52 protein-coding genes, 1 tRNA gene and 5 pseudogenes (2 of these 58 cut by a window edge) are annotated in these 57,432 nt (G+C 60.6%); 35 read left to right on the forward strand and 23 right to left on the reverse strand.

Going from position 1 to position 57,432, the window contains the following annotated elements:
- Positions 1-162 carry the end of an alpha/beta fold hydrolase gene (locus tag HV670_RS04815; protein ID WP_175103502.1) on the forward strand. 855 nt of this gene lie to the left of the window's left edge, so only the last 162 of its 1,017 coding nucleotides appear in the window; the start codon falls outside the window, past its left edge; its stop codon occupies positions 160-162.
- 148 nt (positions 163-310) lie between these two features.
- Positions 311-1,468 carry a porin gene (locus tag HV670_RS04820; RefSeq protein ID WP_175103503.1) on the forward strand — a complete coding sequence of 386 codons (1,158 nt, stop codon included), beginning with the start codon at positions 311-313 and terminating at the stop codon, positions 1,466-1,468.
- 161 nt (positions 1,469-1,629) lie between these two features.
- Here the strand turns inward: HV670_RS04820 and HV670_RS04825 are convergent, their stop codons facing one another.
- Positions 1,630-2,811 (reverse strand): porin, encoded by a 1,182-nt coding sequence (locus HV670_RS04825; RefSeq protein WP_175103504.1) that lies wholly within the window; start codon positions 2,809-2,811, stop codon positions 1,630-1,632.
- Positions 2,812-3,119: 308 nt separating this feature from the next.
- Between HV670_RS04825 and HV670_RS04830 the strand changes: the two genes are divergently transcribed.
- Complete coding sequence (locus HV670_RS04830; protein ID WP_175103505.1) at positions 3,120-3,932, forward strand: class I SAM-dependent methyltransferase; 813 nt, start codon at positions 3,120-3,122, stop codon at positions 3,930-3,932.
- A gap of 45 nt (positions 3,933-3,977) precedes the next feature.
- Here the strand turns inward: HV670_RS04830 and HV670_RS04835 are convergent, their stop codons facing one another.
- The 4 genes from HV670_RS04835 to HV670_RS31825 form a co-directional block, all read right to left on the reverse strand.
- Complete coding sequence (locus HV670_RS04835; protein ID WP_175103506.1) at positions 3,978-4,895, reverse strand: NAD-dependent epimerase/dehydratase family protein; 918 nt, start codon at positions 4,893-4,895, stop codon at positions 3,978-3,980.
- Positions 4,896-4,914: 19 nt separating this feature from the next.
- Positions 4,915-5,757, reverse strand: a complete 843-nt coding sequence (locus tag HV670_RS04840) for a polysaccharide deacetylase family protein (RefSeq protein ID WP_217478360.1) — start codon at positions 5,755-5,757, stop codon at positions 4,915-4,917.
- 18 nt (positions 5,758-5,775) lie between these two features.
- A complete protein-coding gene (locus HV670_RS04845; RefSeq protein WP_175103507.1) occupies positions 5,776-7,203 on the reverse strand; it encodes an APC family permease in 1,428 nt (475 codons plus the stop codon).
- Between the two features lie 98 nt (positions 7,204-7,301).
- Entirely contained in the window at positions 7,302-7,397 is a 96-nt protein-coding gene (locus tag HV670_RS31825; RefSeq protein ID WP_175103669.1) for a hypothetical protein, read from the reverse strand.
- 285 nt (positions 7,398-7,682) lie between these two features.
- Between HV670_RS31825 and speB the strand changes: the two genes are divergently transcribed.
- Both speB and HV670_RS04860 read left to right on the forward strand, forming a co-directional pair.
- Positions 7,683-8,603 carry an agmatinase gene (speB, locus tag HV670_RS04855; protein ID WP_217478369.1) on the forward strand — a complete coding sequence of 307 codons (921 nt, stop codon included), beginning with the start codon at positions 7,683-7,685 and terminating at the stop codon, positions 8,601-8,603.
- A 96-nt stretch (positions 8,604-8,699) separates the two neighbouring features.
- Positions 8,700-9,599 (forward strand): LysR family transcriptional regulator, encoded by a 900-nt coding sequence (locus HV670_RS04860; protein ID WP_175103509.1) that lies wholly within the window; start codon positions 8,700-8,702, stop codon positions 9,597-9,599.
- A 317-nt stretch (positions 9,600-9,916) separates the two neighbouring features.
- Here the strand turns inward: HV670_RS04860 and HV670_RS04865 are convergent.
- Positions 9,917-10,039, reverse strand: a pseudogene (locus HV670_RS04865) (tyrosine-type recombinase/integrase); the annotation flags it as partial.
- Between the two features lie 273 nt (positions 10,040-10,312).
- Between HV670_RS04865 and HV670_RS04870 the strand changes: the two are divergent.
- Positions 10,313-10,552, forward strand: a complete 240-nt coding sequence (locus HV670_RS04870; RefSeq protein ID WP_175103510.1) for a hypothetical protein — start codon at positions 10,313-10,315, stop codon at positions 10,550-10,552.
- Between the two features lie 441 nt (positions 10,553-10,993).
- Here HV670_RS04870 and HV670_RS04875 read toward each other — a convergent pair whose 3' ends face one another.
- On the reverse strand, positions 10,994-12,100 hold the full coding sequence (locus HV670_RS04875; RefSeq protein WP_175103511.1) for a LacI family DNA-binding transcriptional regulator: 1,107 nt from the start codon (positions 12,098-12,100) through the stop codon (positions 10,994-10,996).
- Positions 12,101-12,542: 442 nt separating this feature from the next.
- Between HV670_RS04875 and HV670_RS04880 the strand changes: the two genes are divergently transcribed.
- The 8 genes and pseudogenes from HV670_RS04880 to HV670_RS04915 form a co-directional block, all read left to right on the forward strand.
- Complete coding sequence (locus tag HV670_RS04880) at positions 12,543-13,307, forward strand: SDR family NAD(P)-dependent oxidoreductase (protein WP_175103512.1); 765 nt, start codon at positions 12,543-12,545, stop codon at positions 13,305-13,307.
- A 53-nt stretch (positions 13,308-13,360) separates the two neighbouring features.
- Positions 13,361-14,905 carry a sugar ABC transporter ATP-binding protein gene (locus HV670_RS04885; RefSeq protein WP_175103513.1) on the forward strand — a complete coding sequence of 515 codons (1,545 nt, stop codon included), beginning with the start codon at positions 13,361-13,363 and terminating at the stop codon, positions 14,903-14,905.
- The gene (locus tag HV670_RS04890) at positions 14,902-15,879 is read left to right on the forward strand and encodes an ABC transporter permease (protein WP_175103514.1); all 978 of its coding nucleotides are present in this window, start codon (positions 14,902-14,904) and stop codon (positions 15,877-15,879) included. The genes HV670_RS04885 and HV670_RS04890 overlap by 4 nt, the downstream gene beginning before the upstream one ends.
- Before the next feature lies 1 nt (position 15,880).
- Positions 15,881-16,945, forward strand: a complete 1,065-nt coding sequence (locus HV670_RS04895; protein ID WP_175103515.1) for an ABC transporter permease — start codon at positions 15,881-15,883, stop codon at positions 16,943-16,945.
- 40 nt (positions 16,946-16,985) lie between these two features.
- Positions 16,986-18,230 (forward strand): sugar ABC transporter substrate-binding protein, encoded by a 1,245-nt coding sequence (locus tag HV670_RS04900; protein WP_246257007.1) that lies wholly within the window; start codon positions 16,986-16,988, stop codon positions 18,228-18,230.
- Positions 18,231-18,284: 54 nt separating this feature from the next.
- Positions 18,285-18,860, forward strand: coding sequence for a hypothetical protein (locus HV670_RS04905; protein ID WP_175103516.1), 576 nt, complete (start codon positions 18,285-18,287; stop codon positions 18,858-18,860).
- Between the two features lie 22 nt (positions 18,861-18,882).
- Positions 18,883-19,773, forward strand: coding sequence for an N-acyl homoserine lactonase family protein (locus tag HV670_RS04910; protein ID WP_175103517.1), 891 nt, complete (start codon positions 18,883-18,885; stop codon positions 19,771-19,773).
- Between the two features lie 54 nt (positions 19,774-19,827).
- Positions 19,828-19,998, forward strand: a pseudogene (locus HV670_RS04915) (histidinol dehydrogenase); the annotation flags it as partial.
- A gap of 81 nt (positions 19,999-20,079) precedes the next feature.
- Here the strand turns inward: HV670_RS04915 and HV670_RS04920 are convergent.
- The 3 genes from HV670_RS04920 to HV670_RS04930 form a co-directional block, all read right to left on the reverse strand.
- The gene (locus HV670_RS04920) at positions 20,080-20,349 is read right to left on the reverse strand and encodes a DUF1488 family protein (protein WP_175103518.1); all 270 of its coding nucleotides are present in this window, start codon (positions 20,347-20,349) and stop codon (positions 20,080-20,082) included.
- 314 nt (positions 20,350-20,663) lie between these two features.
- Positions 20,664-21,539, reverse strand: a complete 876-nt coding sequence (locus HV670_RS04925; RefSeq protein ID WP_175103519.1) for an SDR family oxidoreductase — start codon at positions 21,537-21,539, stop codon at positions 20,664-20,666.
- 586 nt (positions 21,540-22,125) lie between these two features.
- On the reverse strand, positions 22,126-22,779 hold the full coding sequence (locus tag HV670_RS04930) for a hypothetical protein (RefSeq protein WP_175103520.1): 654 nt from the start codon (positions 22,777-22,779) through the stop codon (positions 22,126-22,128).
- 766 nt (positions 22,780-23,545) lie between these two features.
- Between HV670_RS04930 and HV670_RS30870 the strand changes: the two are divergent.
- A pseudogene (locus HV670_RS30870) lies at positions 23,546-23,677 on the forward strand (gfo/Idh/MocA family oxidoreductase); the annotation flags it as partial.
- A 119-nt stretch (positions 23,678-23,796) separates the two neighbouring features.
- Here the strand turns inward: HV670_RS30870 and HV670_RS04935 are convergent.
- Entirely contained in the window at positions 23,797-24,621 is an 825-nt protein-coding gene (locus tag HV670_RS04935) for an outer membrane protein (RefSeq protein WP_175103521.1), read from the reverse strand.
- A 955-nt stretch (positions 24,622-25,576) separates the two neighbouring features.
- Between HV670_RS04935 and HV670_RS04940 the strand changes: the two genes are divergently transcribed.
- Positions 25,577-25,747, forward strand: coding sequence for a hypothetical protein (locus HV670_RS04940; protein WP_175103522.1), 171 nt, complete (start codon positions 25,577-25,579; stop codon positions 25,745-25,747).
- 106 nt (positions 25,748-25,853) lie between these two features.
- Here HV670_RS04940 and HV670_RS04945 read toward each other — a convergent pair whose 3' ends face one another.
- The 4 genes and pseudogenes from HV670_RS04945 to HV670_RS04960 all read right to left on the reverse strand — a co-directional run bounded on the left by HV670_RS04945 (position 25,854) and on the right by HV670_RS04960 (position 28,980).
- A complete protein-coding gene (locus HV670_RS04945) occupies positions 25,854-26,783 on the reverse strand; it encodes a hypothetical protein (protein ID WP_246257008.1) in 930 nt (309 codons plus the stop codon).
- A 37-nt stretch (positions 26,784-26,820) separates the two neighbouring features.
- A pseudogene (locus tag HV670_RS04950) lies at positions 26,821-27,024 on the reverse strand (TIGR00366 family protein); the annotation flags it as partial.
- 156 nt (positions 27,025-27,180) lie between these two features.
- A tRNA-Met gene (locus HV670_RS04955) sits at positions 27,181-27,257 on the reverse strand.
- Positions 27,258-27,321: 64 nt separating this feature from the next.
- Positions 27,322-28,980, reverse strand: coding sequence for an MFS transporter (locus tag HV670_RS04960; protein WP_175103523.1), 1,659 nt, complete (start codon positions 28,978-28,980; stop codon positions 27,322-27,324).
- Positions 28,981-29,659: 679 nt separating this feature from the next.
- On the opposite strand from HV670_RS04960, the gene recA reads away from it, so the two are divergent.
- The 10 genes and pseudogenes from recA (at position 29,660) to mscL (ending at position 39,172) form a co-directional block, all read left to right on the forward strand.
- Positions 29,660-30,745, forward strand: coding sequence for a recombinase RecA (gene recA / locus HV670_RS04965; RefSeq protein ID WP_175103524.1), 1,086 nt, complete (start codon positions 29,660-29,662; stop codon positions 30,743-30,745).
- Positions 30,746-30,923: 178 nt separating this feature from the next.
- Complete coding sequence (gene recX, locus HV670_RS30875; protein WP_425511382.1) at positions 30,924-31,520, forward strand: recombination regulator RecX; 597 nt, start codon at positions 30,924-30,926, stop codon at positions 31,518-31,520.
- Positions 31,521-31,965: 445 nt separating this feature from the next.
- Complete coding sequence (sucC, locus tag HV670_RS04975; protein ID WP_175103526.1) at positions 31,966-33,132, forward strand: ADP-forming succinate--CoA ligase subunit beta; 1,167 nt, start codon at positions 31,966-31,968, stop codon at positions 33,130-33,132.
- A gap of 34 nt (positions 33,133-33,166) precedes the next feature.
- Complete coding sequence (gene sucD, locus HV670_RS04980; protein WP_175103527.1) at positions 33,167-34,048, forward strand: succinate--CoA ligase subunit alpha; 882 nt, start codon at positions 33,167-33,169, stop codon at positions 34,046-34,048.
- A gap of 246 nt (positions 34,049-34,294) precedes the next feature.
- The gene (locus HV670_RS04985; RefSeq protein ID WP_175103528.1) at positions 34,295-35,002 is read left to right on the forward strand and encodes a TerC family protein; all 708 of its coding nucleotides are present in this window, start codon (positions 34,295-34,297) and stop codon (positions 35,000-35,002) included.
- Positions 35,003-35,219: 217 nt separating this feature from the next.
- Positions 35,220-35,849 carry a pilin gene (locus tag HV670_RS04990; protein WP_175103672.1) on the forward strand — a complete coding sequence of 210 codons (630 nt, stop codon included), beginning with the start codon at positions 35,220-35,222 and terminating at the stop codon, positions 35,847-35,849.
- Positions 35,850-35,922: 73 nt separating this feature from the next.
- Positions 35,923-37,725, forward strand: coding sequence for a PglL family O-oligosaccharyltransferase (locus HV670_RS04995; RefSeq protein WP_175103529.1), 1,803 nt, complete (start codon positions 35,923-35,925; stop codon positions 37,723-37,725).
- A 224-nt stretch (positions 37,726-37,949) separates the two neighbouring features.
- Positions 37,950-38,399: a DUF2501 domain-containing protein gene (locus HV670_RS05000; RefSeq protein ID WP_175103530.1), complete on the forward strand. Its 450-nt coding sequence runs from the start codon at positions 37,950-37,952 to the stop codon at positions 38,397-38,399.
- A 114-nt stretch (positions 38,400-38,513) separates the two neighbouring features.
- Positions 38,514-38,669 (forward strand): annotated as a pseudogene (locus HV670_RS31830) (DUF3761 domain-containing protein); the annotation flags it as partial.
- A 62-nt stretch (positions 38,670-38,731) separates the two neighbouring features.
- The gene (gene mscL, locus HV670_RS05010; protein ID WP_175103532.1) at positions 38,732-39,172 is read left to right on the forward strand and encodes a large conductance mechanosensitive channel protein MscL; all 441 of its coding nucleotides are present in this window, start codon (positions 38,732-38,734) and stop codon (positions 39,170-39,172) included.
- A gap of 104 nt (positions 39,173-39,276) precedes the next feature.
- Here the strand turns inward: mscL and moaC are convergent, their stop codons facing one another.
- Positions 39,277-39,756: a cyclic pyranopterin monophosphate synthase MoaC gene (gene moaC / locus HV670_RS05015; protein WP_175103533.1), complete on the reverse strand. Its 480-nt coding sequence runs from the start codon at positions 39,754-39,756 to the stop codon at positions 39,277-39,279.
- 117 nt (positions 39,757-39,873) lie between these two features.
- On the opposite strand from moaC, the gene HV670_RS05020 reads away from it, so the two are divergent.
- Complete coding sequence (locus HV670_RS05020; RefSeq protein WP_425511383.1) at positions 39,874-41,661, forward strand: M48 family metalloprotease; 1,788 nt, start codon at positions 39,874-39,876, stop codon at positions 41,659-41,661.
- Here HV670_RS05020 and HV670_RS05025 read toward each other — a convergent pair.
- From HV670_RS05025 to HV670_RS05050, 6 genes are all read right to left on the reverse strand, one after another.
- Positions 41,658-42,296, reverse strand: a complete 639-nt coding sequence (locus HV670_RS05025) for a DUF2946 family protein (RefSeq protein ID WP_175103534.1) — start codon at positions 42,294-42,296, stop codon at positions 41,658-41,660. The two genes, HV670_RS05020 and HV670_RS05025, sit on opposite strands and share 4 nt — an antisense overlap.
- Positions 42,297-42,311: 15 nt before the next feature.
- On the reverse strand, positions 42,312-43,298 hold the full coding sequence (locus HV670_RS05030; RefSeq protein ID WP_175103535.1) for a YheT family hydrolase: 987 nt from the start codon (positions 43,296-43,298) through the stop codon (positions 42,312-42,314).
- Positions 43,299-43,337: 39 nt separating this feature from the next.
- Positions 43,338-43,784 carry a nuclear transport factor 2 family protein gene (locus tag HV670_RS05035; protein ID WP_175103536.1) on the reverse strand — a complete coding sequence of 149 codons (447 nt, stop codon included), beginning with the start codon at positions 43,782-43,784 and terminating at the stop codon, positions 43,338-43,340.
- Positions 43,785-43,846: 62 nt separating this feature from the next.
- Entirely contained in the window at positions 43,847-44,872 is a 1,026-nt protein-coding gene (gene waaF / locus HV670_RS05040; protein WP_175103674.1) for a lipopolysaccharide heptosyltransferase II, read from the reverse strand.
- A gap of 2 nt (positions 44,873-44,874) precedes the next feature.
- Positions 44,875-45,072, reverse strand: a complete 198-nt coding sequence (locus HV670_RS05045; RefSeq protein WP_175103537.1) for a zinc-finger domain-containing protein — start codon at positions 45,070-45,072, stop codon at positions 44,875-44,877.
- A 165-nt stretch (positions 45,073-45,237) separates the two neighbouring features.
- Positions 45,238-46,158, reverse strand: a complete 921-nt coding sequence (locus HV670_RS05050; RefSeq protein WP_175103538.1) for a branched-chain amino acid transaminase — start codon at positions 46,156-46,158, stop codon at positions 45,238-45,240.
- Between the two features lie 430 nt (positions 46,159-46,588).
- Here HV670_RS05050 and HV670_RS05055 point away from each other — a divergent pair, with 430 nt between their 5' ends.
- The 7 genes from HV670_RS05055 to HV670_RS05085 all read left to right on the forward strand — a co-directional run bounded on the left by HV670_RS05055 (position 46,589) and on the right by HV670_RS05085 (position 54,825).
- Entirely contained in the window at positions 46,589-47,785 is a 1,197-nt protein-coding gene (locus HV670_RS05055; RefSeq protein ID WP_175103539.1) for a phosphoglycerate kinase, read from the forward strand.
- A gap of 406 nt (positions 47,786-48,191) precedes the next feature.
- Positions 48,192-49,628, forward strand: a complete 1,437-nt coding sequence (gene pyk / locus HV670_RS05060; protein ID WP_175103675.1) for a pyruvate kinase — start codon at positions 48,192-48,194, stop codon at positions 49,626-49,628.
- A gap of 127 nt (positions 49,629-49,755) precedes the next feature.
- Positions 49,756-50,820: a class II fructose-bisphosphate aldolase gene (gene fba, locus HV670_RS05065; RefSeq protein ID WP_175103540.1), complete on the forward strand. Its 1,065-nt coding sequence runs from the start codon at positions 49,756-49,758 to the stop codon at positions 50,818-50,820.
- Between the two features lie 162 nt (positions 50,821-50,982).
- Complete coding sequence (locus HV670_RS05070) at positions 50,983-51,876, forward strand: phosphoribosylaminoimidazolesuccinocarboxamide synthase (RefSeq protein ID WP_175103541.1); 894 nt, start codon at positions 50,983-50,985, stop codon at positions 51,874-51,876.
- A 75-nt stretch (positions 51,877-51,951) separates the two neighbouring features.
- Complete coding sequence (gene purE / locus HV670_RS05075; protein ID WP_281362360.1) at positions 51,952-52,446, forward strand: 5-(carboxyamino)imidazole ribonucleotide mutase; 495 nt, start codon at positions 51,952-51,954, stop codon at positions 52,444-52,446.
- A 19-nt stretch (positions 52,447-52,465) separates the two neighbouring features.
- Entirely contained in the window at positions 52,466-53,707 is a 1,242-nt protein-coding gene (locus HV670_RS05080) for a 5-(carboxyamino)imidazole ribonucleotide synthase (RefSeq protein WP_281362361.1), read from the forward strand.
- A gap of 74 nt (positions 53,708-53,781) precedes the next feature.
- Positions 53,782-54,825 carry an L-threonylcarbamoyladenylate synthase gene (locus HV670_RS05085; RefSeq protein WP_175103543.1) on the forward strand — a complete coding sequence of 348 codons (1,044 nt, stop codon included), beginning with the start codon at positions 53,782-53,784 and terminating at the stop codon, positions 54,823-54,825.
- 175 nt (positions 54,826-55,000) lie between these two features.
- Here the strand turns inward: HV670_RS05085 and HV670_RS05090 are convergent, their stop codons facing one another.
- Positions 55,001-56,101 (reverse strand): SGNH/GDSL hydrolase family protein, encoded by a 1,101-nt coding sequence (locus HV670_RS05090; protein ID WP_175103544.1) that lies wholly within the window; start codon positions 56,099-56,101, stop codon positions 55,001-55,003.
- A 472-nt stretch (positions 56,102-56,573) separates the two neighbouring features.
- Between HV670_RS05090 and HV670_RS05095 the strand changes: the two genes are divergently transcribed.
- Positions 56,574-57,432, forward strand: the 5' portion of a protein-coding gene (locus tag HV670_RS05095; RefSeq protein ID WP_175103545.1) for a porin. It continues 353 nt past the right edge of the window; the window shows 859 of its 1,212 coding nt (coding positions 1-859); it begins with the start codon at positions 56,574-56,576; the stop codon falls past the right edge of the window.

A 57,432-nucleotide genomic window follows, 5' to 3' on the forward strand; every position in this document is an offset into this window, starting at 1 on the left:
TATTTCCCTCCCGAAGACAGCGAGTTCGAGGTCAAGCATATGCCGAACGCGGAGTTGCGCGTCGTCGATTCGATCTGGGGGCACTTTGCTGGTGGTCCGGGCACGAGCCCGGCCGATATCGAAGTGCTGGAGCAGGCATTGCGTGAACTCCTCGCGAGCTGAACGGTAGAGCGCATTACGGCGCCACGCCATCGAAAGACCCGTATGGCGTGGCCCGATTGGGTGCAGAGGCGATAGGCAACGATCTATGTCGGCAGCTATCGATAAAGCAGTTAGTAAGCCTAATGTATCAAGTAGGATGGAATCAGAAATGACCGTAGCAAAAAAATCCTTTGCAGCAGCTACGCTATTGGGTGCATTCGTTTCGATCGCCCATGCGCAATCCACCGTGACTCTGTACGGCGTACTCGATGAGAGCCTGCAGTACCTCAATAGCGTGAACAATGGGGGGAAGGCAGGTCCCTCTTTCGGGCTTGCCAATTCCGCAAACAACACCACGGTCTTTGGTCTCAAAGGCAGCGAGGACCTGGGTGGCGGCATGCATGCCGTCTTCAAGCTGGAAAGCCAGTTCGGGATTAGTAACGGCGCGAATTCGTACGGTACCGACTTGTTCAATCGGCAGTCATGGGTTGGCATTCAGGACGATCGCTGGGGTACCGTTACGATCGGTAAGCAGTACTCGTCCCTCGTCGATAGTCTGTGTCCCCTTTCTGCCTATTGCACGTTCGGCGGCAACATGTCCGCTCATGTCTACGACAACGACAACGTCGGTGGTGGCTATACGGTCAGCAATGCCGTCAAGTATGCGAGTCCGGTCGTGGGCGGGTGGCACTTCTCGGGTATGTACGCCTTCTCTAACGCCGCCGGCCAGTTCGCGAACAATCGACTCTTCAGTTTCGGCGTCAACTATGACCAGGGCCCGCTTCACCTTGGGGCGGCATATCAGGATGGGAGCAATCCGGCGAGCGCCACGAACAGCGTGAACGGCGCGGTCGGTTCGAATATGGCCTCCTTCGCTGCCGGCGACCAACGCGTGTTTGGCGCCGGCGCCCGCGTGGATGTCGGCAAGGGCACAGTCGGTGTGCTTTATACGCATTCGACATTCCTGTCGCTCTCGACCGCTGGAACCGATTTCGCGGATATCAACGGCGAGGACCTGCGCTTTGACAATTACAGTGTTTATGGCCGCTATCCGGTCACCGGCGCGTTCTCGCTCGGCGCCGGTTACACGCTGGCGAACGAGCACCTTACCGGCTCGACTGACGCCACGTTGCACAATCAGCAGGTCACGATCGAGGGCGACTATAGCTTGAGCGCGCGAACGACCCTCTACGTGGAGGGAGCTTATCAGCACATATCGGGCGGCGACGGCATCAGTCTTTCGTACGCGGTCATGCCGGATACCGGCATGCTCTCCGCGACGAACAGCCAAACGCAGATCGTTACGGGCATTCGTCACATATTCTGAGCAAGAGGGCCGGTCAACGCTTCGTCGGCCATGATCGGCACCACAAAGCGTGCGGCGAGCCTGGCCAGCGCACCGCGTTGCTCGCGCGGCGTAGGCTGTTATCCATTCAGGCGTGCTGGTCGCAACCCGAGCGGTACTTTTTTGCCCGGATTCGACGAAGCTTAGAAGCGGTTACGCAAGCCTATGGTGAGCGCGGCTTGCTTGTCGTTGGCTGAAGGTGACAACCCGTTGATGGCAGCCGTGAACACGGTGCCACCGCCACTCACGTGCTGGAACTGGCCTTCGACGTACACGTCTGTCCGCGGGGACAGCGAGTAGTCCAACATCAGATTGGTCTGGTTCCACTTCGGGCTCGACGAACCCGCGATGCTGGAAGCGCCGTCCGTGAACGTATCCGAGCCGATGACAGCGAGTTCTGGCGTCACGCTGTAGTGCGCGCTGACTTCGTAGTTGTCAAAACGCAGGCTCGAGTTCCCGAGATCGATCGACTGGCTGTATGTGTTGTTGATCGCCGTTGCGTTTTCCAGTTGTGTTTCCGTGAACACGAAGCCCACCCTCGCTGGACCGAACGTGTAGTTCAAACCGGCACCGAAAGTACGTTGCTGACCGGCGCTAAACGTCGAGTCGCTCGCGCTCACCTCGCCGGACGTAAGGTAGGAGTCTGTCGCGCCGGTCAGATTGGTGGCAGTACCGCCGTTGTTGAGCTGGAGGTACGACGCCGCAAAGTGCAATGGACCGTTGATATACGAAGTACCGAAGCTGTACGCCCGGTTGTTCGAAAAGCCGCCGGCCGCATTCGAAAAGCCGTACAGGCTGCCAAACTGCCAGCCTCCGTAGTTTACGCTCGTGAACTTGACCGAATTGTTAATCCGCATCGTGTTCTCGAGATTGTCGTTGTCGTACGGGTGCCCGAAGAACTCGCCGGCGGTCGAGGTGGCAGCGGCCGCCAACGGCGCCAGGAAGTCGACCATCGCATCATATTGGCGGCCGAGCGTTACCGTACCAAACTGGTTGCTCGACAGCCCGGCGAATGCCTGCCGACCGAACAGCAGACCGTGCTGGCCTAAAGCGCCGTTGGTAAGGGTGAAGCCGTTTTCCAACGTGAAGATGGCTTTGAGGCCGCCGCCCAGGTCTTCAGAACCACGCATACCGAAACCGTCTGGGTTGATGCTGGCGTTTGTCATGGCGAAGCTACTGTGCCCTGCAGTCGAGCCTGCTTTCTTTTGGTTCGACACGTACGTTAGCCCAACATCGATAAAGCCGTACAACGTTACGCTGCTTTGCGCATGCGCCACAGTTGAGAAGGAGCCAACTATGGCAACTGTCAGTAGTGCTTTCTTCATTAATTTGCAAGGAACTTAAGAAAATGGATTGGCCTATCTGGTAGGAGAAGTCCAAGGTATTTGGGAATGCGAATGATATATGGTGTCAAAAATGTTTGGGTGATGGCTGGCCGACACCCTGTCGGCAGGCTTATTAGCGGCACTGCTCGCAGGTTCTTGAGCACAGCCGTGGGGAAATACTGGACCCACTTTTCGATCAGTCGGAGGTGGGGTAGCCTTCTCATGCGTCATGGAGACAAGGCCGAACGCGTTCGCGGCTCCGCTTTCCTATCAGCCGAAACGGTGTATTGGAAGTTTGGAGGCCCGGAATGGACCAGGACGATTTCACTGCGTTTGAGCATGAGGGCTGGGAGCACGTCGTCCAGCCGTATCAAGACCACTTTGAGCGATTGACGAAGCAATCAAATGCGCCGCTGCTTGACACTCTGGGTGTCGGGGAGGGCACGCGGTTTCTCGACGTTGCAACAGGTCCGGGGTTTCTCGCGGCGGCTGCCGCGTCCCGTCGCGCGGCCGTGACCGGGGTTGATTTTTCCGCCGCCATGATTGCCCACGCAAGGCGTCAGTATCCGGACATCGATTTTTATGAAGGGGGCGCTGAGGACTTGCCGTTCGAAGACGGCGTTTTTGATGCGGTCGGAATCAGCTTTGGAATGTTGCACTTCTCTCATGCCGAGAAAGCGCTGGCCGAAGTGTTTCGCGTGCTTCGCCCTGGTGGAAAGATTGCTTTCACGGTTTGGGCGGTACCCGAGAAGGCCGTCGGCTTCCAGATGATTCTGCAAGCGATAGAAGCGCACGGCAAAATGGATGTGCCGATTCCCCCCGGCCCCCCGTTCTTTCGTTTCAGTGATGCAGAAGAATCATCCCGGGCCCTACGTGACGCGGGCTTTTCAGACCCTGAGGTTAGAGAAGTGAGTCAGACGTGGCATATCGCTTCTCCGGAAACGCCCGTTGGCATTTTGATGCGAGGCACGGTTCGCATGGCCGCCATCCTGAACGCGCAAACGCCCGACGCACTCGCGAAGATTCAGGAAGCGGTGGCGGAAAGCGCCGCCGCGTATCGAGTGGGCGGCGAACTTAGAATGCCCATGCCCTGCGTCCTTGCTTCAGCGACAAAACGTTAGCGGCCAGGGATCCATATCGGGCAGGCGCATCCGGAAGCTCAAACGCTAGTACGCGTGGCTGCGTAGCCACTCGGAATACGTTGCTATCCCATTCGTCAACGTGATGAGGGGAACGTAGCCGAGTTCTATATTTGCTCGTGTAAGGTCAAAGGGAGCATTCTGGTCAAGCACGCTAATAGTTCCTTCGCCAATCTGAATGTCGGCTTCAGGAAAGCGTTCTTTTACAAGAGCAGCGACGTCGCCGTATGAATGCTGGTCGCCACCGGTAACGTTGAAAACTGAGTGCTCAGTGACGTCCGCTTGAAGTGCAAGAACGCTTGCGCGTGCGACATCCGTCACATGAACATACTGGAAGCGATAGTCCCTTCCTGCATCCTCTCTTGTGGGCTGTCCGTCTATGGCGTTGCGGAGCATAGTCTTGAGGTAGCACTGCATGAATTGTCCAGGACCGTAAATCCAGCCGGGCCTCAGGGAGACAATTTGCATGTCATATAGCCGGTTGTAGACCGCTGCGAGCTTCTCGGTAAAAACCTTAGTTGCGCCGTATGGGGTGGTCGGGTCGAGCGGTGCGTCTTCGATAACAAGCCCACTGCCGGCATTGTCTCCGTAGACACATTCTGAGCTGAAGTTCACAAGGCGCCGAATGCCTTTCAGGCGTGCCGCTTCAAATACCGTTGTGGTGCCAAGCGCGTTGGTCACCACCGTCTGGTAAGGAATCTCCCGCGAGAAATAGGGATGCGAGATCGCGGCCGTGTGGATGATTGCTTCGACTTCAAACCGATCGACCGTCCCCAGCAGGAGAGGCAAATCATTCAAATCGCCCTGTATATAGTCGATGCATGGCCTTGTGTCGTCTTCCCGAGCGCGGCGGTCATAGCTAACAACGCGATGCCCCTGCTCTGACAGCATCGTCAGCAAAGTCTGCCCGAGAAATCCACACCCACCCGTCACGAGGATCGTCATAGCGCGTTATTCCTGCTCTTCAGTAAGGAAAGTCGTCTGTCTCAAACTTCCGGTCTTCCCATGCAGCATGCAGCTCCTGCGGGGTGCAAAACCATACGTCATCGTGCTGTTTCATATGCTTGATCAACGCGTCCAGCATCGCGATACGGGAGGCTCGACCGATAATTTCGGGGTGCATGGTGAGCATGAAGTACCTGCCTTCCTCGTACAGGGCGTCGAACTCCGCCTTCCACAATCGAAGGACTTTATCCGGCTCCTCGATCACCGCGCCAACTTGCGGAACCGCCGAGTAGGCGAATTGTTCCCAGTCGTCCAGAAGCCAAGTGACGGGTAGCTCCAGAATTCGCCGCCCTCCCGCCTGAATTGCATAAGGAACGTCTGTTCCCATCAGGCTGCTATCAAAAGCGAACTCGTGCTTGCCGAGTAGTTCAAGCGTCTGCGGCGTCACTTCCCACAACGGAGCGCGAAAGCCAGTGGGCCTGACGCCTGTGATGTCTGCGAGAATGCTTATCGATTTCGCCAGAATTGCATCCTCCTCCTCGTACGTCAGACCATCGGTGCGCTCATGAAGGTAGCCGTGGCACCCAATCGGATGCCCATCGCCATGGATGGTCTGAACGAGCTTACTGTCTATCTCAGCCGTATACCCCGGAATAAAGAATTGCGCGGTCAGTCCGTGCCGTTCCAGCAAGTCCAGAATTCGTGGCACACCTACGCGGCGGCCGTAGGCGCCTGTCGACAGCAATGACAGTCTGCGGTGGTTTTCAGGTTCAATAATCCAGCCCGATTCGGCATCCACATCGAAGCAGAGGGATACGGCGGCACGATACCCATTGGGCCATTTAAAGGATTTCATGTGCATATGACATTTCCTGAGCTGTCACAAAGCTTTGGCGCTATCGCTCGCAGCGCGTTCGCTCTTGCGCCGATGGAAAATAACGATGAATCCACCGGTGACGAGTGTTGCGGCACCTAGGTACCAGGCGTTGTAGAGGTCGTCTGGCGAAACCGGATTTGCGCCAGCCGTGTAGCCGATATATGCAAGAACTGCCACGGCCAGCAAGGCAGGTATGGTGAGCAGTGCGGCGATGGTCGGACGTTGCTGTCTCCACGATACGGCGATGAACGCGGCAAGGGCCGAGATGTACGACGCGACCAGCGTGATGGTGACCACATCGTAGTACCAGACAATCTTGTCGAGTGGCTTCCACCAAACAAGAGCGATGCCGGCAGCCGATACGACCGTTGTCGCGAACCACGGGGCTTTGTGCCGGTTGACGATGCCCAGCTTTGAAGGAAGATGACCTTCCTCACTCATCCGGTACAGTGTCCGGGCGGCTGCGTTAGAGGAGATTTGCAGGCCAGCAGACGCTGATGTAACGACGACGAAGAGGGCAAGCCAGGCCATCGCAGGTGGGAGATACGCATGGGCCACCGCTGAAATCGGCCCCCCGTTTCCGTTCTCGACAATCGCGGCGAGCTTTTCGACCGGTACCGCATATTGCCATCCGATAGCCGCCAGACTGTATATAACGAACGCGGAGGTCAAGACCAGCAGTAAGGACCTTTGAACCGTTCTGACTGGTACTTGAGCTTCCTCAATATAGTTGATTGCCGAATCGAAGTTGGCGAGCATCCACACGCCGAACAGTACACCCGGGCCGATGCCCGCAAGGCCACCAACGTCTCGCAACGAATACATTGATGCAAGTGACAGCCCTTCGACCCGTGGATGGAGCACACCGAGCAACCCGAGGCCAGCAACGACGGCAATCTCGAAGATGAGAAACGTGCTTGCCACTTTCGCTGTCACGCCTACGCCGCGGCAGGACACCACGAAAAACACGAGAATCATCAGCGAACCGATGATCTTGGCGTTCAGTACCCCACCGACAGACGGGAAGAGTGCCTGGATATACTCGGTACCTATCAAGGCACACATCGGTGTCACAGCAGTGCATGCGACCGTGTACGTCCAGCCCAGGATGGTGCCGATGTTCGGGTGCAGGAATCGCGAACTGAAGGTGAAGACTCCTCCTGCCGAGGGTGCCTGTCGCGTGAGCGAAACCATGCTTAATGCGAGCACAAGCATGGGAAAGAAGTACGCAATCAGAATCGCGAGTGGCGCGTGATGACCAGAGATCGAGTAGAGAATCGACATGGAGGACGCCGCGACCCATGCCGGCGCATTGAAACCCAATGCGGAAAGCGTGACGTCCTTGGTGTTGAGTGTTCCTTTGTTGAGAGCTGTGTTGACTTCGCGTACGGTGCCATGCCTGTCATAGCCGATGACTTCAGAGAATTTCATGTGGGTTCTCGAGGCAAATGAGGTGGAGTTTTCAGTGGCGCATTCGAAAGGGACTGCAGTTCATGACTTGACTAAGGCGTGCTTGGAACCGGCTCGGACTAACCGTTCATGACACCGCCGCCGTTGACCCCCACAATCTGACCGGTCATGAAACTCGCTGCTTGCGAGGCCAGGAAGAGCACAACGGCCGAAATTTCTTCGAACGGGCCTGAAAGTCAGCATCAACTGAATGTATGAAGGTCAAAATTTCCTATCAATGCTCATGAGAAAAAGTCAACTTATCGACTTTCGAAAGCATTGGCTGCCCGCTTTCCAATTCAGGAAAGTCAGCTTTCAGGATTGAAGAATTGCCTTCATGGTCGACGTGTTAGCGTTTCCACGTGTCGTCGAAACCTGTCCAGGGAGCTTGTATGGCTAGTACCTTTCCGCAACCGCTCGATGCCGCGCTTGTGCCGCGATTTGCCGGGCTACCGACTTTCATGCGTTTGCCAGCGGTCACGAATTTTTCGGACGTCGATGTCGCGCTGGTCGGCGTGCCATGGGATGGTGGAACGACGAATCGAGCCGGTGCGCGGCACGGCCCGCGGGAAATTCGCAATATGTCGAGTTTGATGCGAAAGGTCCACCACGTAAGTCGCATCGCACCGTACGACCTGCTGCGTGTCGGCGACGTCGGCGACGCCCCGGTTAATCCCATCGACCTGTTGGATTGTCTAAAGCAGATTGAGCAGTTCTATGCGTCGATTTTTCGTGCGGGCGTGATTCCAATATCCGCGGGTGGTGACCACCTCGTCACTTTGCCGATATTCCGCGCTATCGCGAAGGAACGGCCTGTTGGTATGGTCCACTTCGATGCGCACTCTGACACGAACGACACCTATTTCGGGAACAACCCCTATACGCACGGAACGCCGTTCAGAAGGGCGATAGAGGAAGGGCTGCTCGACCCAAAGAGGACGGTCCAAATTGGAATCCGAGGGTCTGTCTACTCGGCAGAGGACCTCGATTTTGCCGAGGCGGCAGGCATCCGCGTGATTCACATGGAGGAGTTCGCCGACCTGGGGGTGGCCGCGACCATTGCTGAAGCGCGACGCGTGGTGGGCACAGAGCCAACCTATGTGAGCTTCGATGTCGATGCGCTCGACCCGTCATTCGCACCTGGGACAGGCACGCCGGAAATCGGCGGCATTACTACGCTCGAGGCACAACATATGGTGCGAGGGCTGCGAGGGTTGAATCTGATAGGTGCCGACGTAGTTGAAGTTGCGCCGCCTTTTGACCAAGGGGGGAGCACCGCATTGGTTGGCGCAACGATGATGTTCGAGTTGCTGTGCGTAATTGCAGAGGCGCACGCGCAACGTCGTACAATCGGCGCTGAGCGCTCGGCTTCCGTCGAGTAATAAGCGCCGCCTCCCAGGAGCAAGGGACTTTCGAATCAGCACTTTTGCGGTTCTATTGTCGGCTGGTTGGCGCCCAGTCCCAAGCCAGCCAAAGCGATGATTGGAAACCTCTCAGACCTTGACCTGAAGTCACTACGAATATTTTGCACAATCGTCGAAGCGGGAGGCTTCACTTCTGCCCAAACGATTCTGAATATGGGGCTGCCTCGCCTGAGTGTGACGGTCCGAGACCTTGAAGTGCGACTCGGGACGAAATTGTGCCATCGGGGACGCCAGGGTTTTCAGGTCACTGAGGAAGGGCTTGCGGTCTATGAGGCCGCACGTGTTCTGTTTTCAGATGTTGGCCGCTTTCTGGGCAGCGTCAGCGCGTTGAGCGGTCAGCCGACCACGCACATTGCGATTGGCTTGGTCGACGGATTGCTATCCTTTCCAGGCTCGCCGACTATAGCGGCACTCAAGCAATTCAGGCAGGTGTCCGGTTCGACACACCTTACCGTTCATGTCATGCGTCCCGACGAGCTGGAGAAGGCCGTCCTTGATGAGCGGTTAGCGCTCGCGGTGGGCGCATTCCATCATCGTCTGTCGGGCCTCGTCTATACCCCGGTGTTCTCGGAAGAGCAGAGTCTCTATTGCGGAGGCGGTCATCCGCTGTCGAGCGCGACGGGGGTCGGACTCATGGAGTCCATTGGGGAAGCAGACTACGTAGAGCGTGGGTATATGCTTGAAAGCCAGAAGCCGCATCAGGTGAATCTGAAGCGGGCTGCCACAGCCTACACGATGGAAGCAATCTTGACGATGCTGTTAACCGGAACCTATATCGGGTATCTCCCGACGCATTTCGCGCGAAGATGGGTGGAGGATGGAACACTATTCGCGCTCTCGCCCGCGGCATTTTCCTATTCTTCGCTCTTCAGCGTGGTAACGCGGCAGGGCAAAGAACCGGATGCTACTACCAAGGTACTGCTGGATAGCCTCAGTGCCCACGCACACGACTGACATCGCTGCACGAAGACGAGGTGCGACCGACGGCAGGACGCGATCATCGTGCGGAACACATCGAACGAAGATCTCGTCGAAATCGTGATATGCCGTGTGGGCGAGCGAGGACTATTAGCGGGTCAAGTGACCCAACCATCAAATATCGCCGTCAGCAGCCACGCCGCAGTTATCCACCGTTTGTGTTGAAAGCCCTGTGGATAACGCGTGGGGCATTGATCCAAGCCCCTGACGCGACACGTTTTTCCGCCGCTGACTCGCCACCTCCGTATTTGACCACTTGAGGCCGATTGGGTCGATCACCGGGAGTGCCATTTCGGCGATCCGCGCGAGCGAAAACACCATCAGCGCGATCAGCGCCCGGTCGAACTGCCCACCGGCGTCGTCATATCGATGCTGTCGAACAACTGCCGCGCCTCGGTTGCGTCGAGCACCGGTGTCTTGCGAACGGCCGAAGGCGCTTATCTGCCCGTGGCGTGATGCCAAAAAACGCGCCGTCCGGGCCTCGCACAACCGAAGGGGCTGCCTGGTGCAGCAACTGGGAAAGCCCGCTTCGATCCCGCCCTCATTCGCGGCAGTGGTTTGTTACAAACTATCGAAACACACATCAGATAGTAAGGGTATATACTTAGCTCCATCGATGTCGTCCATGCTGCCCGCCACGGCGTGGCAAGAGCATCGTCACAATTGATCAATACTGCTAAAGGTTCGTCATGTTCAAAGCATTTATCCCCGCCGTCGTACTCACCGCATCGCTCTGTTCGGTAGCCCATGCTGCTCAAGACGATAGCTCTGCATCGCAGCAGCAAGTTTCCGCAATCCAGAATGTGTCCTCCGACCCCGCGATGCAGCAAGCGCCCGGACTGACGCGCAAGGAGGTCTACGACCAGTTGGTTCAGGCAGAACAGGACGGCGAGTTGGCACGCCTTCGTGCGCAGTACAAGGGACGCTAAATGCATCGGCCAGGGGAGGGCACGATCGACCGTTGTGCCGATTCCACTGTTGAATGCAGTCCCCGAAAGGCACCGGCAACGGTGCTTTTTTTTCGCCGGTACAAAGGGAGATTATTCATAGGGCAGCTGCTTGACGTTGTGGAAGTCGTCGCGGAACTGGCAACACGGCGCGGCTGATGTGCGCAACTGGCCGGTAAGGAGCGGGCAGCCTGGCTGCGTGCGATCAAGGCGATCCGCTTTCGCCGGCCGGGTCGCAGCCGATACAGCGAAGGTGTCGCTCCCGGGGGCGAATCGCTTCGTCTCAGCGGTGCTTTGACGGCGGTAGTTGCGCTGCTGATGAATACACGCGAATTCCGGTGTATTGCGCCTCACACAGCGCAGGATCGTCGTGTGTACCAGCGACAGGCACCGTTCCGCCATCAGATAAGTTGGCTTCGACGATCAGAAAACGGCTGGCTCCGTTCGAGGGCGCCAGACCCATCCTTTCCCGGATTGCGAGAGTCCCGTCTTTGGTTTGCGCGCCGACGCTCTGACAATCAGTTCTCCTTGTGTCACCTGTTGTAACGCGACAGCAGCTTCGCCTGAGAGTTGCCGCTCGAGGATGCCGATGACTTGATCAATCATCGTCTGGATCGGCTGAGAATAGGTCGTGAGGCCGAACAGCGGCCACCCAGCCATGTCGATGTTATCGAAGCCGACGATCGAAATATCCCTTCCAGGCTGCAAGCCAAACCCAACTTGTGCCACGTTGAGCGCAACCAGGGCCATGTGATCGTTAGCGCAGAAAATAGCGTCCGGCTGCTTTTCCAGTTCCAGCAACGACCTGACGGCGGCTTCTGCTGCGGTAGTGGAGTAGTTCCCTACCCGTCGCTCGATGTGGCGTACCTTTCGCGCTGAGAGGTAGCTGAGAAAGCCAGCTTCACGATCCCGGTTCGTCGATGAGTGCTCGACGCCCGCGACGAAGGCAAAACGTTTGTGTCCGCCAGCCAGCAGAAATGCCGCGATCATGCGCGCGCCGTTCAGATTGTCTCCGGTGACGCTGGATGCCAAACCGCTATCTGTTTTCCGGTTGAATAGCACCACGGGCAGACCGAGTTGCATGCATTCGTCGGCGAAATGTGACGACAGACTGGTTGAAATCAGGACGAGAGCGTCGACTCGGTACCGGAGCACCTCCTCCAGGATGGGATCCGAGCCCGCGATTGCATCGACGCTGAATAGCAGGACGCGGTATCCGATGCGAGCAAGCGCGATCGATAGCGCGTCGAGCGCGGCACTGTAGAACGGATTCTCAGTGCCGGGGACCGCAACACCCACGATGTTCGACCGACGGGTGATCAACGAGCGGGCGACTTGATTTGGCCGATAGCCAAGCCGCTTCGCGGCTTCCATCACCTTTATACGCGTTTCGGGCGATACGCTGGCTCCGGGCGTATATACACGCGACACAGCTGACTGGGAAACGCCGGCGAGCCGCGCCACGTCATGGGCTGTCGTCGGACGGTGTGCCAGATCACCTATAACCGTAACCCTGCTCTTTCTTCCCATCTCTCCTCCGAATACCGCTCGCGGGTTACGTGACTTGCCTTCCATTAGTCCAAAAGCATAGCGTCAATTCAGCGAGCGATATAGCGTTCCCAAAGTCTCTAGGACGGACAGAGCGACAGCCCGACGTCGACTCACGTGTCATAGGGTAAACCTGATCATTCATAGGTTAAAAATGTATTGGCAACGAGTCCCCAGCTTCCTATACTTTGCCGCAGTGCATACGTATGCACCATCGCATAGTTGAGGAGTGTGTGATAGCGATGAAACAAACGACGGGCCGGAGAAAACTCATCGTTGCGAGAAGGTCGCATACGCATGCATCAGAGGCAAAAAAGAAGGCCGCCTTCGGACAGCAGGCTCGTTCTGCCGAGCGTGCTCAGGGGCGCGAGTGCCAGGCTGTGTACGTTGTTGCTTCCCGAGGCATTGGATCGGCGGCGCGACCATGAGCGCCTCGCTCGCTCTTGCAGGAAAGGTGGCAGCGGTAACCGGCGCTGCGGGTGGCCTGGGCGGGGCGATCTGCCATCGCCTCGCCGCGGCCGGCGCGACAGTCGTCGCTGGGTACAACCGTTCCGAAAGGAGCGCGGCATTGATGGTCGAGCAACTGCCCTCGCCACAAGGTGCGCGTCATTTCGCGCTGGCAATGCCGGTCACGGATTCGGCCGCGTTGCGCGACGCGGCATCGACGATTCTGAAACGGTCGTCACGACTCGACATCCTCGTGAACTGCGCGGGCACGACGCGCTTCGTCCGGCATGACGATCTCGACAGTCTGGACGACCCGTTGATCGACGAAATCCTAACGACAAATGTACGAGGCCCGTTTGCCACGATTCGCGCTTTTCGGCACGCACTGGCTGCTAGCGACGATGGCCTTGTCGTTAACGTGTCATCGATTGCGGCGCAGACAGCAATGGGCAGCAATGTGATCTATTGCGCGTCAAAGGCAGCGGTCGACAACATGACGCGGTCTCTGGCGCGGGCGCTGGCGCCGCGAATCCGCGTCGTATCGATCGCGCCGGGCCTCGTCGACACAGAGTTTGTGAAGTCGATGGATGTCGACTGGCGAAACGGCCAAGCTGCGAAGACGCCGTTGGGGCGCCTCGCGTACCCCACGGAAATCGCCGATGGTGTGATTGCTGCGGCAACGCTGCTGCGCTTCTCGACCGGCACAGTCATCGCTGTCGACGGTGGCCGCCCCCTCTTGTAGGTACCGGCAATTCGGTCGTTGCGGATGGGGCCGGACAACGAAATCAGGAGACCATGATGGAAGTAACAGACGGGCCCAAGCGGGACCTGCTGGAAGTGAGCGATCTACGAAAGTCGTACGGGCCGACGATCGCTGTCGGTGGCGTGAGCTTCTCGATCCGCCGAGGCGAAGTGCATGCGCTTCTGGGCGAAAACGGTGCCGGCAAGTCGACGCTGGTCAAGATCCTGAGCGGTGTCGTGCCAGTTGACGCCGGCTCCATGACGTTGAACGGCACGTCGTATCAACCGGCTTCGATCCTCGATGCGCGCGCGAAAGGTGTATCTACCGCGTTTCAGGAGCACAGTCTGCTGACCAACCTGACCGTGGCCGAAAATCTCGCGTTGCCGACGCTGAAAAAAGGGATCGCTCGGCTCGTCTCCCGACGCGGGAACGATCAGGCTGCCGAGGCGATCCTGCACGAGTACGACCTGGCGCATTTCGATCCGCGCACCGTGGTTTCGGCGCTCACGCTCGCCGACCGGCAACGGCTAGAGATTGTACGGGCCCTGAGCAAGCGTCCGAAGCTCCTGATCCTGGATGAGCCGACCGCGGTGCTTGCTTCGACTGACTGGTTGTTCGCGTTGATTCGGACAGAAATCGCGCGGGGTACCTCTGTTCTCTACATCTCACACCGCCTCAACGAAATCCGCGAACTGTGCGCACGCGGTACTGTCCTGCGCAGCGGCAAGAGCGTCGCGACGACCGAACTCAAGGACACGGACGATGCAGCCATCTTCGAGATGATGGTCGGCAGCAGGCTCGCATCGTTCACGCGTGAACGCGTTGTCATCGACACCGCCGCCGAGCCGAGGCTGCATGTCAACGATCTCAGCGCAGGCATGGTGCGCAACGTCGGATTCAACGTACCGGCTGGTTCCGTCGTGGGCCTCGCCGGGCTCGACGGGCAAGGACAGGCTGACCTGTTTCATGCGTTGTTCGGACTCAAGCCGCTGCAGTCAGGCGAAATCAAGATCGATGGCAAGGCGGTCCGTATCAAATCACCGGCGCACGCGTTGCGCGCCGGCATTGAAGTGTCTCTCCTTCCCGAGGAGCGAAAGACACAAGGCATCTTTCCGACGCTTTCCGTACAGAAAAACATGACCCTCAGTGCGTTGCGGAGTATTTCGTCGCTAGGTGTAGTGCGCGGCCAGCGCGATGCCGCGCTTGCGCGCAAGGTCGCTGCACAAGTCGATCTTCAGGAGCGTTATGTGGGCTTCCAGATCGGCGAGCTGTCTGGCGGAAATCAGCAAAAGGCATTGCTCGGACGCGTTCTCATGACCGGCGCCCGCACCCTGCTTCTTTTCGATCCGACGCGAGGTGTGGACGTTGGGACCAAGCAGGCCATCTACAAGGTGATCCAGGAATACGCGAGGAGCGGCGGCGCAGTCTTGATGTACTCATCGGAGCTGTCGGAACTCGTCCAGCTTTGCGATGAATGTCTGGTCATCTATGGTGGCCGGATCGTCAGCCGGCTGGAAGGGGAGCAGATCGACGAAAAGGCGATCATCGCCGCGGCGACAGGGCACCGTGAAGACGTCTCAGTGAGGGCGGCAGCATGACAACGCAACTCAGCCCAAAACGCCTCCGGTTGCGAGGTGTGCTTTCAAACGGGGTGACGATCGTGTCGCTGCTTTGCCTGATCCTCTATGCGCTCTATGCGCGTGTGGAGGCGGGGGCACTGAGCGTGTCGTCATTCAACGATCTCGTCAACAACGCTATCCCGCTCGCGATCGCGGCAGCCGGCGGTACGCTCATCATCCTTTTGCGAGGCTTCGATTTGTCGGTGGCGGGGGTCCTGTCGCTTGTCAACGTCGTGCTCGCAGCCTATCCGCTACCGGGTCCGTGGGGGGCGCTTGCCAGCCTCGTTCTTGCTCTCGGCATCGGCGCGCTGGTTGGTCTGTGCAATGGGCTGCTTGTGGCATACGGTGGCTTCCAGTCGATCGCCGTGACGCTCGCGATGATGATTCTGACCCGAGGCCTCGCGCTCGTCGTTCTTGATGCACCCGGTGGCAGCGTCTCCGATTGGATCAGTGGAACGCTGACGGACACGCTATGGGGTTTCATCCCCACGTCCGGACTGTTTGCGATAGCTGTCGCTGTGCTGTGGGCGATTTTTCGCAGAACTGATACTGGCGTCGCCCTGTATGCGGTTGGTAAAGATGAGACGGCTGCGGCCCTCTCGGGCATCAACGTGAAGAAGACCCGATGCGTAGCGTTCACGCTGGCCGGGATGCTTTACGGCCTGGCCGGCTTCATGCTCTCGGCGCAGACCGCCTCCGGCAATCCCAATGCGGGGGACAGTCTGCTTCTGTTGACCTTTGCGTCAATCGCGCTAGGCGGCACCGCGTTCACCGGGGGGCAGGGCGGATTGTACGGCAGCATGATTGGAGCGGGCGCGCTGATGCTGCTTCAGAAGGTGCTGTTTTCGTCGGGCGTCCAATCCTTTTACATCGGCTTGTTCCAAGGTCTCGTCATGATTGCAGCGGTCATCTTCATGAGTCTCATGACCCGACTTGCCAGCAGGAGTCGTTGAAATGCGCGAATCCCGTACCCATACACAGCAGCAAGGCGTCGACCGGCCCGGTAGCTTGGCCCGACAGTCGGATGAGCGTGGATCGATACGCATCCAGCGCGAAACCATTAGTGCGATCGCGGTCTACCTGGCCTGCATCGTTGCATTATTGCTGTCGAAGTTTATCAATCCCGAGTTCGGCAGCCTGCACCAGCTGCAGACGATCCTGATGCTGGCGTCGTTTTTGATTGTCTGTTCGTTTGGTCAGGGGCTCACGATATTGATCGGTGGCCTTGACCTGTCGGTGCCGTCTTTAATTACCCTTGGCGGTGTCTTGACGGCTTCGTGGATGGGCGGCGCATCACCAGATGCCGGCGCAGGGTGGCAGATTCCGGTGATTCTCGCCGTATGTGCATGCACGGGCGCATTCAATGGCGTCGGCATCATTTTCTTCAAGGTCCCGCCTTTCATCATGACGCTGGCGTCAGGCATCGTTGTCTACAGCCTGTGCCTCGGCGCAACGGGTGGCAACCCTAGCGGTGCGTCGCCACATGCGCTCAGCGTGTTGATGAGCGGCAGACTGGGCGGCATGCCGATCATCACGCTCTTCACTATCGCGTTCTGCGTGCTTGCGGTGGTCATTCAGGGAAAGACGACGTTCGGCCGAAGCCTGTACGCCATCGGAAGTAATCCTGTCGCGGCACACATTGCCGGTATCCGCGTCGGCCGGCTCACGATCCTGACCTATGTCGCGTCCGCCACGTTTGCCGGGTTCGTGGGAATGATGCTGGTGGGCTATTCGAACGGCGCAACCCTTCGAATGGGCGAGTTTTACCTGCTTCCGTCCATCGCGGCAGTGGTTATCGGCGGATCGTCGATCCTGGGTGGCCGCGGCGCCTTCCTCGGGACCCTCGGCGGAGCAATCCTACTGACGATCCTCGACATGATCATCACGTCTCTCGGACTCGAGCAGGGATGGCGCACGATGATCGAGGGCGCCCTGATTCTCGCAGCGGTCGTGCTGCAGCATGAGAAGGCGCTGGACGCGGTTCGGACCGCGCTGCGCAAGAAGCGTAACGCTCAGTAAGGCAGTAAGCCATTTCTTTGACAAGCGAGGAGATACATAAATGAAGAGTTTGAAATTGCTGCGTAGCTGCGTTGGTGTCGCAGCATTCGCCGCAGGGATGGTCATGCTGGGTGCACATGCCATCTCGACTGCGCATGCTCAAGCCGCGCCGAAGAAGGGTAAGTACCTGATCTATCTCAGTGAGAGTTACAGCGGCAACGCGTGGCAGACGGAGGGGGCGAATGTCGTCAAGGCACTGGCCAAAACGCCTCCGTATGACAAGGAAGTGGAATTGAGAGAGGTGATTTCCGGCACAGACGTCCAGGCACAGATCTCGGCATATGAAAGCATGATCGCGGCGCATGCTGACGGCGTCATCAGCTTTCCGATCTCTCCTGTAGCACTTAATCGCGTCGTAAAACGTGGTTGTGAAAGCGGTACGCTCTTTTTCATGTACGACGCAACCGTGACCGAATCGTGCGCTTATAACGTCAGCTATATCACGGCGGGCTTCGGCGAAAACACTGCGCAGGCGCTCGCCAACGAGTTGCATGGAAAGGGAAACATTTTCATGAGTCGCGGCGTTCCGGGCAACTCCGTCGACAAACGCCATTACGACGGCGCGATGAGCGTATTTAAGAAGTATCCCGGAATCAAGGTGGTCGCTGAGTATTACGGGTATTGGGATGATCGAACAACGCAGCAGGAGACCGCAAAGGCACTTGCCGCTCATCCAGACGTAGATGGAATCTGGGCGCAAGCGGGGGAAGACGGAGCGATCAAGGCGCTGGTGGCCGCTGGAAAGAAGCTGGTACCCGTGACCGGTGAAAACTCGAATGGATTCCGGCTTGCACTGGCGGACCAGGGCATGCGTGCGAAAGGCCTGCAGGGCGTTTCGTCGGGCTCCCCCCCGGCGACTGCCGGCTTGGCATTCAAGCTGATGATGGAAAAGCTTCAGGGCAAGCGCAACCTCGACACGCACAACATCCAGTACGCGCTGCCTTGGGTTCCGGCAGAGGACGTGAAGATTTGCTCGGGCGATCGACTAGAGGGCGGATGTAACACCTTTCCGGCGGGTAAGGTGCCGGATTCGTTCGTGACTGAGGTGTTCAATTCGCGCCTGCTTCCCGAATTGTCGCTGGACTCTGCGTTGCATGGGAATCCGACGCCGGGCCAGACGATCCAGCCTTTGCCAGCGGACGCGGTAGTGAAGGCACCCGACCAACCGGGGATCAACTGCCAGCAGTGCTCGCTTCGGGCGGACGCGTATCAGCCCACCCATATCCAGCCTTTGACGTCTAAATAGTGCGACGTTGCAGACCGGCGCCCAAGTCGCCGGTCGGAGAATCAAGAGGAACGTATGGATCTGGGAGATTCGAAAAATAGCTCATTCAGCATGCCTTTGGTGCACGAGTACGGCTGCGATGCCTTGGACATGCCGCCGGACGATCTCGATCCCCTTGCTGACATCAGTACGACCCGCGACGACCTGATCGCGTACGCGATCCAGTTGCGGCCGCACTACGAGCGGGTCAACCGCGTCATCGCGCAACTCGCGGGCCTTTTCATACTGGCGCAGGCTCGCGGACGTTTCGAGGCTGATCATGATGCGGTTGTGAAGTGCATCGAACAGGCCACGGCGTGTGTCGATGCAATTGCCGGAATTCGGCCGCCGCCTATGGCGAAGCGTCAGTACTGGTGCACCAGCCGCGCGGTTGCGTTGGTCAACGGCGTCACCGCTGAATTTGGGGCGTCCACACGCGATCCAGCACGGGTTCGGGAATATGTCGCCCGCTGGACCGATCAGCTGAGGCGGGCAAATGCGCTCATACGATGGGCATCCGAACGGTCTTTGGGGTTGAGCCCTATCGACCTCAGTCAGGCATGCTGCAATTGCGGTTCCGCTGCACACGCGACAACGGCTATAAAAGCTTAGGCTTACTTATCAGGAGATAGGGATGGATAACAAATACTCTGTATGGGTCCTCGAGTATTCCTATGTCAAGGACTACCACGTCAGCGGCGTCATCTACGGCGCTCATAACCAGGGATACAGGAAGCTTCCGTACTGCTATGCCTTGATCAAGGGGCAGGGACATGTCGCCATGGTTGACGTCGGTTATAACCACCGCGACTACGGCGCGGTGCTTGGCGAGAGGTTCAACGTCGAGAACTGGCATTCACCGAGGGAAGTGCTCGCCGAATGTGGCGTGGCGCCCGAGGACGTCGATACGGTCTTCATTACGCACGCCCACTTCGACCATCTCGGCAATACCGATCAATTCCCGAACGCCACGTTCTATATTCAGGAGCGTGAGCTCAGCAAGTGGATATGGGCCCTCGCTCTTCCAGACCGGATGCGCTGGATGATGGGCGCGGTGGACCCATCCGACATCCTTCGTGCGGTCGAGCTCGCGAGGCAGGGGCGACTGGTTGTCGTAGATGGCGACCGTGAAGACGTTCTTCCAGGAATTGACCTGCATGCTGCGTTCGACACTCATACATACGGCAGCCAATGGATCCATATCCGCAATGACGGCATGCAGCCGTCTCAGGATGGTTGGGTCCTGGCGGGAGACCTGGTCTACGTGTACGAGAATCTGGAAAGCAGCGGGGGCGCCGGTGGCGGTGACCTGATGTACAACCCGGTCGGACTCGCCGTTGGTAGTCAGACAAATCTGGTGTTGACCACGGAAGCGATGATGAAGTCGGTCAATTACGAAGTGAAGCGGGTCGTTCCAGTCCACGAAGAGAAGTTAAAGGATATGTTCCCGTCACGAATCACACAATACGACCTGCGCGTCAGCGAAATCTGTTTGGCTGCGGGCCAATCTTCCGTAGTGGCTTGACAATAAGCGCTATTGAACTCGTGGGCCGCAAGCCGGTTGCGATCGTCGGAGCGGGAGACCTGCACCTACCAGAAGGTGTTGACCGACGAGGCATCCGCGACGGTCGGCGAGTACACATCGCGACTGTGCGCGCTGGAAGGCTTCGCCGGACACGGCGAGCAGGCCAATCTGCGCGTGCGCCGCTATGGGCACAAGGACGTGCCTTACGGCGGCGCCGCAGTCTGATTCGACCGTTCATGCAAGGGAGACGAACGCCACTGTGAAGTGATGTTGACTGGGCATCACCCACGGTGGCGCAATAGCACCTTACGCTGTACCGAGGTCCGCGGCCGTCACTAGAATGCGAGCGCCACGCAAGGCCCGACTTTTTCTGTCAGCCACTTCCATTATTCGCCTGAGTCCGCGCTCGAAAGCCGAGACTAGCGTTGCGTCGTCGGATTCTCGTCGAAGCAGAAAATGTCGTTCCAGCGCATCGCGAGTTACCGCGCACGCGATGTCTCGACCTTGTGACAACAAAGTGAACGTAAGCAGCCGTCCCTCGGCAAAAAAACCGGGACGTCCTTTCATTGCAAGCATCTCATCCTCAGCTTTACATCAGATTCTGAGTCCCTCGAAACAAGGGCCGCAGCACCGCATTCATCGGTTCAATCCAGACATCAGGCATCGTTACCGAGACAAGAGCTTATCAGGGACAAAAAAGCAGTGCTGTGTTCCCGCCTCAAAGTGTGAGACCCGGTCGTTCGGAAGAAGGACTTGGCCAGCTCCACGGCACGCGGGATAAGACCGCGGTTATGAGCGGGTCTGGCGAGTCGCTCTGCGGTGCGTTGCGTCGCGGGCCGTTAGGTCCGCTGCGCCAGGTTGACAGGTGGCTGCAATGTGGCCAGAGAATCTCAGAAGGCCTTGGCACGCTTCGTCATGTTGTCCGCCGGTAGCATTCCCGGTAACGTCTCTACAAAGAAATCTGCTTGCAATGCAGCCCCAGCCTGCACGTCGTACTGTGCAAAGTCCCGCACACCCGCCGCTAGCAGGACTTCGTCATCCAGGAAAAAGTTTCCCGAACACTCTTTGGCTCGGCGAGTCAGGATAAAGTGAGCCGCGTCGGCGACTATCTCAGGCTTGCGACACGCCGCAATCATTTCCGCACCGCCAATCTCGTTTCGTACCGCAGCGGTCGCGATAGCTGTTCGTGGCCATAGTGAATTGACAGCGACACCACGGTCCTTAAACTCGCCGGCAAGCGCCAGCGTGAACAGGCTCATCGTGTATTTCGCGATGGCGTATGCCGGAAAGTCGCTAAACCACTTCGCGTCGCGGACCAGCGGAGGTGACAGTGTGAGGATGTGCGGGTTCGGCGAATTGAGAAGGTGCGGCAAGCATGCTTGTGCGCACACGAACGTTCCTCGGCCATTGACCCCATGCATCAGGTCATACCGTTTGACGGGTGTATCGAGCGTGCCCGTCAGTCGAATGGCGCTGGCGTTGTTGATGAGTATGTCGATGCCGCCGAAGGACTCTACGGTCTCGGCAACTGCGGCTTTCACGCGTTCTTCGTCACGGATGTCCACGACCAGCGGGAGCACCTTGCCGCCAGCGGCTTCAACAGCCGCTGCCGCTGTATAAATTGTGCCCTCGAGACGCGGGTCCGGGTTGCCGGTCTTTGCCGCAATCACGATGTTGGCGCCGTCACGTGCGGCTCTGAGTGCAATGGCGAGTCCGATGCCGCGACTGCCACCAGACATGAATATGGTCTTGCCGGCAAGGCTCATGGTCGTCTCCTGAACACTCGCTGTAGGATACGCTGCGGCAGTCATCGCGCTGTTGCACGCACGATTGGGCAAGTCTTTTACTGAGGGACTCGAGCTGGGGCGTCGGCCTTATGCCGGTCGAGCCTGACCCCGCCTCCTGTCTCGAGGCGTCGGCTGTTCGCACGGCCGGCGCCACCGCGATCCAACTCGCGAATCCGAACTTGCACAACTGGAAACGGCCTGAATCCGCCGACATTGCAATCGTCTGTGCATCGCGGGCTGCAGCCCGGGCTCCGGCAACCGGCGACAGCTAAAATTTAGATGCGTAATGCACGTTTTCTGGCGGATTACCGGCGTTCCAGAACAAAAAAGCCGCTGTCCTTATGAACAGCGGCTTTTTCTTGAAACTGGTGGCGAATCAGGGACACGCTGCAGACGCCCTGTAACCCTTCTCCAGCCACGCTTTGCGGGCCGCTACACGTTTTCAGGATAGCAGCTCGGGGTAGCAACGCCAGTCCCGTTGACGCGTCATTTAGAGGTGATCGCCCTCACTTATGGAATGCTTTGAAGCTGCACTCAATGGAGCGGAGCCACCGCGTCAGCCTGGTCAGAAGCGATAGGAAAGCCCGACCTTGATAATCGGGTAGACCGACAGATTGTTTGCCTTGTCCTGCAGGCTGGCTTCTTCGGCCGCTACGTTTTGTGGACCCGCTGCGGCTGCGATGTCGGCCGGCACGTCGTAGCTCACGCTTGGTTTGCCAAACGCGACGCCTGCGTCAAAGAACATCGACAGGCCGCGGTTCATCGGGTTGTGCCCAAAGCCAATGCCCAGATAGGGACGCACAGCGGAAAACTTTGCTTTAGCGTGGATGACTTCGCCGTTGGTCGGAACTGTCACGCCATTGATAGTGTAAGTGCCTGACATGCTCGTCGCGTCAGCCGAGATGTTGTCGCCGCCGATGAGCAGACCCGCGGTGACGCGGAACCCGATGATGGCGGGCACCGGGAACACATCCGCGTACAGGCCGCCGTGATAGAGATTCACCTTGCCGTCGTAGTGAGCATCGCCCGCATCGAACGAACGCGAGAAGGCCATGCCGTTGAATTCACCGCGCACATTGACGAACGAGTTGATGGAGTAGCCATAACCCGCTCCGAGACCTTCGGTGCCGACGTTGGTGTAGATTTCTTGTGCATACGCTGCCGGAGCGGCGACGATTGCGAGAGTGGCCACTGCCAGTGCCACTGCGACCTTCTTCATGTTGCGTAACTCCAGTTTTTGTAAGTTTTCCCTGGGGTTGGATGCCAGTGCTTCTCGGGCGTCTCCCAGGTGTATAGCCTCCCCACAGCGACGGCTACGCAGCGTATTTCGGCCACCGGGCAGGAAACTTTAGAGTTTGTTCCCGTTACGTATTGATGAGTTGGCGGCCGAGAGCTGATGCGATGAATGGCTCGGAGGTGACGCTCTCCTTGAACCAGGTCGGGACGCGCTGCCAGGCTACGTAGTGGGGCAAGTACTTGGTCGCGACGCCGCGGAAACCAACATCAATCCGGCGCTTCGGTCGCGAGTGGGACGCGTGTGGCTGGTCGTACGCCGACGTTGCACGCGACAAGCCACACGCGAACCAGGTAGCGGGCTGGACGTCGGTCGAGATTTACTCCATTCCCGGCGTCATCAGTACGCGCGTCCCGGCAAAGGTCCCGTATTCGATGGCGCAGGAGATTGCGTTCCCGTCCGCTGTCGCATCGTACTTTGTCCAAGATGGCAGTGGCATTGCGCTTGGACTAGGTCCTCAGTCCAGCGCCGTCTCTCATACCGTCTGCGATGCGTTGGACGAGTACCTGTCGAATATCGGAGCGCCGAATGAAATCTTTAGTGAAATTTTTAATATTCTTTGGGCTTTCTGTACCCGTGGTCTTCTCTTTTGGCCACGTCGTGACCACGTCGGCAAAAAAGCATTCCGAGCGCGCTTGTGGCCGAGAGCAACTCGTTTTTCAGCAGTAGGCTCGTGTCGAACGGCTCACATGTGCAGGCGTTCAAGTCGCACGCGATTAGAGACTTCCCGGTTGAAGACACTGTCGCTATCAACCTTCGCTTCGAAAGTGGCGCGCTGGGTACGTTCATGCTCTCGGACACAGCGCCCAGTGCTCGCAGCTGGTAGCAAACGTCTCTGCTTTTGCCATCAGGTTTCACCACGCCTGTTCCCGCGACAGAAGCGCCAGGAACAAAATGCAGAGTAGCCAACTGCCATCTGCTTTTCGGTTCGCTTAAGCTCCGTCAGAAGGAGTAGCCAACTCCGAACATCACGAGTTGCTGCGTGGTCCTCGAGTCCGGCTCATAAATCGACCACCTACCGGTTGCGTCCGTCACCGAGTTCGAGATGCCGTAACGATAGTTCGAGTACTTGTAGTTGACATTGACATGCAGGTGCTTGGTTACAGCGTAATCCACACCGACGCCGACTTGGGTAATCGGCCTGCTTTCCAGCTGGGCTGCCGGAAAACCGACCTCCTTCATCTGGGCACCTACCATACCCGACACGGCAACATCGAGGCTCAGAACGAGCTTGTCCGTCGGTGCACCCTGGATGAGGACACCACCACCGAAAGCGTTGTGGGAATACTCTTCGGTTTCGAGGCTGGCGGCGTCGCGATTCCAGTAGTGATACCCATACTGCACGAACGGCACAACTTGGAACTGCGAGCGCACGCCAAAGCGAAACGCTTTACCGAGACGCAGCTGCACATCCGTGGTGAAGTTCTTCGACGTCGCCTTCTGCGGCGTAAACGTGGCGTCCAACAGGTGCCCGTCGTAGGCCGTGTTACCGAACGCGAACGAGCTGCTCACGCTGGTGTACACGTCCTTGATGCCGAAAATTGAGCCCTGACGGCTAGTCGAGATACCAATCGCGGCCTGCGTGCCGGTTTCCGAATTCATCGTTGTCGGAACTTCTGCGCGCGAGATTTCCTTGTAGTTCAGATTGGAAGCTCCGCCGGATAGCGAAACTTGGTTGTTGGCGTTTAGGATGGCGTCGTCGGCGTATGCCGTCGAAGCAGCCATGGCAATTGCAACGAATGCTGCTAACTTTGTGTACTTCTTCATGAGGACCTTTTCTCACTGAGATAAAGAATCGGACCTGACTTAGTAAAGCAACCGGCATGACTCGGGCGGCGGTGTTGCTACAAGTGGACCTAGACGTGGTTTACGACCTAGACCTGCTTCTCTAAAGGGCAAGCAGGAAGAAACGACCACGGGCCGAAGTTCGCCTGCCTTGGAAGGTCCTCATGGCTCGCGAATGTGAAAGACCGGAAGCGCTTTTTGATTGCATATGTTGATAACACCGCGGCTGAGTCGCAACAACGCTGCATCCGCGACCACAGTGCTGTCCGCGTTGGCGACGGGCAAGCCTTCTCTCCCGAGATTGCTCGCGCCGAGCACATGAAGTCACGCGCATGGTTGCAACAACCCGGCTCGTGGTTTTTCGGAGCCGCTCATGGTCGCCAAAGGGCGACGAGATACTTGGGTCGTATTGGGTTGCTGAAGCCGACTCTAAACAGTTCGGGCCGGTGCCGCGCTGCACGCGAGCGAGGGTCGTGCTCAACTTGGTGTCCCGCGCAAGGTGGCGTTTCGCGTCAAGCACTTACGGTCTTTACACGCACGTTATCCACAGCCTTGCCAACAAAATCTGTGGACAAGCTGGTGTGTGACGCAAGGGCGCTTGGTGGCGCGCGCATTCGCGCGGCGACGCCAGAAGACCTCGAGCAGGGGCTTAAGCCTCTTCCGCGCCTAATACAGATGCTGCCGAGGCTGCGTGCTGTGGTCTTCATGGGCAAGAACGCGCAGCAGGCGCGCCCGCAGGTTGCGCTCCTCCGCCCCGAGTTGGCACTGTTCGCGTGTGCCCACCCCAGCCCGAAGGTCGTGAACACCCGACCAGGCAATCGGGAAGGCAATTCTGACTGTTCTTCGGGAAGTGGCTCGGTATCTTGAAGGGCCGTGCGGCGGCGCGTGGCTTGCGCCAAAGTCCCCGGAGGTCTTTCCAGCGGCAACGAAAAAGTCAGTGCGTGACAAGCAGGTTGCGCACTACATCACTCAAGTGCTGAATTCGCTGGCGGCGCACTCGGGGATAGGCAAGCCTTTGGAAGAAAAAGAAGGGCACGCATTCTCGGCCGAGATTTGCGCGTTGCAACGGGCGCTGGCGCTGCTTGGTGTCACCTCTGAACACGGCTGACCTCCCGGGAGAGAGGGCGGCGCGTTGCGCCGCACACGGGCAGGGCGCTGCGCGCTCGACTGGGTTGAAGCGCAGCAGCCATTTCTGCGCCTGCGGTTCGTATGGTTCAGCCAGCGCCTACTTCTATAATCCATCCTTCGACCTGAGCCACAGTACGTTCTGACGCGGTCAACGGGGGGTGCAACGCCGACTGCAGGCGCCCGTCCAGGTCGGCAAGCCGCAACCATGCTGCGACGGTGTATGCGTCGTACTGGTCGCCCGTCATGTTCTCCGGCGCGGCAAGACCGCGTCTCCACATCGACGGGTAGGCCTCGACAATCGCAGAGCGACCTGACGGAACGTCCCATCCGTCAAATGGCCAGAAGTGGACCTTGTCAGCGAGTCGACGGTGCAGGTAGAGCAGCCACGGGATGCCAGAATGAGTCGACTTCGCAACCGAGCCCTGCACATCGAAGTGAAACACGGACTTTGCCTTGCAGCGCTCTTCAGTTATGCGTCGCCATCTCGGGCTTCCTTGTCGTGCGCTGCCGTTGCCGGCGAGGCCATCACGGACAAAATCGACGTAGACGTGTTCTGCGTCCGTTGGCCAGTGCGTTTGGAAGTCCTCCAGGAACGCGTACCACTCTGGTTCGAGCTGATGGACCTCGAAATAACGGAGGGGGAAGGAGAAGCCGTGGTCGACGCCGACGATTGTTGGGATGTCCTCGTTAAGACGGTCTGCGAGCCACGTGGCCACGCCGCGGCGGCTCCAGTACTTGCGAGGACCGGGCGGGGGAAGTACTTCGACTGGCGCCTCGTTTTCGGCGTGCGCGATGTATACCCGCAGGCCCTTCAAGCCATCGGTGGGAGTCCTTGCCCCTGAATAGTCGATACCCACATAGCGTCGAAAAGCGGCTGACATGGTGCGTCCTGTACTGTTGTGTTGGTCACGCTGCGTGATGACTCCTGCCGCCGACTCCCCCACGCAACTGTCCGCTTCCTGGGTAAGGCGCAGCCATGCCTCAGCAATGTCATAACGCAAACATACAAACTGCATGGTGGCCCGCCTTCCTGGAGACGAACCGCCTTGTCCTTTAGAACAGGTACATCCCAGCAACAAAAATTACGCCCGAGAACAAAAGCGCCGTCACGCAGTAGCCCGTGATGTCTCGAACGCCCAAGCCTGCGATAGCAAGCGCTTGGAGCGCCCAGAACGGCTGGGCCATATTGGCCCATGCCTCGCCATAGGCGATTGCCATTGCCGACTTACCTAGGTCCGCGCCTAGCGCTTGTGCAGCCTGTATCTAGGTTTTTGTGCGGCTCGGCGGCGCGTGGACTTCGGCAATCGGCCGCAGCTAAAATTTAGACGCGTATTGCGTCCTTTCTGGCGCATTACCGGCACTTCAAAGCAAAAAAGCCGCTGTCCTTGCGGAACAGCGGCTTTTTCTTGAAACTGGTGGCGAATCAGGGATTCGAACCCCGGACCTGCGGATTATGATTCCGTCGCTCTAACCGGCTGAGCTAATTCGCCAAAGAAGCGAGATTATCCTGAGCGGTCGCGAACCTGTCAAGGGCTGCGGCCGTCTTTCTTGTGCTCAGTCGTTCGCGTAGATATCGCGATCCTTGGTCTCGCGCACAAAGAGCATCCCGATCACGAACGTGGCCAGCGCGACGATCACCGGATACCAGAGCCCCGAGTAGATGTTGCCGTTCGCGGCCGAGATCGCGAACGCGGTGGCCGGCAGGAAGCCGCCGAACCACCCGTTGCCGATGTGATACGGCAGCGACATCGACGAATACCGGATCCGCGTCGGGAACATCTCGACGAGCATCGCGGCAATCGGCCCATAGACCATCGTCACTAAGAGCACCAGGATCGCCAGCACGACGATCGCGAGGACGTAGTTGATCTGGGCGGGATCAGCCTTCGCCGGATAGCCCGCGCCCTTCAGCGTGCCCGACAGGTTCTTGTCGAACGCGGCAATCTGCGCCTTGGCGTCCGGGTCCTTGCCGTTGACCGAAGTGATGAGCTGCTCCCCGACCTTGATGGTCGCAAGCGTGCCCGGAGGCGCCTCGACATTGCTGTAGTTCAGGCCGGCTCTGGAAAGGGCACTCTTGGCCACATCGCATGACGACGTAAACTTCGCGGTTCCGACCGGATTGAACTGGAACGAACACTCGTTCGGATCGGCGGTGACGACGATCGGTGAGGTCGCAGTCGCGGCCTCGAGCGCAGGGTTCAGCGCATGGGTCAGGGTCTTGAACAGCGGGAAGAACGTCAGCGCGGCAATCAAGCAGCCCGCCATGATGATCGGCTTGCGGCCGATCCGGTCGGACAGCGTGCCGAAGATCACGAAGAACGGCGTACCGATCAGCAGCGCCGCGGCGATCAGCAGATTGGCCGTCGTGCCGTCGACCTTCAAGGTCTGCGTCAGGAAGAACAGCGCATAGAACTGGCCGGTGTACCAGACGACGGCTTGGCCGGCGGTCAGCCCGAACAGCGCGAGTAGCACGATCTTGAGGTTCTTCCACTGGGCGAAAGCCTCGGTCAGCGGCGCCTTCGACAAATGGCCTTCGGCCTTCATGCGCTGGAATGCCGGCGACTCGTTGAGCTGCAAACGAATCCAGACGGAAATCACGAGCAGGAGGATCGAGACAAGGAACGGCACGCGCCATCCCCAGGCGGCGAACTGTTCTTCGCTCAGGGTTTCGCGGATCGCCACGATCACGATCAGGGATAGAAACAGCCCGAGCGTCGCGGTCGTCTGGATCCAGGAGGTGTAGGCCCCCCGCTTGTGAGCGGGTGCATGTTCGGCGACATAGGTTGCCGCGCCGCCATATTCACCGCCGAGCGCGAGGCCCTGCAGCAGTCGCATGCCGATGAAGATGATGGGCGCGGCCATGCCTATCGTCGCATAGCCGGGTAGCAGGCCGACCACGAAAGTCGAGGTCCCCATGATGACGATGGTGACCAGGAAGGTGTATTTGCGTCCGACGAGGTCGCCGAGGCGGCCGAATACGAGTGCCCCGAACGGCCGCACGGCGAATCCGGCCGCAAAGCTCAGCAAGGTGAAGATGAAGCCCGCGGTGGGATTCACGCCCGAGAAAAAGCTTCTGCTGATGAATAACGCGAGCGAGCCCGCGAGATAGAAGTCATACCACTCAAACACGGTGCCGAGCGACGATGCAAGGATCACCTTGCGGTCGGCGGCACTCATGCGCGATGGCGAAATATGCCCGCTTACAGAAGCCATACGTGTCTCCAGGTCGTTTTATTAATAGTCGGCCCGAGGGGTTGCTGGGCACAGTGGAATTATTGGCATGTAAACTCACCATGCGCTGATATTTTGAAAGGAACCCGGACTTGCTGTTGTTCGCCTCCTCCAGGGGTGTTGCCGCCATCATCGGAACTTCTCGTTCCAAGTTCAGGCAAATTTGTCTAAAAGACTCCATCGTGAATGAGTCAGTCCTGCGCTTGGACTGAAAGCATAAGGGTAAGTCCCGGCGCCTGTGGCGCTGGTGCAACCGGGTGGCGGGGTCTTCCTGAGTGAGACGCAGGTAGTGGGAGCCCGGTGAGGGAAGGATGGGGGATGAGAACGGACTCGGTAGACATGGGCTGCGAGGTCGGATCTGACGAAAACGGCTGAGACCTGCGAGCCACTGGCGGTACGGTCGGAATCGCGCGCTGGAGCCCTTGCCGGCGGCCCGAGGACATAGTCCGATTGGAGGAGTGATCGATTCACATCTTCCGCGAGTATCCTGTCGATTGCGGAAGGTAAGAACGGACGCGGCGAAAAAAGTTCGGTGATCGAGGGTCTCGATCACTTAATGGCGCTTGTCAAAACTACTGTTCTTTTATACAGTATCGTCGAAATGCTCGCACGAGCGTGCCGTTCCCCGAAAAGCGCCATTCAACATAGCAAAGGACCATTCATGGAAGACAGCAAGAAAGGCGCGGCCGGGCTCGCTGCCGAAAAGGGCAAGGCGCTCGCCGCGGCGCTCGCGCAGATCGAGAAGCAGTTTGGCAAGGGCTCGATCATGCGGCTCGGCGCCGGCGAGGCGATCGAGGACATCCAGGTCGTCTCGACGGGCTCGCTCGGCCTCGATATCGCGCTCGGCGTCGGCGGCTTGCCGCGTGGCCGGGTGGTCGAGATCTACGGTCCGGAATCGTCGGGCAAGACGACGCTGACGCTTCAGGTCATCGCCGAGATGCAGAAGGTCAACGGCACCTGCGCGTTCATCGACGCGGAGCATGCGCTTGACGTCGGCTATGCGAGCAAGCTCGGGGTGAACGTACAAGACCTGCTGATCTCGCAGCCGGATACCGGCGAGCAGGCGCTCGAAATCGCCGATGCGCTCGTGCGCTCGGGTTCGATCGACCTGATCGTGATCGACTCGGTCGCGGCGCTCGTGCCGAAGGCCGAAATCGAAGGCGAAATGGGCGACTCCCTGCCAGGCCTGCAGGCGCGCCTGATGTCGCAGGCGCTGCGCAAGCTGACCGGCACGATCAAGAAGACCAATTGCATGGTCATCTTCATCAACCAGATCCGGATGAAGATCGGCGTGATGTTCGGCAACCCCGAAACGACGACGGGCGGCAATGCGTTGAAGTTCTACGCATCGGTGCGCCTCGATATCCGCCGGATCGGCTCGATCAAGAAAGCCGACGAAGTGATCGGCAACGAGACGCGCGTGAAGATCGTCAAGAACAAGGTCGCGCCGCCGTTCCGTGAAGCCATCTTCGACATCCTGTACGGCGAAGGCATTTCGCGCGAAGGCGAGATCATCGACCTCGGCGTGACCGCGAAGATCGTCGAGAAGGCGGGCGCCTGGTACAGCTACAACGGCGAGCGCGTCGGCCAGGGCAAGGACAACGCACGGGAATTCCTGCGGGAGAATCCGGATATCGCGCGCGAGATCGAAAACAAGGTGCGCGCCTCGCTCGGCGTGATCGCCATGCCCGGTCATGTCGCCGAAGGTGGCGACGTTGAAGACGACGACATCGAAGAAAAGGCCTGATCGAGGCGAAGGGTGACAGGCGATGTGGCCTTCACGGCAAAAGGCCGGGCGACCGGCCGACACATCCGAGCCGGACGAACCGTCGTCCGGCTTTTCCCGTTCGTCCGAAACGAAAGCATCACAGGCTGAATCCTCCCGCTGGCGCAGGAAGGATGTTCCATCGGCTGAGCCTTTTCCCGTGTCCGGCGCTGCCGGGGAAGGCGTATTGCCGCCCGGCTCTTCCGCGCTGTCCTCTTTTTCTACCGGCGAATCATTCGATCCGCCAGAATCCGCTTCCGCGGACACCCTCCAGCGCAAGTCCGCTCGCACGCCCGTCAAGCGTTCGCTCAAGGGTCGGGCGCTCGGCTATCTGTCTCGTCGCGAACATAGCCGTGCCGAACTGGCACGCAAGCTCACGCCGTTCGTCGAAGAAGGCGATTCGCTCGATGCCGTGCTCGATGCGCTCGAGCGCGAAGGCTGGCTATCGGATGCGCGTTTTGCAGAAAGCGTGGTGCACCGCAGGGCCGGTCGCTTCGGTGCAAGCCGGATCGTCGGCGAACTCAAGCGCAATGCGGTCGACAGTGAGTTGATCGATCAACTCGCCGGCGACCTTCGCGATTCGGAGCGCTCACGTGCACGCGACGTCTGGTCGAAGAAGTTTTCGTCGCTGCCTGCGACGCCCGCCGAGCGCATGCGCCAGGCGCGCTTTCTCATGATGCGCGGATTCTCGAGCGCGGCGATTTCGGCCGTTCTCAAAGGCAGTGACCGGAACGACGAAGATTTCGACGTAGAGTGACCTCCACTCGCCATTTCCTCACCTCGCGTTTCGTTTGCGCAAACGCCTTCAGCGGCATATCAAAAGGTCGACCGACCAGCGGGAAATTGCCGATTGCATCGCCCGCCCTGCCCTGAGTCGGTACTGGCTGCTGTGTTAAACTCCGCCGGTTTCGAGATTTTGCAGCGCTTCATTCGTATGCCATTTCCAATGACCTTTCACTGCATGCCGCTGCGTCGTGCGACGCCTGGTGCAGTGTCTGTTCGTGAATTGGCGTTGCGCGATGCATCGCAGCCTGCAGGTCAGACCGGCTTCTCGCCACTTCAATTGCCCCACCTTCCGGCGTTCTGTCGGTCAGATCTCGTCCTGGTCTTTCGCTGCGCAGCGTTGCGCGCGCGGCGTTCAAGGCGTCCCAGCTCCAGCAACAGCAGTTCAATCCAGCTTCTCAGAACGAAAGGAATCACGCATGAAGATTCACGAGTACCAGGGTAAGGAAATCCTGCGGAAATTCGGAGTCGCGGTGCCGCGCGGCAAGCCCGTGTTCAACGTCGACGACGCGGTCAAGGCCGCTGAAGAGTTGGGCGGTCCGGTCTGGGTCGTCAAGGCTCAGATTCACGCAGGCGGCCGGGGCAAGGGCGGTGGTGTGAAGGTTGCGAAGTCGCTCGAGCAAGTGCGCGAATACTCGCAGCAGATCCTCGGCATGCAGCTCAAGACTCATCAGACGGGTCCTGAAGGCCAGAAGGTCAACCGCCTGTTGATCGAGGAAGGCGCTGACATCAAGAAGGAATTGTATGTCGGCCTCGTGATCGACCGCGTCTCGCAAAAGGTCGTTCTGATGGCTTCGAGCGAAGGCGGGATGGACGTCGAGGAAGTCGCGGCGAAGACGCCGGAGCTGATCCACAAGATCGCCGTCGATCCAGGCGCAGGCCTCAAGGATTCGGAAGCCGACGAACTCGCGACGAAGATCGGCGTGCCTGCCGCATCGCTGCCGCAAGCGCGCGCGATCCTGCACGGCCTCTACAAGGCATTCTGGGATACCGATGCCTCGCTCGCTGAAATCAACCCGCTGATCGTGACCGGCGACGGCAAGGTCATTGCCCTCGACGCGAAGTTCAACTTCGACTCGAACGCGCTGTTCCGCCACCCGGAAATCGTCGAGTACCGCGACCTCGCCGAAGAAGATCCCGCTGAAATCGAAGCATCGAAGTTCGATCTCGCCTATATCTCGCTCGACGGCAACATTGGCTGCCTCGTGAACGGCGCCGGTCTCGCGATGGCCACGATGGACACCATCAAGCTGTTCGGCGGCGAGCCCGCGAACTTCCTCGACGTCGGCGGCGGCGCGACGACGGAGAAAGTGACCGAAGCGTTCAAGATCATGCTGAAGAACCCGGGCCTGAAGGCGATCCTGGTCAATATCTTCGGCGGCATCATGCGCTGCGACGTGATCGCCGAGGGCGTCATCGAGGCATCGAAGGCTGTTTCGCTGAAAGTACCGCTGGTGGTCCGCATGAAGGGCACCAACGAAGACCTCGGCAAGAAAATGCTGGCTGAATCGGGTCTGCCGATCATCTCGGCCGACAGCATGGAAGAGGCGGCACAGAAGGTCGTGGCCGCAGCCCAGGGCAAGTAAGGCGTCCATTCAGCCAAACGAACAGAGGTCATACATGTCGATTCTGATTAATAAAGATACGAAGGTCATTACCCAGGGCATCACCGGCAAGACGGGGCAATTCCATACGCGCACGTGCCGCGAATATGCGAATGGCCGCGAAGCCTTTGTGGCGGGTGTGAACCCGAAGAAGGCCGGTGAAGATTTCGAAGGCATTCCGATCTATGCATCGGTGAAGGAAGCGAAGGCCGAAACCGGCGCGACCGTGTCGGTGATCTACGTGCCGCCCGCGGGCGCGGCAGCGGCGATCTGGGAAGCCGTCGAGGCGGACCTGGATCTCGCGATCTGCATTACCGAAGGCATTCCGGTGCGGGACATGATCGCGCTCAAGGATCGCATGCGGAAGGAAAACCGCAAGACGCTGCTGCTCGGACCGAACTGCCCGGGCACGATCACGCCGGACGAACTGAAGATCGGCATCATGCCGGGTCACATCCACCGCAAGGGCCGTATCGGCGTGGTGTCGCGCTCGGGCACGCTGACGTATGAAGCGGTCGGCCAACTGACGGCGCTCGGCCTCGGCCAGTCGTCGGCGGTCGGTATCGGCGGCGATCCGATCAACGGTCTCAAGCACATCGACGTCATGAAGATGTTCAACGACGATCCGGATACGGACGCCGTGATCATGATCGGCGAAATCGGCGGTCCGGACGAAGCGAATGCCTCGTACTGGATCAAGGACAATATGAAGAAGCCGGTCGTCGGCTTTATCGCGGGCGTCACGGCGCCTCCGGGCAAGCGCATGGGCCATGCAGGCGCGCTGATCTCCGGCGGTGCGGATACGGCGGAAGCCAAGCTCGAGATCATGGATGCGTGCGGGATCAAGGTCACGAAGAACCCGTCGGAAATGGGCCGTCTGCTGAAGTCGGTGATCTAGGCGGACAGGCTTCACGCAACAGCATGTTCAAGCCGGGAAGATTCGGCTGACGCCAGCGACGGCGTCGACGCAGGGCGGTAAAGGCTGGCACTGCCGCCCTGCGGGAACAAGGCGTGCTGCCTCATGCCGCAGGCAAACGGACAAGCGGGGTATCCTCAAAAAGGATATCCCGCTTTTTTTCGCCCGTCCCGGTCATGTATCCTGCGCTGGACGGATATCCCGTCGCGCGTTGAAAAGGACTTGCCGATGCCTGAGTTTCTCGTCGACATGCAGTGGAGCGCGGTTGTACAGATCATCCTGATCGATCTCCTGCTCGGGGGCGACAACGCTGTCGTGATCGCACTTGCTTGCCGCAACCTCGATCCGCGCCAGCGCGTGCAAGGCGTGCTATGGGGTACTTTCGGCGCGATCGTGCTGCGCGTGGTCCTGATCTCGTTCGCGGTCGTCCTGCTCGATATTCCGTATCTGAAGATGATCGGCGGCGTCTTGCTGCTTTATATCGGCGTCAAGCTGCTCCAGCCCGACGGGAGCGCGCATGACAACATCACGGCCTCCGATCGCCTGCTGTCCGCCATCAAGACGATCATCATCGCGGACTTCGTGATGAGCCTCGACAACGTGATCGCGATCGCTGGTGCGGCTGAGAATGCAGCACCGCATCACCGGATCGTGCTTGTGATCTTCGGGCTCGTCGTCAGCATTCCGCTTGTCGTGTGGGGCAGCCAGTTGCTGCTGAAGCTTATCGATCGGGTACCGTTGATCGTGCTCGGTGGGTCGGGTCTGCTTGGATGGATCGGCGGCGGCCTGATTGCCGACGACCCGATTGTCGACAGCGTCGACTGGCTCCAGTCGGATGTCGTTGCCTATATTGCGTGTGCGCTCGGCGCGGCCTTCGTGGTGTGCGTGGGCATGGCGCTCAAGCACTTGCGGCGGCGCAAAGCGGCGCGTGCCTGAATGCCTGGATGCACTCAGGCTCAGGCATGAACGTACGCACGCACACGCACACGCAGTTGCATGGAGCACGGATGCGCTTGCGCGAGGATTGGCCATCCGGCCGACTACGCGCTCCGGCCGGCGCCCTCTACGATTGACCTGTCGCTACTTGACCGCGGTATGTACCGTGAGTCGATGCGCATTCCAGGGGAGATCGAAGATGGCGTCAGTGTTCTACATGCCCTCGACGCGGCAGGCGCGAAGTTCCGGCGGGACATCAGCGGACCGGTGGCCGGGCGCGGCGAGGTCCGGTTTCACGATGGTCGAACTGATGATCGTGCTCGCGATCGTCGGCGTGATTGCCGCTTATGCTGTGCCCGCCTATCAGGACTATGTGGCGCGAAGCCGCGTTGGCGAGGGCCTGATGCTGGCGGCATCCGCGCGGCTCACCGTGGCGGACAACGCATCGAATGGCGCGCCGTTCGACCGCGGCTATTCGGCACCGGCGGCGACACGCAACGTCGAGTCGATGCACATCGATCCAAGCTCGGGCGAGATTGAGATCAGATATACGCAACGAGTGGCGTCGGCCGATGCGAACCTGCTGAAACTGGTACCGTCGAGCAGTGGCGACCCTCAGGGTGACGCAGGTGGAACGGGTGGAAGCGGTGGGGCAGTGAGTGGCGCTGCGGCGCAAGGGGCTGGCGCGCGAACCGCGCTTCGCTCCGGGGTGCTGCCGGTCGGCTCGGTGAACTGGGAGTGCTTCGCGGGCGGCAAGGCGCAGTCTTCGTTCGACCAGCCTGGTCCGTCGCCTGGCACGCCTGCGACGCTTCCCACGCGGCTCGCTCCAGCGGAATGTCGAGCCTAGCTTCATAAAAAGCAGTGGCTGCAAGGAAAGTTTTGTATAGTGCGCGGTTTGCATCCACTTGCTCAAGTCTCCGATGCCTGTCCAGTTCCTGCGATACCTGACGTTAATCCTGCTGATGCTGGCGCTGACGATTCCCTACGGTGTCGTCTCTCATACGTATCCGATTCCGACCTTCTACGCGGAATACGTTGCACTCGTGCTGTACCTGGCCACGGCGCTCGGTGTCGTGTTGTATGCGAAGGCAAGCCAGGGCGCGCGGTTGCTGGCCGCACCGAGGTCCGGCGTGATCATGTTGCTGTTCGGCGCATGGCTCGCGCTGCAGATCGTCGTGGTGCCCACCACGCTGCCACGAATGAATCTGCTTGGACTGGGCTTTGTCATGGCCGCGCTGCTCACCCAGCATGCGGGGTTCTGGACCGCGAGAATGCTGCTGGCGCCGGCAGTCGTGCGCGCGGCGGCGATTGCGCTGGTGCTCGGCGGCTTGTTCGCCGTGTTCTGCCAGGTCATCCAGACTTTTGGATGGGAGACTTCCGCGCGTCCCTTTGTCGTCGCCTACCACGTGACGACCGAGCGGCGGCCGTTCGGCAATATGGCACAGGCCAACCATCTGGCGACATACCTGTCGTTCGCGATGGCCGCGGCCGTCTATCTGCTGTCGACTCGCCGGCTGCCCTGGATTGGCTGGTTCGTGCTCAGCGCGCTGTTCGCAATTGGCGAGGCATTGACGGTTTCCCGCACGCCTTGGCTGCAGACTGGCATCGTGGTTCTTGGCGCCGCATGGCTGGGTTTTGCGCAGCGTTCGGAGACGAGCTTTGGCCGGGCCTCGCGCTGGCGCGCGCTGGTGACGCCGGTCGTGTTGCTCGCGATCTTCGTTTTTGCGAACGTGGGCGTGCGCTGGGCCAATCATGCTTGGCACCTGAACCTGGCCGAGTCGGCGGCCGACCGCTTTCGCGAGGCGGGCCAGATCTCGCCGCGTCTCGCGCTCTGGCGCTATGGCTGGACGATGTTCAAGGAGCATCCGCTGTTCGGCGTGGGCTGGGGTGAGTTCCCGATTCACCAGTATTGGTTGACCGAAGCGCTCGGCAAGATCGAGCTTGCGAACAATTCACACGACATCGTGATCGACCTGCTCGCGAAGACCGGCATCGTAGGCGGAGTGATCGTGTTCGGCGGCCTCGCGATGTGGCTGATTCGTGTGCTGCGTGCCCGACACAACCCGGCTACGGTCTTCGGGTTGACGCTGCTTGGTGTTCTGGCAGTGCACGCGCTGGTCGAATACCCGCAGCAATATCTGTTCTTCCTGTTGCCCGCTGCGTTCTTCATCGGATTGCTGGAGCCGGCCGGCGCGCGTTTTATCCCGCCGGCAACGTCGCGCATTGCCTACACGCTGTTGCTCGTGATTGGTCTCGGCGCGCTGGTGCCGGTGCTGCTCGACTACCGGCATGCCGAAGTTTTGTACTACGGCGATGCGCCTGAACGCCAGTACCGCGCCGATCCGGCGATCGCGTTCAAGCCGTGGGGCGACTATGGACTGGCCACGCTGCTGTCGCTCGATTCGAGCGATCTGTCGGAGAAGATCGACATGCATGAGCGCGCGATGGACCTGTTGCCCGGCGACGTCGTGCTGCGGCGGCAGGCGATCCTGCTCGTGCTCGCCGGGCGGGAGGCCGATGCGCTCGATACGGTGAAACGGATGAAGGTCTATGCCGAAGGCGTCGATAGTTGGCCCACCACGCTGGCGGCCATGTATCAGCTATGCGATCAGCAAGGCGCACCGCTCGCGCATTTCAAGAGCGAGCTGGTCAAGCGCTATGGAGTGTCGGCCGCCGCCGCGCCATCGGATGACGAAGACGAGAGCGACGGCGGGGACGATTGACTTTGGGGCGGCGGTCGCCGAAGAGACTGCGACCGTCAAATAAGTCGCGGTGATTCCAGAAGCAGCAGGGCGGTCGCCGTTGGGAAAGGCGCTGCCACTGACCACTCCTGCCGTGTAAACCCGCATCACGCGGGTTTTTTTATACCCACTCGCTTCGCGCAACCGTGGTGTCTCTGAAAGACACTATAGTGAAAGCTATTTCGGTTCCGTAAAAGGGGGATGTCATGAGCGCGCGCATGCATCGCACCGTAACTAAGGGGTTGTTGATCGCTGGCTTGCTGTCCCTTTCCACGGCCCACGCGCAATTGGGCGACCTTCTTAATCAAGGTGGAAACAGCGGGTCGTCCGGTGGACCTTCCAGCTTGGGTGGATTGGGTAACGGACTCTCGTTGCAATCACTGACATCCAGCAGTACAGGGAACGTCGCGGGAGTTCTGGAATTTTGTATCAAGAACAACTATCTGGGCGGGGGCGCATCGTCGGTCAAGGATTCCCTGATGAGCAAGCTGCCGGGCGGTTCGTCTTCGTCTGACAGCGGCTATACCGACGGTTCAAAGGGCATCCTGAAAAGCGGCGATGGCAAACAACTGGACCTAAGCGGCGGCGGCCTGAAGCAGCAGATGACAAAGCAGGTGTGCGACAAGATCCTTTCTCAAGGCAAATCGATGTTGTGAGCGTGAGATGCGCAGTTGCACGTCGGTCGCAAAAGGCCCTTTCGAAGTTCCTGATCCAGCGACTGTGGCGCATATTGCCGGGAAAGATTGCTTCAACCGTGGCTTCCGCAGCGGGGTGGGGTTGGAAAGGTCTGGGTGAACAACAACACCAAGGTCTACCATTACCCGAACGACAAGTATTACGGCAAGACGAAGAACGGTGCATACATGTCCGAAGCCGACGCCAAGGCGAAGGGATTTCACCCCGATCATGGGAAAGCATGTCTGTAGCATCGGCGAAATAGCAATGCGGTTAGTAACGTCCAAATGTCCTTAACCGGAGAAAACTGCACATGAGCATTGTTCAGGAATTCAAGGACTTCGCCCTGAAGGGCAACGTGATGGATTTGGCTGTCGGTGTGATTATCGGCGGCGCGTTTTCGATCATCGTAAACTCCCTAGTCAAGGACCTTATCATGCCGCTCGTCGGTGTCGTGACAGGCGGTCTTGACTTCTCGAATCTATTCGTCAAGCTCGGTCAGATACCGCCGTCCTTCAAAGGTAATCCCGATTCGTACAAGGACCTACAGACGGCAGGCGTCGCTGTATTGGGCTACGGCGCGTTCATCACGGTGCTGATTAACTTCATCATTCTCGCGTTCATCATTTTCCTAATGGTCAAGTTCATCAACAACCTGCGCAAGCATCAGGAACCGCCGCCCGCCGCGACGCCTGAAGACGTTCTGCTGTTGCGTGAAATTCGCGATACGCTAAAGAACCCGTCTCGGATTTGAATCGCATAGATCGCCGGGAAAAGAGGGGGGAGGTCGGCCATGATGCTGACTGCCTTCTTGGACAACGGGACAGTTCGCGCTGTCCCGTCATTGAAAACAGTGTCTTAACTCTGCGCGACCCAATGTCCGGATTTGCCGCCGATCTTCTCGGTGAGCCCGATCTCGGTCATGACCATCCCCCGATCCACCGCCTTGCACATGTCATAAATCGTCAACAGCCCGATCTGCACAGCGGTCAGCGCCTCCATCTCGACACCGGTCCGACCGATCGTTTCGACCTGTGCCGAGCAGTGCACGCCAGGCAAGGCATCGTCGAATTCGAAATCCACCGTCACGCGTGTGAGCGCGAGCGGGTGGCAAAGCGGAATCAAATCGGCCGTGCGCTTGGCGCCCTGGATCGCGGCGATGCGCGCTATCGCGATCACATCACCTTTCTTGACACGGCCTTCACGGATCACGCCGAGCGTCTCCGGCAACATCCGGATGCTCCCGCGCGCGATGGCGACGCGCCGCGTGACATCCTTGTCGCCTACATCGACCATCTGGGCACGACCGGCAGCATCAAAGTGGGTCAGTTCGGGCATCCTTTCATTCCTGTTTCTTGGCTTTCGGCAGGCGCTTATCATAGCAGCACGTCAGCACGGTCCCGCACGTGACGAGACCTTCTCCGAACCTCTATTCTGTGCGCTGTGAAATCTTCGTTGATCGCTTTCCTGGTCGTTTCGCTGGCCATGCCTCAGCCCTACCTGTTCGCACAGGCGCTGAATACGGGCGTGGACACAGCGGCATCGGGCGCTACTGCCACCGCCGCACTGGCTCAGGGTAGGGCGAACTGGCCTGCATCCGGCGATCGCGCAGTGACGACCGGCACGGTCGCCTATCGTCAGCAGAAGGCGGCGGCGGCCTTGCCCGCCTCGGCGTTGACGATCGTGCCGCCGCTGCCCCGCGAATTCCGGCGCAGTGCCAAGGACCCGCAGGACACGATCGACGCCCAGGGCTCGACCGTCAGCGCGCTTGAATCAGCGACAGGCTTCGGCAATCCCTTTGTGGTCCAGCAGTTGCCGAGCCTCGGCGATGGCTCTGGAGGCGAACTCACACCGCAGGCCGAACGCAAGCTCGGTGAGCGCGTGATGCGCGAGATCCGCTCGGATCCGGACTATATCGACGATTGGTTGCTCGTCGACTATCTCGATTCCGTTTCGTACAAACTCGCTGTTGCGGCGCAGGATGCCTATCTGGGTGTCTATGTTCCCCAGTTCGAGGTGTTCGGCGTGCGCGACCCGCAGATCAACGCCTTCTCGCTGCCCGGCGGCTTTATCGGCATGAACACGGGACTGATCCAGGTCACGCAGACCGAGTCGGAGCTTGCCTCGGTGCTTGGCCACGAAATGGGCCACGTCCTGCAGCGGCATATCGCGCGGATGATCGGCCAACAGCGGCGCACGGGCTATGCGGCATTGGCCGGCCTGCTGTTCGGCGCGCTCGCGGGCTTGGTCGCGCACAGCGCGGACCTCGGTGAAGCGCTGGTGCTGGGATCGCAGGCGCTTGCGGTCGACAACCAGTTGCGCTTCTCACGTTCGGCCGAGCACGAGGCCGATCGCGTCGGCTTCCGGATGCTCGAAGGCGCCGGCTACGATCCTTATGCGATGGCGGAGTTTTTCCGCCGTCTTGAAAAGGGCTCTTCCGATAGCGAGGTGGTACCCGCCTATGCGCGCACGCACCCGTTGACGACCGAGCGTATCGCGGACATGGAAGACCGCGCACGTCGGGCTCCCTACAGGCAACCGACACAGAACCCCGAATACGCATTTGTGCGTGCGCGTGCGCAGGTTCTCCAGGCCAACTGGCCAAGCGATCTGCGCGAAGTCGTGCGGCGCATGCGCGGGGAGATCCACGACCAGACCTCGCTGTATCCCGCGGGTAGCTGGTATGGCGTGGCGTTCGCGGAGTTGAGGCTCAACGACTTCGAGGCGGCGAATGCCGCATTCGAGAATGCCCGGCAATTGTTCCGCGAGCAGATGAAGAATCCCCAGGCCGATACCCCGAGCCTCGCGGTCATGGCGGCTCGACTGGCCTCACTCGAAGGTCGCGACGCGGACGCGCTGCGCCTTGCCGATGCGGCACGGCGCGTCTGGCCGAAATCGAATGCGGTGATCGACGTTCAGCTCGACGCGCTGTTGCGCGCGCATCGGTACGAACAGGCGCAGGGGGTGGCGCGGCTGCAGACAGTCAAGGAGCCTGAGCAGTCCGCGTGGTGGTCCTATCTTGCCCAGTCGAGCAGCGCACTTGGGGATAGCGTCGCCGCGCATCGCGCGATGGCCGAACGGCTCGCGCTGCGCGGTGCGTGGCCCGCCGCGACCGAACATCTCAAGGAAGCGCGCGCGCAAAAGGGCATCAACTTCTACGAAGCGTCGGCGATCGAAGCGCGCCTTCATCAAATGGAGGCGCAGTACAAGGAGGACAAGCAGGAGAAGGATGTGCTGAACTAGGGCGGCAGTCCTGCAACTCGTTGCGCGGGGCTTGCAACGAAGCCGAAGCGTTGGCCGAGTTCTTCGGCGCGAATCGACTGCACGGGAAATGACGTGCCGTCTTGCCACATGAAATGCTGCTGTCCATCGTCGCGCGGCATGTTCGGCAAGTTCGCCGCTCTCACTGGCATCGTCTCGCGATCTTCCAATCGATCGGCAAACAGATCGAGATCGTGATCGTGGAGCACGCCGACACGTTCGCGTCGATCGCCCGCCGCATGACCGCTGAACACGATCGCACCCTGATCGTCGAGCCAGCAACCGTCCGGGTCCCAGTCAGCGCCGGTCTGATCTGTCAAAGCGAGCTTGCCGTCGCTACCTTCGAGCAATCTCACGACCCATGGGGCGTACTCGAGTTCGACATAGACCCTTTGCGGGCCGTTTTGAAAATACCACTGCCCGTTCGCATCGACATCGTAGTTCCGCACGATGAAGGCACTCAGCGCCGCATGGCGGATCGGCGTGCCGAGTCCGCGATCGCGCTGCACGACTTCGTCGCGCATTCGCCAGTTGCCGCGTCGGTCGAGCAGCAACCAGCCGTAGCAGGCTGGCACATTCGGCCATTTGGCCAAGGCCTGTCGGACGATGTCATCCATGGATAGCCTTTGAGCCTAGCGTGCGAACGCGTCGAAAAAATTGAGCAGCCGGGTGCCGAGCCAATCGAGCCGTCCGGGAAACGCTCCCGTCATGAAGCCGACATGGCCGCCCGTCGCGGGCTGCTCGAGCTCGACCGAGGAGCTCACCTGTGCGCGGGTCGGCAGCGCATGCGCGGGCAGGAAAGGATCGTTGCGCGCATTGAGTACAAGCGTCGGCACGGCGATTTCGCCGAGCACATGAATCGCCGACGCACGATGCCAGTAGTCGTCCGCGTCGCGATAGCCGTGCAGCGGCGCCGTGACGATATCGTCGAAATCGTGGAGATCGCGCGCCCCTAGCATGGCCTCGCGGTCAAACAAGCCCGGAAACTGCTCGAGTTTGCGCAAGCCCTTGAACTTCATGGTCTTGAGAAACGAACGGGTATAGACCATATTGAAGCCGCCCGACAGCGCCTGGCCGCCCGCCGCGAGATTGACGGGCGCGGAGACGGCCGCAGCCGCATCGACGATTGCCGCCGAGTCTTCGCGGCGCTCGCCAAGCCAGCGCAGCAAAGCATTGCCGCCGAGCGATATGCCAGCCACGAACAACTTGCCGCGATGCCGTGCTCGTAGCCGCCGCAGGATCCAGTCGATCTCGGTGCTGTCACCCGAATGGTAGAAGCGCGGCGCCAGGTTCATGCTGCCGCTGCAACTGCGAAAATGCGGGACCGCGCCCTGCCAGCCGCGCGCCCCGACGAGGGCCATCGTACTGAGTGCGTAGTGGCTCGCCGAACTGCCTTCGAGCCCGTGGAACAGCACCAGCAGCGGGGCGTCGCGCCCGGCCTCGGGCGCGCATCCGAGCCCGAAGCCCATCAGATCGAGATCGACAAAGTCGCCGTCCGGCGCATCCCAGCGTTCGCGCTCGAAATGCACCGGCCGCAGCTTGCCGAACTTGGCCGGCACGATGGTCTGAAGATGGCCGCTCGGCAACCAGCGCGGAGCGATATAGAGCGGCGGTGTCATCGTCTGCCTGCGTTCAGGCTGCATCCGTGCCCGCGGGCATCAGTGCAGCGGCCCCTGGTCGCGGTGCAGGCGCGTGGCGAACTGGTCGGCGGCTTTCGCGGGCATCACGCTCGAATGGATATGGGCGATGCGCCATTCGCCGCGCTCATGAACCATCACATAGGTCGAGAACACCATTTCGGGCACATCGTTTTCGCCTGCCGCGCGATGCGCCTCGGCGACCGCATAGACGATCGTGCCAAGGCTGTCGTACACGCGTATGTCGAGCGGCTCGATGGCGGTACGCGACAATTCGAACTGCTTGGCAAGGCCGGAGCGAATCTGGTCAAGTCCATGCAGATGGGAGCCATCGGGACAGATGTAGGAAACGAATTCCTCGTCGATCCACAGATCCATCAGACCGTCGAGATTGGCTTCGCTGACCGCACGGTAGAACGCGTGCAGGGTATCGGCGGCAGCTTCGAACAGGCGGGCAAATCGTGGCATCGTTTGTTCAAAAGTTGCGGCGGTTCAAGTGGCGCCCGGCGTTGCCCGGGCGGTCGCCTGCACTAGCGGCGCGCGACCAGCATTTCGCGCAATTGCTCGAACACCTGCTCGGGGCTCAGGTCGCGCATGCACTTGAAATGCCCAAGCGGGCATTCGCGCTGAAAGCACGGGCTGCATTCGAGATGGAGCCATTGTACCTTCGCGCTTTCCGAGAGGGGCGGCGTATGGCGCGGATCCGACGATCCATAGAGCGCGACGAGGGGACGGCGCAGCGCCGCGGCCACGTGCATGAGTCCTGAATCGTTTGAAACGACCGCGCTCGCCCGGCCGATCAGCGCACAAGCATCGGACAGCGAAGTCTGGCCGCAGAGGTTGCGCACGAACGGCGCGTGCTCCGCGATGGCCGCGGCAATCGGCGAATCCTTCGGCGAGCCGAGCGCGACGATCTGCGCATACGGGAACGCATGCCGCACGAGCTGCGCAAGCGCGCCGAACTGCTCGGCGGGCCAGCGCTTCGCAGGGCCGAATTCCGCACCGGGGCAGAACACGACGAGCGGCACGCGGTTGTCGAGCGTAAACCGGTTCGACACGCGCACACCTTCGTTCAGGTCGGACTCGATGCGCGGCAGCGGCAAATCGTCGGGCAGGCTCGCCCCCGGCGCATAGGCCAGGGCCGCGTAGTGCCGCACCATGGGTGGACGCGCATCCTTGCGCGGATTCGCATGGCGCACATTGAGCAGGCCGTGGCGGAACTCGCCCGTATAGCCGATGCGCAGCCGGACCCCGGCCATCCACGGAATCAGGGCGGACTTGAGCGAATTCGGCAGCACGTAAGCGGCATCGTAGCGCTCTTCACGCAGGTCACCCGCGAGCTGCCAGCGATTGAGCAGTTGCAGCTTGCCATGCGCGAGGGTGCTCGAGTGAACCGCGCTGATCTCGGGCATGCGCTCGAGCACCGGCGCGACCCAGGCCGGCGCGAGCGCATCGATCGTCAGTCGGGGGTTCAGCCGCTTCAGCAGGGTGAACAGCGGCTGCGCCATCAGTGCATCGCCGATCCAGTTCGGCGCGATGACGAGCGCGCGGCGCAGGCTCAATGATGACCCTTGAGCACTTCGCCGGCGCGCAGCTTGTAGCGCGTGCTGCAGTACGGGCAGCGCGCTTCGCCGTGGGTGACGTCGATGAACACGCGCGGATGGGAGCTCCAGCGTGCCATCTGCGGGTTCGGGCAATAGACGGGAAGATCTTTGGCGCTGACTTCGACCAGCGGCATCGCGGTGTTTTCGCTCATGGGAACCGTTCTTCTACGAAATACTCAATCGATTTTCGTCGGCCGGTGGCCCGGCCCTCGTGGATTCTTCTGCTGCACCCGCATGCCGGCCTGCGCCGCGCCGGCGAGCCGGCGCGTGGGGCCTGTGCACCCGGGTCTGTCTGGCACCCGACGCCGCCCGGATTCTCAGATCTTGCTCAGCCAGTGCGCGTATTTCGGGTTCTTGCCTTCGACGATCTCGAAAAATGCGCTTTGCAGCTTCTCGGTAATGGGGCCGCGGCTGCCGCTACCGATCGTGCGATTGTCGAGCTCGCGAATCGGCGTGACTTCGGCCGCCGTTCCCGTGAAGAACGCCTCGTCGCAGGTATAGACCTCGTCGCGCGTGATCCGCTTTTCGATCACTTCGATGCCGGCCGCGCGCGCGAGCGTGATGACCGTGTCGCGCGTGATGCCGTCGAGGCAGGAGGCGAGGTCCGGCGTATAGAGCTTGCCGTTGTTCACGAGGAAGAAGTTTTCTCCCGAGCCTTCCGAGACATAACCGTCGACGTCGAGCAGCAGCGCTTCGTCATAGCCGTCGGCAGTCGCTTCCTGGTTCGCGAGGATCGAATTGACATACCAGCCCGAGGCCTTCGCGCGGACCATCGACACATTCACATGGTGGCGCGTGAACGACGAGGTCTTGACGCGAATGCCCTTCGCGAGGCCGTCTTCACCCAGATAGGCGCCCCAAGGCCAGGCCGCGATCGCGACGTGGATCGTGTTGCCCCTGGCCGACACGCCGAGCTTTTCCGAGCCGACCCAGACGATCGGGCGGATATAGCAGGAGTCGAGCCCATTCGCGCGCACGACTTCGAGCTGGGCTTCGGCGAGGGTCTTCTGGTCGAACGGAATCTCCATCTGGAAGATCTTGGCCGAATTGAACAGCCGCTTCGTATGCTCCGCAAGCCTGAAAATCGCCGTGCCATCCACGGTCTTGTATGCGCGCACGCCTTCGAAGACTCCCATCCCATAGTGCAGGGTATGGGTCAGGACGTGGATCTGCGCGTCGCGCCAGTCGATCAGCTTGCCATCCTTCCAGATCTTGCCGTCGCGGTCGGCCATGGACATCACGATTCTCCTAATGTGGGTTCTAAAGCGGGCGTTGAGCCAAGTCCAGCATTGTAAATCAGGTGCGCCGCGCGGCTGCGCGTTTTCCAACATCGTGCGCAAAGTGCGGGCATTCCGGCCTGTGCGTGTAGGTTTTCGTAAGTTTGTGAAGGTATTTCGTCAGCCATTCGGCCAGGGTGCAATTCAGCGGGGCTTCGCGCATAGTCGAGGTTCGCGGGAACGCCCGGCGGGCCTCAGGCAGCGTGACTTCCTGCCCGGCGCGGTGATCTCTGTCACATTGGAACACCGGTCGGATCAGGTAAAATACCCTTCCCTCACACCCGAGGGGTCTGAGGGGGCTGTTGCTGCCGGTCATACGGCGTCCCGACGACCCGCGAGCCACGGCCTCCGAGTTACGATTTCAATCACCCACCAGACCACCCACATTCACATGACCCAAGTTTTGCGTCTTTCCGATCTGATCGCCGACGGCAAGCTCTCCGGCAAGCGAGTGTTCATCCGCGCCGACTTGAACGTGCCGCAGGACGACCAGGGCAATATCACCGAAGACACGCGTATCCGTGCGTCGGCGCCGGCGATCCGCCAGGCACTCGAAGCCGGCGCGGCGGTGATGGTCACCTCCCACCTCGGACGTCCGACCGAAGGCGAATTCAAGCCGGAAGACTCGCTCGCACCGGTTGCGAAGCGTCTTGCCGAACTGCTCGGCCGTGAGGTGCCGCTGGTGGCGAACTGGGTCGAGAACGGTGTCGACGTGAAGCCGGGCCAGCTCGTGATGCTCGAGAACTGCCGCGTCAACAAGGGTGAAAAGAAGGACTCCGACGAGCTCGCCCGGAAGATGGCGAAGCTTTGCGATATTTATGTGAACGACGCGTTCGGCACGGCACATCGCGCCGAAGCGACGACCCACGGCATCGCGAAATACGCGCCCATCGCCTGCGCGGGCCCGCTGCTCGCACAGGAACTCGATGCGCTGGGCCGCGCCCTGGGCGCGCCCAAGCGACCGCTCGTCGCGATCGTCGCGGGCTCGAAGGTCTCGACCAAGCTGACGATCCTGAAGGCGCTTGCCGCAAAGGTCGACCGGCTGATCGTCGGCGGCGGCATCGCGAACACTTTCCTGCTCGCCGCCGGTCATCCGATCGGCAAGTCGCTCGCCGAGGCCGATCTGGTCGACGAAGCGAAGGCGATCATCGATTTGATGAAGCAACGTGGCGCTTCGGTGCCGGTGCCGACCGACGTCGTGACGGCCAAGGAGTTCTCGCCGAACGCGAAGGCGCAAACGAAGCCGGTCGCCGATGTGGCGGCCGACGACCTGATTCTCGATATCGGCCCGCAGACCTCGGCCGTGCTCGCGAAGCAGATCGCCGAGGCCGGCACGATCGTCTGGAACGGCCCGGTCGGCGTGTTCGAGTTCGACGCGTTCGAGCAGGGCACGAAGACGCTCGCGCATGCGATCGCGCAGTCGCCGGCGTTCTCGATCGCCGGCGGCGGCGATACGCTCGCGGCGATCGCGAAATACGGCATCGCCGACAAGATCGGTTATATCTCGACGGGCGGCGGAGCCTTCCTCGAATTCCTGGAAGGCAAGACGCTGCCTGCCGTCGCCGTACTTGAATCGCGGGCCCAATAACATGACCTCCCGCCGCAGGAAGGCTTCACCCGATCAGATCGCCGATACGCCTGCCAACTCCGATGTGGAGCCGGCCCTGCAGAGCGGTGTAACCAGCACGATGCCGGTCGCGAGCGAGACCGCACACGATGTCGTGGCGGTGCTGGCCGCGCTTAAGGCGACCACTGAAGCGGCGAGCGCTGCGGTCGAGGCCGATGCCGTGGGTTTCAAGGGCGTTTCGTCCGCGAGCCCGGACGCTTGCTCAACACCCATCGCCGCGCCGGCGGCCGCTGCCGGCAGCCTGTCGCCGGCCGATGCTTCGCCTACAAGAATACAAAACCCGACAGCCCTCGATTCACGGGACATCCGTGCGTCGTCAACGGCTGCGTCATTCAACGAAACTGCCCATAGCAGAACGAGGAGATCCATGCATCGCGCCACTAAAATCGTCGCAACACTCGGCCCAGCTTCGAGTTCCTTCGACACCCTGTTGCAAATGATCAAGGCTGGCGTCGATGTTGTGCGGCTGAACTTTTCGCACGGCAAGGCTGACGACCATCGCGAACGCGCCGAGACGGTTCGCGAGGCCGCCCGCCAGTGCGGCCGCGAAATCGCGATCATGGCCGATCTCCAGGGACCGAAGATCCGCGTGGGCAAGTTCGCGCAAGGCAAGGTCATGCTGATCGCCGGCCAACCGTTCATCCTCGATGCCGCGTGCGAACTCGGCAATGACGAGCGAGTCGGGCTCGACTACAAGGACCTGCCGCGCGACCTGAAGCCGAACGACGTGCTGCTGCTCAACGACGGCCTGATCGTGCTGACCGTCTCGCGGATCGTCGGCGACGAGATCCACACCGTCGTCAAGATCGGCGGCGAGCTCTCGAACAACAAGGGCATCAACCGCCAGGGCGGCGGCCTGACCGCGCCGGCGCTGACGGCGAAGGACATGGAGGACATCAAGACCGCCATGTCGCTCGGCGCCGACTATATCGCCGTGTCGTTCCCGAAGAACGCGACCGATATGGAAATGGCGCGTCAGCTCGGCAATATCGCGGGCGAGCCGTACGGCATCCGCCCGAAGATGATCGCGAAGATTGAACGTGCCGAGGCGATCCCGGTGCTCCAGGCGATTCTCGATGCGTCGGACGGCATCATGGTCGCGCGCGGCGACCTCGCGGTCGAAGTCGGCAATGCAGCCGTGCCGGCTCTGCAGAAGCGCATGATCCGGATGGCGCGCGACTCGAACAAGGTCGTGATCACCGCGACCCAGATGATGGAGTCGATGATCCAGAACCCGGTGCCGACCCGTGCCGAAGTCTCGGACGTCGCCAACGCGGTGCTCGACGGCACGGACGCGGTGATGTTGTCGGCCGAGACCGCCGCCGGCAAGTACCCGGTCGAAACGATCGAGGCGATGGCGGCGATCTGCGTCGAGGCCGAAAAGTCCGAACATGTCGAGCTCGACAACGACTTCCTGAACCGGACCTTCACGCGGATCGACCAGTCGATCGCGATGGGCGCGCTGTTCACGGCGTATCACCTCGATGCGAAGGCGATCGTCGCGCTGACTGAATCGGGTGCGACGGCGCTCTGGATGAGCCGTCACTGGATTCACGTGCCGATCTACGCGCTGACGCCGCGCGAGTCCAGCGTGCGCGCGATGTCCTTGTACCGCAATGTGACGCCGGTCGCGATCGATTCGAACCGCGACCGTGATGCGGCGCTCTCCGATGCGATCGACATCATCGTGTCCAAGGGCTTTGCGAAACATGGCGACAAGATCGTGCTGACCGTCGGCGAGCCGATGGGCCAGGCGGGCGGCACCAATACCCTCAAGATCGTGCGGATCGGCGAGCCGATCTGAACGCGCGAGGGCAACTGCTTCAAAGGGTGTCGCGCCGCGCAATGATCGGCGCACGCGACGCCCTGGCCCTGTGCTTGCGAGAGGCGAGCCGGGCCGCAAGGTTTCTACACAGTCCCAAGGAGTAAACATGCCTCTCGTTTCAATGCGCCAGCTGCTCGATCATGCAGCGGAGCACGGTTACGCGCTGCCTGCGTTTAATGTCAACAACCTCGAACAGATCCAGGCGATCATGGCGGCGGCGGATGAAGTCAACGCCCCGGTGATCATGCAGGCCTCGGCGGGTGCCCGTAAATATGCGGGCGAGCCGTTTCTGCGCCATCTGATCGAAGCTGCGGTCGAGTCTTATCCTCATCTGCCAGTGGTCATGCATCAGGATCACGGCCAGTCGCCCGCAGTCTGTATCGCGGCGATGCGCAGCGGTTTCACGAGCGTCATGATGGACGGTTCGCTCGAGGAAGACGGCAAGTCGGTCGCGAGCTACGACTACAACGTCGCCGTGTCGCGCCGGGTGGTCGAGATGGCGCACGCTGTCGGGGTGACGGTTGAGGCTGAGCTCGGTGTGCTCGGCTCGCTCGAAACGATGAAAGGCGACAAGGAAGACGGCCACGGCGCGGATGGCATGATGACCCGCGAGCAGTTGCTGACCGACCCCGAGCAGGCTGCGGACTTCGTGCGCCAGACTCAATGCGATGCACTCGCTATCGCGATCGGCACTTCGCACGGCGCCTACAAATTCAGCAAGAAGCCCACCGGGGACATTCTCTCGATCGGTCGAATCAAGGAGATCCACGCACGGATTCCGAACACGCACCTCGTGATGCACGGTTCGTCATCGGTCCCGCAGGACCTGCTCGCGGAGATCCGCGAGTTCGGCGGCGACATGCGGGAAACCTACGGCGTGCCCGTCGAGGAAATCCAGGAAGGCATCAAGCACGGGGTGCGCAAGGTCAATATCGATACTGACCTGCGCCTCGCGATGACCGGCGCGATCCGCCGCTACCTCGTCGAGAACCCGTCGAAGTTCGATCCGCGCGATTTCCTCAAGCCGGCGCGCGCGGCCGCCCAAGCCGTCTGCAAGGCGCGTTTTCTCGCGTTCGGCTGCGAAGGCATGGCCGGCCGGCTCAAACCGCTCGCGCTCGAGGCGCTTGCGGCGAAGTACAAGAAAGGTGAACTCACGCCGGTGATCCACTAAAGTACAGTACCGGCTGGGCCGCAGGCGGGCCCAGCTCGGGCTGCATGGCTTGCGGCTCAGGGGCTGGTGGATCCGGGCCTGGCCGTTTCAAGTTTTCAGTACGCCACCCGCTGTGCGCGGGTGGCGTTTTCGATTCAACGTTTTACCGAAAGAAAGATTGCCATGTCCTCGACTTTGTACGAATCCTCGCTTCATTCGCTCAAGCTGCTCGGCTCCGGCAAGGTGCGCGATAACTACGCGGTGGGCGACGACAAGCTGTTGATCGTCACGACTGACCGCCTGTCCGCGTTCGACGTGGTGATGGGCGAGCCGATTCCCGCAAAGGGCCGGGTACTGAACCAGATGGCGAACTTCTGGTTCGCGAAACTCGCTGGCATCGTGCCGAATCACCTGACGGGCATTGAACCCGAATCGGTCGTCCAGCCCGACGAGATCGCGCAGGTCGAAGGCCGCGCGGTGGTCGTCAAGCGCCTCCAGCCGATCCTGGTCGAGGCGGTCGTGCGCGGCTATCTGGCCGGCAGCGGCTGGAAGGATTACCAGGCGACGGGCTCGGTCTGCGGTGTCAGGCTGCCGGCCGGCCTGCAGAACGCTCAGCAATTGTCCGAACCGATCTTCACGCCCGCGGCCAAGGCCGAGATGGGCGAACACGACGAAAACATCTCGTTCGAGGACGTCGAGCAGCGCATCGGTGCCGAACTTGCCGCGAAGATTCGCGACGTGAGTATCAGGCTGTATAAGGAGGCGTCGATCTATGCCGCCACGCGCGGCATCATCATCGCCGACACCAAGTTCGAATTCGGGCTCGATGAAGCGGGAACGCTGCACCTGATGGACGAAGTGCTGACCGCCGATTCGTCGCGCTTCTGGCCTGCCGATCAGTACCAGGTTGGCAGCAATCCGCCGTCGTTCGACAAGCAGTTCGTGCGCGACTGGCTCGAAACGCAGCCGTGGGGCAAGACCAAGCCGGCGCCGAAGCTGCCGGACGACGTGATCGAGAAGACCGCTGCCAAGTACCGCGAAGCGCTCGAGCGGCTGACCGGCGAGACGCTGCGTTGAACACGGAATGCGGAAAGGCGAATGAGCGGGCAGGGAGTGGCAGGCAATGAGGGGAAAGGGAACAAAGGAGGGCATGTGAGCGATTCAGTACAGATTGGCGTGGTCATGGGGTCCAGTTCGGACTGGGACGTCATGCAGCACGCGGTCACGGTGCTCAAGGAGTTCGGCATCGCTCACGAAGCGAAGGTCGTGTCGGCGCACCGAATGCCCGACGAGATGTTCGACTACGCGGAAACGGCGCGCGCGCGCGGCCTGCAGGCGATCATCGCCGGTGCCGGCGGTGCGGCGCACCTGCCGGGTATGCTGGCGGCAAAGACCACCGTACCGGTGCTGGGCGTGCCCGTGCCGTCGAAATACCTGAAAGGGGTCGATTCACTGCATTCAATCGTGCAGATGCCGAAGGGCGTGCCGGTTGCGACATTCGCGATCGGCGAGGCGGGCGCGGCGAATGCCGCGTTGTTCGCGGTCGCGATGCTCGCGAACGGCTCACCCGAACTCGCCGCGAAGCTCGATGCTTTTCGTGTGCGACAGCGCGAGGCGGCGAGCAAGATGCAATTGCCGCCGGTTTGATCCCGATTTTGCAGAGCACATGATGAGCATTTCTTCTTCGACTCCGGCCTCGATCGTCACGCCGGCCCCGGGCCTCGAACAAGGTTCCGCGCCAGCTGCCCCCTTGTTGCCCGGCGCATGGCTCGGCATGCTCGGCGGTGGCCAGCTCGGCCGGATGTTCTGTTTTGCCGCGCAGGCGATGGGCTATCGCGTCGCGGTACTCGACCCCGATGGCCTGAGTCCGGCCGGCTCGGTCGCGGATCGCCATATCCGTGCGGCATTCGACGACCAGAACGCGTTGACCGAGCTTTCGAGGCTGTGCGCCGCGATCTCGACCGAATTCGAGAACGTGCCCGCCGCGAGCCTCGAGTTTCTCGCGCGCTCGAGTTTTGTCGCGCCGTCGGCGCGGTGCGTCGCCATCGCCCAGGATCGTGCGATCGAGAAGGCCTTTCTCGTTGAATGCGGCGTGCCCGTCGCGCCGCATGTCGTGATCGCATCGTCGGCGGCGCTCGCCGACATCGACGACGCGCCGCTCGATGCGGTGCTGCCGGGCATTCTCAAGACCGCGCGGCTGGGCTATGACGGCAAGGGTCAGGTGCGGGTCGCCAATGCGAATGAAGTGCGGCTCGCGCACGCCGACATGGGTGGCGTGCCCTGCGTGCTCGAAAAGCGCCTTGCGCTGGCCTATGAGGTCTCGGCACTCGTCGCGCGCGGCGCGGACGGCCGTTCGGTCGTCTATCCGCTGGCGGAGAATGTCCACCATCAGGGCATCCTTGCCGAAACCACCGTGCCGTCGCAACGAGCGAGCGCCGCGCTCGCCGCGCAGGCGCAGTCCGCCGCGCAGGCGATTGCCGCCCAGATGCACTATGTCGGCGTGCTGTGCGTGGAGTTCTTCGTGCTCGAGGACGGTTCGCTGGTCGCCAACGAAATGGCGCCGCGTCCGCACAATTCCGGCCACTACACGGTCGATGCATGCGCGACGAGTCAGTTCGAGCAGCAGGTTCGCGCGATGACGGGGCTGCCGCTCGGCGATCCGCGCCAGCATTCGCCGGCCGTCATGCTCAATGTGCTCGGCGACGTCTGGTTCGAGGACGGTTCGGCGCGCACGCCGCCCTGGCAGGACGTGGTCGCGCTGCCCGCGGCGCGGCTGCATCTGTACGCAAAGGAAGATGCGCGGCCGGGCCGCAAGATGGGTCACATCACGCTGACGGCCGCCACGGCCGAGGCTGCGCACGAAGCGGCGCGCGAGTGCCAGCGGCTGTTACGAATCGTGTTCGACTGATGCGGCGTTTCATGCTGCAATGGGGCCGAACCATTCGGTGCGTCGAAGATGACAGAGCGAGCTGACTGAGTGAGATGATCGAACGCGACCCCCCTCCGTTTTTGCAGCCGGACGCCGCCGGGATTGCCGAGGCGGCCGCGATCCTGGATCGCGGCAAACTCCTCGCGTTCCCGTCCGAGACCGTTTATGGACTCGGCGCGGACGCCGAGGATGTCGATGCTGTCATGCGGATCTACGAGGCGAAAGGCCGGCCGGCGACTCATCCGGTGATCGTCCACATTTCGCCGGATAGCGATCCGGGTTACTGGGTACATGAGCTGCCTCATGCGGCCCGCCTGCTGATCGATGCATTCTGGCCTGGTCCGCTTACGCTGATCCTCAAGCGGGCGGCCCATATTCCCGACGTCGTGAGCGGCGGCCAGGATTCGGTCGGCCTGCGCTGTCCGTCGCATCCGGTGGCGCAGGCGTTGCTGCGCGCGTTCGACGGGTTTCGCGAGGGGCACGGCGGCGTGGCGGGGCCGTCAGCCAATCGCTTTGGACACGTGAGTCCGACCACCGCGCAGCATGTGCGTGAGGAGTTTGGCAACGCGATTCCGATTCTCGATGGCGGTTCGTCCAAGGTCGGCATCGAGTCGACCATCCTCGATCTTTCAAGGGGATTTCCCGCGTTGCTGCGGCCTGGGCACCTGACGCCGCAGCAGCTTGCCGCCGTGCTCGGCGAGATGCCGCGATTGCCCGACGGGAGCGATGCGTCCGCGCCGCGTGCTTCGGGCACGCTCAAGGCGCACTATGCGACGCGCACGCCGCTGGCCCTGCTGACCGCGGACGATATCGGCGCCATGGCGATCGAGCATGCGGGCGAGCGCATAGCGATTGTCGCGCGGCGCTCGGCAATCGGTGATATCGCAGACTTGCCGAACGTCGTGTTTGTTGCCGCGCCCGAGGATCCGTCGCAATACGCCCAGGCGCTCTACGGTCTGCTGCGCGAACTGGACCGCGGGGATCTCGAACGCATCTTGATCGAACGATTGCCAGCGAGCCCCGCCTGGGCAGCCATCAACGACCGCCTCGGTCGCGCGGCCGCCGCCTTCGACGACAACCTGCCGGTTGACGATTGAAGGTCTGCGACTGATGACCTGCGATCCGCAATTCGCGGCTTGCGACCCGCCACCCGCCACCCGCCACCCGCCACCCGCCACCTGTGACCTGTGACCGGGGACCGGGGACCGGCGAGCGGCGAGCGTCGATCTGCAACTGACGATCGCCGGCGCTTCGTGACGTGGTATCTCGTCGTTATTTCAATCCGTATTTCGCATTGATCACGGACTCGGCATAGGTCGCGAACACCTGGTACAGGTGTGTCGTCGGGTGGAGCTGATCGGCGAACATATACGTCTGATCGGCATTCGGCGCGACCAGCGTCTGCGGCGAGCAGAACAGTGCGCTGCCGAAAGCACTCGGATTTGGCTGTCCGTCAGCGGTCGCCTTGGCGATCATCTGCCCGAGATTACAGGCTGTCGCGGTATTGCTGACCGTAAACCCGTCTGACTGGAACGTACCCAACTCATTGTGCAGCCAGGTCTGCGTATCGATGAACGCGATTTTGTCCATCAGCCCGGGTTGGGCATTGAGCGTCCCCGCGAGCGTCTGATTGAACAAGAGGACGAGCGGGGCGAACACGGAGGCACTCAGCGTCGGATTGGTCGACAGGGTCGTCAGGGGTGTTTCGGCGAGATTCGGCACGCTTGCAACGGCGACATGGGTCGCGCCCGCCTGCACGATCGTGGCGACCAGCGCGGCGAGATCAGTGGCTGCCTTCCCCACAGCGGTACCGACGGCCGCTTGAGTGGCGGTACCGGCCTGGAGCGCGATCGCGCCCTGGATGATGTCGTTCGCGCCGCCCTGGATCAGCACGAGCTGATTGCCGTTGAAGCCGCCATGCATCGCAATGTAGTTCTGTACCTGATCGTGTACGGGCACGGTCAGCGCAGCTGCGTTGGTCGCCGCCGCGCCGCCGGTCACGAGCGCACCGCCCTGAGCGTAGCCATAGCCGTTCGGATTGTTGATGACAGGTGCGCCGAAACCGCCCGTCTGGGCCGCGACCAGGGTGCCACCGTAGAAGTTTGCGACATCCTGCGTCCATACCTGGCCCGGATTGGTCGTGAAGCGGCCGCCGCCGAATTCGAGGGCGATGTTCGGTGCATAGGTGCCGACGTCCGAGAGGCTGTCTCCGAACGAGACGACCTGCAGGCTAGTCGTCGAGACCGGCGTCGCCGGGGCGGGCGTGTTGTCGTCGCCGCCGCCGCATGCGTTCAGCGTCGCGGCCAGCGAGACTGCCGCGATGCCTTGCGCCGTGCGCAATGCCCAATGGGAAAGCCGGGGGGGAAACTTCATGGTTGCTCCTCGCATGTTTGCGTAATAGTTATTTGCAGCCTGATCAGTCCACCCGGTCTCCCATATGGACAAGATTAAGCGGGGGCTGCCTGTCCCAAGAATTGGTTTTTTTTACTCAATTCCTATGTCGGGATGCTCATTAATTTGCGGGCACGCCCTTTCTCGAAAAAATCGCCATTAAAGCCTGCAGGATTCGCACGAACGTTTTTTTCGATATGAAGCGAAGCGTACAACGCGTCCCCGCTGAAACCCATAGAGGATTGTTTCGAATCGGGGAGGGTTGGCTTGCAAGGGAGAGCGGGTCGAAGAAGGGGCTCATAAGCCCAAATGCATTTTCAATATTTTTGATGTGTAATTTTTCTGAAAGTGTGTGGTTTTGGAGACACGCGATTATGTTTGCTCGCATGGTCGCGAGTGCTGCGCTACTGTGCATTCCGTACCGATGCTCATTAACAAAATCGTGGAGAGCTGAATGAAACGACTGTCACTGTCTACTCTTTCGCTGTCGCTGCTGGCTGCAACGGGCGCGGCACACGCACAATCGAGCGTAACCCTTTACGGTGTAATCGACACATCGCTCAGCTTCATTCATAACACGCAAGGCGCGGGCCAAGGGTCCACGACTGGCGGTACACGCAACCTATGGGTGCTGGGAAACAACAGCTTCGGTAACCTGTCGGGCTCGCGTTTCGGCATGAAGGGCAATGAAGATCTGGGCGGCGGTCTGTCAGCGATCTTCACCTTGGAAGGCGGTTTCAACCCGAGCACGGGCCAATCGGGCCAAGGCAGCACACTGTTCGGCCGCCAGGCTTTCGTCGGCCTGAGCAGCAACACGGCAGGTACGCTCACTCTCGGTCGCCAATATGACCCGCTCGTCGATCTGGTTCAACCGCTCACGGAAGACAACTACTTCGGCTCGGCGTTCGCAACGGTCGGCGACATCGACAACTACGACAACAGTTCGCGTACGAACAACGCCATCAAGTACTTGTCGCCGACGATCGCCGGCTTCCAGTTCGAAGGCATGTACGCGCTGGGCGGCGTAGCAGGCACGACGGGTTCGAATCAATCGTGGGCTGCGGCCCTGGCCTACAACAATGGCCCGATTGGCATCGCCGCAGGCTACTGGTTCTCGGATAACGCCAATACCCTCGGCGCTCCGCGCACCGGCTGGACGAGCACCTCGTCGAACACGTTCGACGGAGCACCGAATCTCGGCTACGTCACGGCGAAGTCGCTTGGCGTGGCGCGTGTCGCAGGCCAATACGTCGCGGGTCCGTTCACGATGGGCCTGGCCTACAGCAACGCGCAATACAAGCCGGATGCAGCGT

The sequence above is a fragment of the Pararobbsia alpina genome, from assembly GCF_902859895.1.
Taxonomy (GTDB): Bacteria; Pseudomonadota; Gammaproteobacteria; order Burkholderiales; family Burkholderiaceae; genus Pararobbsia; species Pararobbsia alpina.

Coding starts and splice junctions, on each gene's coding strand:
- HV670_RS04820 (WP_175103503.1), top strand. CDS start 311: ATGACCGTAGCAAAAAAATCCTTTGCAGCAGCTACGCTATTGGGTGCA.
- HV670_RS04825 (WP_175103504.1), bottom strand. CDS start 2,811: ATGAAGAAAGCACTACTGACAGTTGCCATAGTTGGCTCCTTCTCAACT.
- HV670_RS04830 (WP_175103505.1), top strand. CDS start 3,120: ATGGACCAGGACGATTTCACTGCGTTTGAGCATGAGGGCTGGGAGCAC.
- HV670_RS04835 (WP_175103506.1), bottom strand. CDS start 4,895: ATGACGATCCTCGTGACGGGTGGGTGTGGATTTCTCGGGCAGACTTTG.
- HV670_RS04840 (WP_217478360.1), bottom strand. CDS start 5,757: ATGCACATGAAATCCTTTAAATGGCCCAATGGGTATCGTGCCGCCGTA.
- HV670_RS04845 (WP_175103507.1), bottom strand. CDS start 7,203: ATGAAATTCTCTGAAGTCATCGGCTATGACAGGCATGGCACCGTACGC.
- speB (WP_217478369.1), top strand. CDS start 7,683: ATGCGTTTGCCAGCGGTCACGAATTTTTCGGACGTCGATGTCGCGCTG.
- HV670_RS04860 (WP_175103509.1), top strand. CDS start 8,700: ATGATTGGAAACCTCTCAGACCTTGACCTGAAGTCACTACGAATATTT.
- HV670_RS04870 (WP_175103510.1), top strand. CDS start 10,313: ATGTTCAAAGCATTTATCCCCGCCGTCGTACTCACCGCATCGCTCTGT.
- HV670_RS04875 (WP_175103511.1), bottom strand. CDS start 12,100: ATGGGAAGAAAGAGCAGGGTTACGGTTATAGGTGATCTGGCACACCGT.
- HV670_RS04880 (WP_175103512.1), top strand. CDS start 12,543: ATGAGCGCCTCGCTCGCTCTTGCAGGAAAGGTGGCAGCGGTAACCGGC.
- HV670_RS04885 (WP_175103513.1), top strand. CDS start 13,361: ATGATGGAAGTAACAGACGGGCCCAAGCGGGACCTGCTGGAAGTGAGC.
- HV670_RS04890 (WP_175103514.1), top strand. CDS start 14,902: ATGACAACGCAACTCAGCCCAAAACGCCTCCGGTTGCGAGGTGTGCTT.
- HV670_RS04895 (WP_175103515.1), top strand. CDS start 15,881: ATGCGCGAATCCCGTACCCATACACAGCAGCAAGGCGTCGACCGGCCC.
- HV670_RS04900 (WP_246257007.1), top strand. CDS start 16,986: ATGAAGAGTTTGAAATTGCTGCGTAGCTGCGTTGGTGTCGCAGCATTC.
- HV670_RS04905 (WP_175103516.1), top strand. CDS start 18,285: ATGGATCTGGGAGATTCGAAAAATAGCTCATTCAGCATGCCTTTGGTG.
- HV670_RS04910 (WP_175103517.1), top strand. CDS start 18,883: ATGGATAACAAATACTCTGTATGGGTCCTCGAGTATTCCTATGTCAAG.
- HV670_RS04920 (WP_175103518.1), bottom strand. CDS start 20,349: ATGCTTGCAATGAAAGGACGTCCCGGTTTTTTTGCCGAGGGACGGCTG.
- HV670_RS04925 (WP_175103519.1), bottom strand. CDS start 21,539: ATGAGCCTTGCCGGCAAGACCATATTCATGTCTGGTGGCAGTCGCGGC.
- HV670_RS04930 (WP_175103520.1), bottom strand. CDS start 22,779: ATGAAGAAGGTCGCAGTGGCACTGGCAGTGGCCACTCTCGCAATCGTC.
- HV670_RS04935 (WP_175103521.1), bottom strand. CDS start 24,621: ATGAAGAAGTACACAAAGTTAGCAGCATTCGTTGCAATTGCCATGGCT.
- HV670_RS04945 (WP_246257008.1), bottom strand. CDS start 26,783: ATGCAGTTTGTATGTTTGCGTTATGACATTGCTGAGGCATGGCTGCGC.
- HV670_RS04960 (WP_175103523.1), bottom strand. CDS start 28,980: ATGGCTTCTGTAAGCGGGCATATTTCGCCATCGCGCATGAGTGCCGCC.
- recA (WP_175103524.1), top strand. CDS start 29,660: ATGGAAGACAGCAAGAAAGGCGCGGCCGGGCTCGCTGCCGAAAAGGGC.
- sucC (WP_175103526.1), top strand. CDS start 31,966: ATGAAGATTCACGAGTACCAGGGTAAGGAAATCCTGCGGAAATTCGGA.
- sucD (WP_175103527.1), top strand. CDS start 33,167: ATGTCGATTCTGATTAATAAAGATACGAAGGTCATTACCCAGGGCATC.
- HV670_RS04985 (WP_175103528.1), top strand. CDS start 34,295: ATGCCTGAGTTTCTCGTCGACATGCAGTGGAGCGCGGTTGTACAGATC.
- HV670_RS04990 (WP_175103672.1), top strand. CDS start 35,220: ATGCCCTCGACGCGGCAGGCGCGAAGTTCCGGCGGGACATCAGCGGAC.
- HV670_RS04995 (WP_175103529.1), top strand. CDS start 35,923: ATGCCTGTCCAGTTCCTGCGATACCTGACGTTAATCCTGCTGATGCTG.
- HV670_RS05000 (WP_175103530.1), top strand. CDS start 37,950: ATGAGCGCGCGCATGCATCGCACCGTAACTAAGGGGTTGTTGATCGCT.
- mscL (WP_175103532.1), top strand. CDS start 38,732: ATGAGCATTGTTCAGGAATTCAAGGACTTCGCCCTGAAGGGCAACGTG.
- moaC (WP_175103533.1), bottom strand. CDS start 39,756: ATGCCCGAACTGACCCACTTTGATGCTGCCGGTCGTGCCCAGATGGTC.
- HV670_RS05025 (WP_175103534.1), bottom strand. CDS start 42,296: ATGGATGACATCGTCCGACAGGCCTTGGCCAAATGGCCGAATGTGCCA.
- HV670_RS05030 (WP_175103535.1), bottom strand. CDS start 43,298: ATGACACCGCCGCTCTATATCGCTCCGCGCTGGTTGCCGAGCGGCCAT.
- HV670_RS05035 (WP_175103536.1), bottom strand. CDS start 43,784: ATGCCACGATTTGCCCGCCTGTTCGAAGCTGCCGCCGATACCCTGCAC.
- HV670_RS05045 (WP_175103537.1), bottom strand. CDS start 45,072: ATGAGCGAAAACACCGCGATGCCGCTGGTCGAAGTCAGCGCCAAAGAT.
- HV670_RS05050 (WP_175103538.1), bottom strand. CDS start 46,158: ATGTCCATGGCCGACCGCGACGGCAAGATCTGGAAGGATGGCAAGCTG.
- HV670_RS05055 (WP_175103539.1), top strand. CDS start 46,589: ATGACCCAAGTTTTGCGTCTTTCCGATCTGATCGCCGACGGCAAGCTC.
- pyk (WP_175103675.1), top strand. CDS start 48,192: ATGCATCGCGCCACTAAAATCGTCGCAACACTCGGCCCAGCTTCGAGT.
- fba (WP_175103540.1), top strand. CDS start 49,756: ATGCCTCTCGTTTCAATGCGCCAGCTGCTCGATCATGCAGCGGAGCAC.
- HV670_RS05070 (WP_175103541.1), top strand. CDS start 50,983: ATGTCCTCGACTTTGTACGAATCCTCGCTTCATTCGCTCAAGCTGCTC.
- HV670_RS05080 (WP_281362361.1), top strand. CDS start 52,466: ATGATGAGCATTTCTTCTTCGACTCCGGCCTCGATCGTCACGCCGGCC.
- HV670_RS05085 (WP_175103543.1), top strand. CDS start 53,782: ATGATCGAACGCGACCCCCCTCCGTTTTTGCAGCCGGACGCCGCCGGG.
- HV670_RS05090 (WP_175103544.1), bottom strand. CDS start 56,101: ATGAAGTTTCCCCCCCGGCTTTCCCATTGGGCATTGCGCACGGCGCAA.